We start from the raw sequence: 57671 nt of genomic DNA, 5'->3' as shown, positions 1-57671 counted from the left end.
CCGCCGCGGCATGGGCCGGTCGTTTCGTGGGCAGCCCAGCGCAGGCCCTGGCCGCCGCCAAGGCCAGCATCGACGACGTCTTCGAGACGAGCACCTCCGAGCGGCTGGCCGCCGGGCGGCGCCGTTATCTCGAGGTGTTCACAGCCGCTGGCAGCGCCGATCGGCCGGTGCCCGGACCCCCGCCATGCGGATCTCATCATCACACGACCGCACAGGGCGCCGTAGCGCAACCAGGTCACCCTTCGCACCGGTCATCCGGTGACGATCGTGTGTGCGATTGCTAAACGGTGCTGACGACGTCGGCGCGGTGCCGGGCAGGGCCGGCCGGCCCGACTGACCGGTCTGTGGCCGATGACCGCGGTGAGTCGCCCGCGCTGAGCGCGGTGTGACCCGAGCCCCGCCGGGCGCAAGCGGCGGGTGTGCCGTGCCGTTGCTGGCTTCCCTCCCGGTGGCCGTCCCACCGCCATGGCCCGGCCGATAGGCTGAGCCACCATGACGAGTAGCGATCCGTCGCCCCAGCCGCACGCCACAGCCGAACAAGTGGAGGCTGCCCGGCATGACAGCAAGCTTGCGCAGGTGCTCTACCACGATTGGGAGGCCGAGAACTACGACGAGAAGTGGTCGATCTCCTACGATCAGCGCTGCGTCGAGTATGCACGCGGCCGGTTCGACGCCGTCGTCCCCGACCGCGAAATCCGTAACCTGCCTTATGAAAGGGCGCTTGAAATAGGTTGCGGCACAGGATTTTTCCTGCTCAACTTGATCCAGGCCGGTGTCGCGCGGCGGGGCTCGGTCACTGATCTGTCACCGGGCATGGTCAAAGTTGCCATCCGCAATGGGCAGTCGCTGGGCTTAGACATCGACGGGCGGGTTGCTGACGCCGAAGGCGTCCCCTACCACGACGACACCTTTGACCTGGTGGTCGGGCACGCTGTGTTGCACCACATTCCCGATGTCGAGCTGTCTTTGCGCGAGGCCATCCGGGTGCTGCGGCCCGGTGGCCGGTTCGTGTTCGCCGGTGAGCCGACCACCGTCGGCGACGGCTACGCTCGCGCGTTATCGACGCTGACCTGGCGGATCACCACCAACGTCACCAAGCTGCCCGGTCTGAGCAGTTGGCGGCGTCCGCAAGCCGAACTCGACGAATCCTCACGTGCCGCCGCGCTGGAAGCCCTGGTCGACCTGCACACCTTCACACCGCAGGATCTGGAGCGGATGGCCACCAACGCCGGCGCGGTGGAGGTCGCGACAATCACCGAAGAGTTCACCGCTGCGATGCTGGGCTGGCCGCTGCGCACCGTCGAAGCGGCGGTCCCGCCAGGGCGGCTGGGCTGGGGATGGGCGCGGTTCGCCTTCACCGGCTGGAAGACCCTGAGCTGGATGGACGCCAACGTGTGGCGCCATGTGGTGCCGAAAAGCTGGTTTTATAACGTCGTGCTGACCGGGATCAAGCCGTCCTGACACCCACCCTGGCCTTCACCACAGACGACGTCAGCTACCTCAGGTCCGAGCCGGGTGGGGCAGCCTTACACGTGGTGGCCGGGTTCGCGTTGACGGATGCCACCCGCGTCGCCGACACCGCAGCGATACGAGCACGGTTTGGTGACCGGACGCCTGTGCTGGTGGAGACGACCCTGCTGCGCCGGCGGGCGGCGGCCAAATTGGGCGGCTTGGGGGATGTGTCGAGCTGGCTGTTCACCGGTGAGGCGCTGCAGCAGGCCAGCGCGGCGCCGGTTGCCCTGCACCGGGCGCGGCGGCTGGCCGGTGCCGTGGTGCACGACGCGACCTGCTCTATCGGCACCGAGCTGGCGGCATTGCGGGATTCGGCTGCGCGCGTGGTGGGCAGCGATATCGACCCGGTGCGGCTGGCGATGGCACACCACAATCTTGGCGACACCGTCGATCTGTGCCGCGCGGATGCGCTGCATCCGGTGACCCGCAACACCACCGTTGTCGTCGACCCGGCCCGGCGCCGGTACGGGCGGCGGCGGTTCGCCCCCCGCGACTACCAGCCCGGGCTGGACCAGCTGCTGGAGGTGTACCGTGATCGAGATCTCGTCGTAAAGTGCGCGCCCGGAATCGATTTCGAGATGGTTCGTCGTCTCGGTTTCGACGGGGAGATCGAGGTGACCTCCTACCGCGGCTCAGTCCGCGAGGCGTGCCTGTGGTCGGGGGGATTGGCTGAGCCGGGGGTGCGGCGCCGCGCCAGCATTCTGGACCGCGGCGAACAGATCACCGACGCCGAACCCGATGACTGCCCGGTGCGGCCCGCCGGACGGTGGATCGTCGACCCGGATGGCGCGGTGGTCCGCGCGGGTCTGGTCCGCCACTACGCTGCACGGCACGGGCTGTGGCAGCTCGACCCCGACATCGCCTATCTGTCCGGCGACCGGCTGCCGCCCGACCTACGCGGCTTCGAGGTGCTTGAGCAGCACAGGTTTCAGGAGACCTGGCTTCGTCGGGCGCTGTCCGCTCTCGACTGCGGGTCGCTGGAAATCCTGGTGCGCGGTGTCGAGGTCAATCCCGACGCTCTGCGGTGGCGGCTCCGGTTGCGCGGCAGCCGATCCCTGGCCGCGGTCATCACCCGTCTTGGCTCGGGATCCGCCGGTACCGCGATGGTGTTCGTTTGCCGTCCCTCACGGTAGGACCTGGGTAGGTTGGCTGTTAGTTTCGTGGCATCCGCACGGTTCTGCGCCTGCGAGAACGTGATAAGGACGTGAACATGCGCAATCTGATGACCGCGGCGATACTGGCCGGCGCGGTCGTGGCGGGAGGGCCGGCCGGGTCAGCGCGGGCCGCGCCGTCGGCGTGCGCCAGCTTGGGCGGCACTCTCGGAACCGGCCAGATGTGTCAGGTGCACACGGTGACCCCCAGCTACACCTTGGATATGTCTTTCCCGGTCGACTACCCCGACCAGCAGGCGCTGCTTGACTATCTGACCCAAAACCGCGACGGGTTTATCAATGTCGCGCAGACACCCGGGGCGCGCGAAGTGCCCTACCAGATGGACGTTACCGCCGAGCAGTACCGCTCGGGCCAACCGCCGCACGGAACTCAGAGTGTGGTGCTCAAAGTCTTCGAAGACCTGGGCGGGCCCCGTCCGTCGACTTCGTTCAAGGCATTCAACTACGATCTCGACCCACCGCACCCCGTCACATTCGACACCTTGTTCGCCCCGGGCAGCAAACCACTGGACGCCATTTACCCGGTCGTGCAGCGCGAACTGGGGCGACAGACCGGGCTGGGCGGCGCGATATTGCCCGGTGCCGGCCTGGATCCCTCGCACTACCAGAACTTCGCCATCACCGACGACGACCTGATCTTCTACTTCGCCCCGGGTGAACTTCTGCCGCCGTTTGCCGGCGCCACCCAGGTGCGGGTGCCGCGCAGCGCCATCCCGCCGCTTGCGGTATAGCCGGGATGGGCGTCTACCGCGGCGTGAAACTGTACACCTGACCATCGCTGGTCGCGGTCACCACCCGGCGGTCACGCGCAACCGACACGCCGACCGGATAGCCGGTCGCCTCCGGCAGCGGATAGCTGCGAATAGTGCGGCCAGTGGCCGCATCGAAGATCAGCAACACTAACCCGGCCTGCGGTGTGCCGCTGACCACGGTGTAGCCCACGCCCGGACCGGCCAGGCTCGATGTCGACAGCGGACTCACGTCGTCACGGCGCCAGAGCTGCTCGGCGTGGTCACCGGCGTCCCGGAACGCGACCAGCCGCGTGCCGGGACCGCCGCCCGAAACGACCCGCCCGCCCGGCGCGACGGCGGGCGGTGTCTGCGCCAGAAACCCCAGCGGCACCGACCATTTCGGTTTCCCATCGGCGGCGGCCAGCGCCCACAGCCGGTTGTCGCGGCCGTTGACGTAGACGGTCGAACCATCGGCAGCGAACACCGGGCTGGCCAGCACGCCGGCAGCGACCGCGTCACTGGTCCACTCGCGCGTCAGCAGCGGCGTCTGCCCGGGGTGATACTTCAACCCGACGAGGACCGAAGCCTTGGCGCCGGGTTGCCAGACACTCACCACCAGCATCGCGCTGGCCGGCCCGAACGCGGGAGCGGCGGCGACCGGACAGCCCGGCCGGGCCGGCGCGCAATCGGCCAGGCCACGGGCGGAATCGGTGGGGTCGACACCGTCGACCAGGTCCAGGGCGCTGCCGACCACGGCGCCACGGTGCGCGTCGAAAACGAGCACCTGACCCAGATGGGTCACCACGAGCAGCTGGCCACTATCGAGAATCCTTGGGGTGGTGGGCATCCCGATCACCGGCCGCCGCCATCGTGTCCATTGTGTGGGCGGAAAAGAGATGATCGCCCCGGGCTCACCGACGTAGAGGTTGTCGAACCCGTCGAATAACGGGCCGGCGAAACCGCCGCCCTGCACCAGCCGCACGCACCAGCGCTGGCGGCCGTTGTCGTTGTTCTCCCATTCCATCAGCGAGCACCCGGCAGGTGTCTGCGCATTGAGCGCCATCCAGCCTCGCCCGCTGAGAGCCGGTCCCGCCGCGAGGCTGCCCTTCACCGAGCGGGTCCACTGCAAGGCCAAGCTGGTCGCCCCGGCTGTCGGGGTGTAGCTGCTGTTGGATGCGTCGCCGTATTGCGCCGGCCAGCCCTGCGCGGCCGTCGCCGTGACCCATGAGTCGGTAGTGCCGCACCCGCCGAGGGCGACCACGGCGACGGCCGCTGACGACACCCAGCGCCGCAGCACAGCCCGCGACGGTGCGCACCCGGCACCGGGCTCGTCACCAGACACGACGCCTCGGACACCGAACACCCGCACACGCGGCGGACCACTGCGGGGATGGCGCCAAAACACGGTGCTTTTGCAAACCCTTCCGGAACGCGGGGGAATCAGACGGCCATCGCGTCCAGGTGAGGGTAGCGCGTCCCAAGCGGTGTTCGATCGCCCGGCTCCTCCCCGGGATCCCGTGCATCTCGCATCGACGTCGGGTTACGCTGTCGGGCCATGACCACCATGTGGGGGGCACCGCTCCACCGCCGCTGGCGGGGATCCAAGCTGCGCGACCCCCGGCAGGCCAAGTTCCTGACGCTGGCGTCGTTGAGGTGGGTGCTGACCCACCGCGCCTACACGCCGTGGTACCTGGTGCGGTACTGGCGGCTGCTGAAGTTCAAGCTGGCAAACCCGCACATCATCACCCGCGGGATGGTGTTTCTCGGCAAAGACGTCGAGATTCACTGCACCCCCGAGCTGGCCCAGCTCGAGATCGGCCGCTGGGTGCACATCGGGGACAAGAACACCATCCGCGCCCACGAGGGCTCGCTGCGGTTCGGCGACAAGGTGGTGCTGGGCCGCGACAACGTGATCAACACCTACCTCGACATCGAGATCGGCGACTCGGTGCTGATGGCCGACTGGTGCTACATCTGTGATTTCGACCACCGCATGGACGACGTGACAATGCCGATCAAAGACCAGGGCATCGTCAAAAGCCCGGTGCGGATCGGGCCGGACACCTGGGTCGGGGTGAAGGTGACGGTGCTGCGCGGCACCATCATCGGACGTGGCTGCGTGCTGGGCTCCCACGCCGTCGTCAAGGGCAATATCCCGGATTACTCGATCGCGGTCGGCGCACCGGCCAAAGTGGTCAAAAACCGCCAGCTGGCCTGGGAGACGTCGGCGGCACAACGTGCCGAACTGGCCGCCGCCCTGGCCGACATTGAACGCAAAAAAGCCGCCCGCTGAGCCGGTGCGCGCACGATCGGCTCGGCCGGACCGGATGGGCTGATGGCTGCCCTGTTGTGGTTTCGCCGCGACCTGCGGCTGCGTGATTTGCCGCCCCTGCTGGCGGCGGCTGACGACGGCGACGTGCTGGCCTGTTTCGTGCTCGACCCGCGGCTGGAGGCGTTGCGGGCCCGGCGCCGTCTGCAGTTTCTGTACGACTCGCTACGGCATCTCAGAGACGCGCTGGATGGGCGGCTGCTGGTGACCCGCGGTCTGCCCGAACACCAGATCCCGTTGATCGCCCGGGACATCGATGCGTCGGCGGTGCATGTGTCGGACGATTTCGCGCCGTTCGGGGCGCGCCGGGATACCCGGGTGCGGGCGGCGTTGGGTGAGATCCCGCTGGTGGCGACCGGATCACCGTATTTGGTCTCGCCCGGCCGCGTCACCACAGATGACGGCGCCCCATACCGGGTGTTCACGCCGTTTTTCCGCAAATGGCAAGAGATCGGGTGGCACTCACCGGCACGATCGGGTCCTGATTCGGTTCGGTGGCTCGATCCCGGCTCGGTGGCGGGCACCGCCGTTCAGCGCTGCGACATTCCCGACCCGGGCGTTCGGCTTGACCTGCCGGCAGGGGAGGCCGCGGCTGTGCGCCGATGGGGCGACTTCGTCCGCGACGGACTGCAGCGCTATGCCACAGACCGTGATTACCCCGACCGCAGCGGCACCAGCCGCATGTCGGCGTATCTGAAATTCGGTGCCATCCATCCGCGCACCATGGTGGCCGACCTGGATCTGCGTCATCGCGGCCCCCGAGCATACCTGCGCCAGTTGGCTTTTCGTGACTTCTACGCGGCGGTGCTGCATCATCGCCCGGATAGTGCGTGGGGGAACTGGAACCGGGATTTCGACGCCATCGAAACCGACACCGGCGACGATGCGCAACAATTGTTCGCCGCGTGGAAAGCCGGTGAAACCGGGTTCCCGATCGTCGACGCGGGAATGCGCCAGCTGCGTGCGACCGGGTTCATGCCCAACCGGGTTCGGATGATCACCGCGTCATTCCTGGTCAAGGACTTGCACCTGCCCTGGCAGTGGGGCGCGCAGTGGTTCTTGGAACAATTGGTTGACGGCGATATCGCCAACAATCAACACGGATGGCAGTGGTGCGCGGGCAGCGGCACCGACGCCGCCCCCTATTTCCGGGTGTTCAACCCGACGGTGCAAGGCGAAAAATTCGATCCCACAGGCGATTATGTCCGCCACTGGATTCCCGAACTGGCCAGCGCCGATGACGCTCATCTTCGGAAAGGCCAGCGGCCGCCGACATATCCACCACCGATCGTCGACCACGGACTCGAGCGTGCCGAGGCACTGCGGCGCTATCAGCGCGTCCGGGAAAGCTGAGCTGCGACCGCGTCCTGCGCGCCGGCGGCATCAGACCATGGGTGGCCGTGACCGCGCGCCAGCGACCATTTCATCCCATTAAAGGTTAATGAAGTTAACAAATGCCGTGGTTGGCGGTATGCTCGGAGGTCCGATGAATCCCGACCGGCGCGCCGAGGAGCGTGCGCAACTGGAAGCGCTGATTGCCGCCGACGTGCGTGCTCTGACCGGGGAATCCGATCAGATCGGTCGCCGGTTCGCCGCCATCCACCACGTCAACCCCACCGACTTTCGTGCGCTGCTGCACGTCCTGGTGGCCGAAACCAGCGGGGCCCCGCTGGCGGCGGGGGAACTACGGCAAAAGATGGGCGTATCCGGCGCTGCGATCACCTACCTGGTGGAGCGCATGATCGAGTCCGGTCACCTGCGGCGCGAGTCCGACCCGGCGGATCGCCGCAAGGTCATCCTGCGCTACGCCGATCACGGCCGGCGAGTGGCCGGTGCGTTCTTCGCCCCGCTGGCCGAGCACATGCACACCCAGATGGCTGACCTGCCGGACGCGGACTTGGCCGCGGCGCACCGGGTGCTGACCGCCTTGATCGAGGCCATGCGGCGGTTTCAGAACGAGCTCAAAGCCGGCGAGTCAGGAGCCGCCACCACGGCCGAGGAAACATGAAGTGAAGCACGGCGGACCATTTCGGTGAGTCCCCGGTCACGACCAAACCCCAAACGAAAGGATGGACGTGCGTCTTCGCACTGTGATCGCCACCGCGACGTCAGCGGCTGCCGCTGCGGCGGTGGGCAGCCTCGCGAGTCAACCAGTGATCTCATCGAGTTGGTATGTCCGGCTGCGCAAGCCCGCGTACCAACCGCCACGAATAGTTTTTCCGCTGGTCTGGTCGGCGCTGTATGCCGACATCGCGCTCATCTCGGCCGCGACGATCGACGAACTTCACTACCGGCAGCGCAGCGTCGATTTGCCGTCGTACCGAAGGGCGCTTGCCCTGAACCTGGTGCTCAACGCCGGATGGTCATGGTTTTTCTTCAATCGGCACGCCCTCGGCGCGTCCGCGGCCGCTGCCGCCGCATTGACCGCGAGCAGCGCGGACTTGGCCCGCCGGTCCATCGCGGTGGGTGGGGCGGGCGCGGCGCCGCTGGCCCTCTACCCGATGTGGTGTGCGTTCGCCAGCGTCCTCTCCACCCACATCTGGCTGCTCAACCGCCGTCGCAAGCCACAACGAGGTTGACCGCATGGGGCGCAACAAACCCGCGATCTCTCCGGCGGCGACGGCCTGAAGGCCTCCCGCGACCTCGCCGACGGCCACAATCGGGATGTGGCCATCATCCTGGCATACGGATCCCCGTCAGTGGGGCACGCGTTTCCGATGGGCGCGCTGCTGCGCGAGCTGGCCGGACGTGGTCACCAGGTTCATCTGCGCACCATGGCCGCCGCAGTCGCGGGCATGCGGAACGCCGGGTTTCACACCGAGCCGGTCGATCCCGAAATCGAGGCCATCTCCGGGCAGGATTGGCTGGCGCGCAACGCATTAGGCGTACTGAAAATGTCGATCGACGTGTTATGCCGACGAGCCATGCTGGAAGTCGGCGACCTGAAAGCCGCAATCGACGCGGTACGGCCCGATGTGATCATCGTGGATGCGAACTGTTGGGGTGCGATATCGGTTGCCGATGCCGGTGCTATTCCGTGGCTTGTGTTTTCGCCGTTCACCCCTTATCTGCGTTCTCGCGGCGTGCCGCCGTTCGGCCCGGGTCTGCGGCCACTGCCCGGTGTGCTCGGCGACATCCGCGACGCGTCGATACGACCTTTTGTGACATACCTTTTCGATCGCCGCATGCTGCCGCGTGTCAACGCCATACGCGGACGCTTGGGTGTGCCCCCGGTCAAATCGGTCGACGCGTTCTTCCGCCGGGCGCCGCTGCTGCTGGCGGTCGGGGGCGAACCGTTTGAGTATCCGCACCCGGGATGGGGCGATGCGGTGCATCTCATCGGTGCCTGCGTGTTCGAACCGACGGCGGCGACGCCGCATTGGCTGTCCGCCATCGACCGGCCGATTGTTCTGGTCAGCACCTCCTCCGTCAAACAGGCCGACGCCGTCCTCGGACGGACCGCGCTGGAGGCGCTGGCCGGTGAACCCGTCCATGTCGTGGCGACGTTCCCGGCGGGGGTGCCTTCCGGGCTGCCGCGGCCGGCCAATGCGACCGTGTGCCGGTTTGCTCCGCACAGCGTGGTGCTCGAGCGCGCTGTCTGCGCCATCACCCACGGCGGGATGGGTGCCACGGTCAAAGCACTCGACCGCGGTGTACCCGTGTGCGTCGTACCGTTCGCTCGCGATCAGGCTGAGGTCGCCCGGCGGGTGCAGGTGGCCCGCTGCGGTACTCGGTTGCCGGCGAAGAAGCTCACTGCCGCAAGGTTACTGGCCAAGGTGCGGATGGCGATGATGATGGCCGACGGCGCGCGACGGGTAGCGGCCGGATTCGCCGCGACCGGCGGCGTGGCCCGGGGAGCCGACCTGATCGAGCAACGATTGCTGGGCGCGGCGGCCACGCACGCCGCGCCCTGACCGGAAAGCACTCACAACCGTCTGCTAGCCGCGCTGCCGTGATACACATCGGCGATTGTGCTTGGCTGCCAGCATCACCCAGGACAGTGCCGCGGCGAAAAAGGCAAGCGCCTGTGCTGCCCCGGTGCCGTCAGAGGAGTACAGGACGCCAGCGGCGTAGTGCTCGACGAACCCGCCCTGCGGCAACGGCTTCATCTCCGCTCGAGCACGCGCCCACTGTTCCAGCGCGGTCAGTGGGCACGGCAACTTCCACCCGACCACAGCGGCACCCCACACCACGGCCGGCACGTGGCACAGGATGGTCCGTGGCCACCGTAACGCCAAAAACCCCCCGCTGGGAACGTAAATCAAGTATGCGAAGTGGGCAACGGCCGTGAGCACGACGGCAGCGAAAGACATGTTCTTCGCGACTTTTTGCAGCACCTCGACGCTGGCACCTCCGTGTTGACGGTTCTGGGCGGCGGTGGGGACGCGGTTTACCAACGCCGGCCCGTCTGCTCCGCGCTGCGCAGCTGGTAGCGGCGCTCGGCGTAGGCGAGGTCGTCTCGCCACAACCGGGTGGCCGCGTAACGCATCATCGGTGTGATCAACGCAGCGGCGCGGCGCGCCCGCTGGAATCCGCGCCGCTCTGAGCACGCGATGACAGCTTCGATCACTGCGGTGCGAGGGCGGCCATCGGGACCGACACCGACTGGGGTCGCGTGTGTTTCGACGACGCTGCCAGCTCCCTCACCGTCGACGATGCGCATCACGATGGTGCGGGCTTCCGGGCTGGTGAACTCAGCGGTGACCGGGACCCCCAGACGGCCCATCCGGAAAGTCACCGCCACCAGAAACCGGTCGGCCTGTTCTGTGGGCGTCTCCAGCACCTGAAGTTCGGCAAACGAATACGGGTGAAACCACGCGCCGTGCCAGGGGTCGAGCCGGTTGGCGATGATGTCGCATGGCTGGCAGATACCGACCATGCGCGTGACGGCGTGCAGGTGGGGGCCGCCCGGCCGGCCGGCGATGATCGGTTCGTCTGACGGGGTTTCGCCGCCGGCGTCGTCGAGCCGGACCCATACGAGCACCCCGTCGTCGTGGCTGGGCAACGGCGTCCAGCCCAGGTCGCACTGGTTTCCGTCCAGCATCAACCCGTGCCACCGGCAGATCAGGACGCCTCGGTGCACATCGCCGGTCGCGAGGTCCGCTCCCAGGTGCGGGCAACTGCGCGGACCGACGCATAATCGTTGCTGCCGGTCGCGCCAGGCGACGAGTTCGACGCCGGCGACTCGGGTTCCATAGGGGCGGTCGGCGCGAATGTCGCGGCTCGCGGCGAACACGAACCAGTTGCCGGTGGGTCTTTGCTGGGCTCGGTTCAGCGCGGCATCGATGATGGCCGGCTGCGCGTCGCGATAACTGGGGCAGCGACTTTCCCATGGCTTTGACGAGATAACTTGCAGTGGAAAGTTTTTCGGCCATCGCTGCCGTACGTGATCGCCGATGCTCATCGCCGCCGCCCCCCCGCCCGGGTGGCCAGCGCCCGCAACAGCGCCGACCGGCCCCTGTTGGGGACGGTCTGCAATGGGTGGCCGGCCAGTCCCCACTGCGCGAGCAACCGATTGGCCGCCGACCAGCCGGTGGTGGCGGCGCGTTCCATCAGTGCCACGGGTAAGTCGATGCGGATCCCGTCTCCGGCGAGGACCAGACCAGGTTGGGGAGTGCTAACTGCCGGCCGCAGGGCGTGTGCGCGCGGCTGAAACAACGGGCAGTCGTTTCGATGCAGCACCCGCTGATAAATGACTCGTGCCGTGGCGGTTTCCGGATAGAGCTCGTGCAGCCGCTGTTTCATAACGCTGCACGGGGGCGCCGATTGCGTTGCGTATGCGTGTAATTCGATCACCGAGCCGCGGTGGTGGGCTGCCCACTGGGCGGCTTCGTGTTCGTAGCGTTCGAGCACGCTGATATTGTCGAGCGGCTTATGACCTGCCGTGCCGACAAATGCCGGCCGATCGGCACTAACTGGCCGGTCGAGCCAGAGCCGCTGCACCGTGAACGGCGGCGCGATGCGCAACCGCTCTACGCACTCGCGCCACGGCGGGCTGCCGATCCCCTCGGAAGCCCTCACGATCTGTTGCAGACCGGCCACATCGGTAGCCAGTACCACGGCGTCTGCATCGAGAGGACCATCTGAATCAGTATGCACCCGAAATTTTTTGGGTGAGTCGATATCGACAGATACTACCGTGCAACCGAGCCGAAACCGCACACCGTGGCCGGCCAAATACTCCCGCAACGGATTCCACAGGCTCACATCGAAGTTCGCATTCGGCACGTCGAAGATGAGGCCCTCATCAGAGCCGAGGAAGTAGATGTGAAACATGGCTGCCAGCTCGGCGGCTGACAGCTGTGCGGGATCGGCGAAGAAGCTGCGCGAGAACACCTCGAACGCGAGATGACGCGCTGCGTCGGGAAAGTTGATCTCGGCCAGGAACGCGGCGGCGTCGATGTGATCGAGCCGGTGATAGATCTCAGGCACCGACACCGCGGCCAGCGGTGCGGCAGCCCGCGCGTCGAGGTGCACCAGGTCGCGAAGCCGGAAAGTCGGGCTGCGCAGCGCAAACGCCAGCGCGTTCCACGGCGGCCTGCGGGGCAGGCCCCGGAAACTGTCGCGCCGGCCGGCGGCGTCGACAAGGGGGTAGTCGTCCACCGGCGTCAGCATGGACAGCCGGGGATCGACGCGGCGCAGCAGCGAGCGCAGGTTGTAGTACTGGCGGAAGAACGCGTGAAAGCCGCGATTCATCGCCAGGGCGGCACCGTCGCGGTGTTCGGTCCAGCCGCCGACCCGCCCGCCGAGGTAGTGCTCGCGCTCGACGACCTCGACACCGACCCCGCGTTCGGCCAGCCCCGCCGCAGCGGCCAACCCCGCAATGCCGGCGCCCACGACGACCACGCGCGGACGGGAGGGCAACGCATCGGCGCTGGCCAGCCCGGGTGGTGCGGGCTGGGTGTGGCGGCGGGCGTCGGTCATCGCGGCGCCTCGGCAAGGAAGGTGTGCACCACATGGGCTTCCCAGCCCGGCATGGTGGCGCTTCGCACGTCGACGAACCCGGCGTCGCGCAGCCGGGACCGGAACCGGGCGGCGCCGTCGAACGCCAGCACGCTGCGCCAAAGGTGGCGATACAGCGTGGTGTCGCGGGTGTGCCACCAGCCGGCGGGGATGATGATGCCCCAGCACACCGCGTGCCACACCGCGGTGGCGACGGCCGAATCGCGCACCGAATACTCGTGCACCGCCAGCACACCGCCGGGCCGCAACAGTGCACGGAAGGCGCGCAGTTGGCTGTCGGGATCGGCCAGATTACGCACCAGGTAGGCGGCCAGGATCGCGTCGAATGGGCCGGTGATGCCGTGCTCGGCGAGTTTTTCGACCGGGCTGTGCACGAACCGCACCGACGCCGGCCACGGTTTCGTCCGGGCGGCGTCGAGCATTCCCCGCGAGGCGTCGACCGCGATGATCTCGGCCTCGGGGGCGGCGGTCAGCAGCGCGGCCGTCGACGCGCCGGTGCCGCACCCGGCGTCCAGCAGCCGCAGGCCTCGCCCCCGGCCGGGCAACCGCAGCCGGCGCGCCGTGCGCCGCAGGTTCGGGTGGTATCCGGGGTTGGCGCCGACCAGCCGGTCATAGGCGGCCGCGCCGGCGTCGAACGCGGCCGGCACATCACGGCGCGGCAACCCCCCCTCACCCACGTTCACGCTGGTGTTCCCACATCAGCAGCACCGCGGTGACCAGAGCGAAGCCGAACAGGAAGTCTTCGATCGGGATGTCGAACGCCAACCGCACGCCGCTGGTCTGCCGCTCGGCGTAGATGACGACCGGGGCGCTGCGTTTGGTCAGCCACCCGTCGACCGGGATTTGAAAGCCGAACACGATCAGCATGGACAACCAGTAGGCGGGCCGGCGGAACAGCCCGGTGCGCAGCACCGCGAACTCAAGCATGCAGACGGCCAGCACCGCCAGCACGGCCGGCATGGTGTAGCCGAGGCCGCTCATCGCCGGTTGACCCGGTCCAGGATCGCGCTGACCGCGCTGTAGGTGAGCAGCGCGCACAGCGGGATCACGACGAAAAACAGCATCTCCTCGATCGGCACCCGGAACGGGATGTGCAGGCCGCTGATATAGCCGCGGTTGTAGGTCCACACGTGTGCGGCGATCGCCACCTCGTCCCAGAGTAAAAACACCGCAGCAACGGGTAGCACCGACTTGACCGTGCGCGCCGGCTGTCGGTAGACGCCGGCACCGAACACTTCCAGGGGCGCGGTGACCGCCAGGCAGGCGGCCAGGACGAGCAGGTATTGCCAGCGGTCCATCACGCCGCCCCGCGCTGAGGCCGATCGGAGCCCGGCCGGCGGAGCCGCCACGACTGGATCAGCCCGGTGGCCGCGACCCGCAGCCGCCGCGCGGTGCCGACCGTGGCCCGGCGCCCGAACACCGCGAAATCGCTGTCTTCGATGCAATCGAGGATCTCCGAGTACAAGGTGGCCGCGGTTGCCACGCATGGCCGCGACCGCGGCGCCAGCAACGCGATCCCGCCGATGGCGAACCGGTAGACGTCTCGCGTGATCTCGTGCTGGGCAGCCAGCGCCCGCCGCACCCGGTTGTCGGTGCGCCGGTGCGTATGACACCACATCAGCACGTCACGGTCGACGCCGTAGGCGGCCAGTTCGTCGGCGGGCAGATAGACCCGCTGCCGCATCAGATCTTCATCGACGTCACGCAGAAAATTCGTGAGCTGAAACGCCCGGCCCAGCGCGGCGGCATAGGGGGCGGCTTCATCGGCGGGGCCGACGGTGCCCAGTATCGGCAGCAGCTGGAGGCCAATTGCTTCCGCTGACCCGCGCATGTAGTTATTGAGCGCCGCACGGGTGGGATAGTCGGTCACGGTCAGATCCATCCGCATCGAGGTGAGAAAGTCGGCGAATAGTGTGAGCGCGATGTTGTACCGCTGCGCGGTATGCCGGACCGCGGCCAGGACCGGGTCGTCGCGATAGTCGCCCCCGGCGAAGAACCTCTCGGAGAGGTGGTGCAATCGTTGCGCGCGGGTGGTGGTGTCCAGGTCGGGGTTGAATTCGTCGAGAATGTCGTCCGCGTGGCGGGCGAAACCGTACAGCGCGTGCACCGGCGGGCGTTGATCCGGTGCCAGTAACCGGGTGGCCAGGAAGAATGTGCGGCCGTGCGCGGCGTTGATTTTGCGGCAGCAGCGGTAGGCGTCGCGCAGACGCGGATCATCGATCCCGGCGGCATCGAGTTCGGCACGGATCACGGCACCTGGGCTTTCACGTCGAGGCTCTTCGATGATTACCCGCTGATACGGTCGGCGGCCAGCCGTCCGGAGATCAGCGCGGTGGGCACACCCACGCCCGGTATGGTCGACGCCCCGGCCAGCACCGCGTTGTCGATGCCGCGCACGGTGTTGGCCGGGCGGAACGGGCCGGTCTGGGTGAAGGTGTGAGCCAGCGAAAACGGTGTGCCGGCGAGCATTCCCTGCCGCGCCCAGTCGGCGGGGTGAACGAGGTGCAGCAGCTGCGCGTCGTCGCGTAAGCCGGGCAGCAGCCGGGCTTGCACGGTGTCGAGCAGCGACTCGGCGTAGCCGCCGCCGACGCTCGACCAGTCGATCGTGGTGCCGGACAGGTTCGGTGCCGGTGCCAGCACGTAGAGCAGGTCCCGACCAGCGGGGGCCAGGCCCGGGTCGCTCGCCGTCGGCCGGGTGACGAGCAACGACGGGTCGCGCATGAGCTGCCCCCGGTCAATGATGTCGGTGAAGGTCTGCTGCCAGGCTGCGCCGAAGCAGAGGGTGTGATGCGCGGTCGCCGGGTATATGCTGCGGCAGCCTACGTGCACCACGACCGCGGAGGGGGACGCCCGCAGCGGCCATATGCGGCGGGGTTGTCGACCCAGCAGCCGGTAGGTCTGGGGCAGTTCGGTGGTCAGCACCACCGCGTCGCAGGCGACCCGCTGGGCGTGGTCGGTGTGCACCGCAGTGACGCGGCCGTTGACGATGTCGAGATGGGTGACCGTCGAGCCGTAGTGGAATTGCACCCCGTTGTCGACCGCCGCCGCCGCAAGCGCGTCCGGCAGTGCCCGCATCCCGCCGCGCGGGAAAAACACCCCCGAAATCGTGTCCATATAGGCGATCACCGCGTAGATGGCCAGCGCCCGGTGCGGCGCTACACCGGCGTAGAGCGACTGGAAGGTGAACACCCGCCGCAACCGCGGATCGCTGATATAGCGGCTGACCATGCTGTCCCATCTGCGGAATCCGCCGATGGCGGCGAGCCGGGCCAGCTGGACGTTGAGCAGTGACAGCGGAGAGTCGAAGTTTGCGGCGATGAATCGGTCAAATTCGGTGCGGTACAGCCGAGTCAACCAGTCACGCAGTTGCCGATAGCCCCTCGCTTGCGCGGCACCGGCGAAGTCCTCGATCGCGCTGGCCATTCGCTCCCCATCGCTGTGCACATCAAGCGCACTGCCGTCGGCGAACACGGCGCGGTAGGCCGGATCCACCGGCAGCAGGTCCAGACGACTGGACCTTTCGGCGCCGACGGCGGCGAACACCTCGTCGATCACGTCGGGCATGGTGAGCACCGTCGGGCCGGTGTCGAGCCGATATCCGCCGATATCGACCCGCCCCGCCCGCCCACCGGGCCACGGTTCGCGCTCCACCACCGTGACGGCATGGCCACGCCCGGCCAGATGCAACGCCGCGGACAGACCCGCCAGACCCGCACCGACCACGACCACGTGGTCGCCGCGCCGGCCGACGGTCCGTGTCACCACCGCGCCGGTGGGCTCATGTGGCACATCCCTCGGCTCAGGGTCGCTGACCCCGGAACTGGTTGCGGGCGGTGTGCCCGGCTCACCGCCCGCCCGAGGGACACGTCCGGGCCCCGCCGCGGGACGGGACGGCCGGCACGCGACGTCACGGCCTCCATGCGTCGGCAGCATATCCGCGGCACACCAGTACATTCAAATTCTTAACATTTAATTGGGTGAAGGTCATGCCGCGGCGCGGCCGAGGAGATGACGCAGGGCCGGCTCGAGTTCGGGCCGGCGGAACCGGTGACCGGCGTGTTGGAGCCGGGCAGGGATCACGCGTTGGCTCGCGCACGCGAGTTCGCGGGCGCCCTGTGTGCCGAGCAGCAGCTGCGCCCCCAGCACCGGCACCGGCAACAGCGCTGGCCGGTGCAGGATGTGGGCAAGTGTGCGGGCGTAGTCGCTATTGCGCACCGGAACCGGGCAAACCGCGTTCACCGGCCCGGACAGGGCGGTGTCCCAGAGCCCCCGGTGATAGATGTCGAGCAGGTCGTCGATACCGATCCAAGACAGCCACTGCCGGCCAGTGCCGATCCGCCCGCCGAGTCCGGCGCTGAACAGTGGGCGGAGCAGGCGAAGTGTGCCGCCGCGGGGAGATTGCACAATACCGGTGCGCACCAGCACGACCCGCACACCGGCCTGCGCGGCCAGCGCTGTGGCCTGCTCCCACTCGGCCACCACCCCGGCCAGGAACCCGGCACCCGGATCGCTCTGCTCGGTCAGGACTTCGTCGCCGCGATCGGCGCCGTAGTAGCCGATGGCCGAGGCGGAGATCAGCACACGCGGCCCGTCGGGTATCCGGGCGAGGAGTTCGGCTAACCGGCGCGTCGGGCCGATTCGACTGTCGCGGATAGCGCGTCGATGCGTGTCGGTGAACCGCCCCGCGATCGAGGCGCCCGCCAAGTGGATCACCGCGTCGACGCCGGCCAGTAGGCCCGGATCGGGTTCGTCCGGGTTCCACTGTCGCTCGTTCGCGCCGCCCGCGCTCCTGCGCACCAGCCGCAGCACCCGATGCCCGCCGGTGCTGAGAAAGGCGGTCAACGCCGAGCCGATCAGGCCCGACGACCCGGTGACCGCCACGGTGGACGGCCGCAGCCCGTGGCGCGCCGCCTGCTCGTGTGCTGCCAGATCATCGGCGAGCTGGCGGTGCCGATAGGCGAACATCGCTCGCAACAGCGCCGCGGGTAGCGGGGTTTGCACCCGGTCGATCACCCGGGTGCGCCCTTCGCCGGCTGCTTGGAATTCGTGGGTATGGCGCCATCGCATCACTATCCGCGCCGGCAGCGACGCCGGCCCGGCCGCGCCGACCGTATCGACGAAACGGTGTGGTGGAGGGTAGCCGTCGGCCTGGTGCTGGGCCACCCAGCGAAGCCCGCCGGGCAGCGCAAGCTCGGCTCGTCCATTGCGGAGCGAGGATGCTTCGCTGACCAGCCGTATCGGCTGCCAGGGCGGCGATAGCCGCGCGAACGCGCCCGGGCGGGTGTGCCAGGCGAAGACCGTCTCAGGCGCGGCCTCGATCACGCTGGAATAGAGCAGGCTCATCACCCGACGGTACCGATTCCGCCCGGTGGCTGCTCCTACCGGTCGGGCAGTGCGTGCTCCACGATGGGTAACCGCGGCAATGGTTGGCGTTCGCGGCGTTTGGCGGCGAGGTAGACCTGCGCGGTCTCGTGAGCCACGGTGTGCCAATCAAAGTCGGCGGTGAGCCGTTGCCGGGCGGCTCGGGCGCGGCGCTGGGCGGCGGCGGGATCGTCGAGCACGCTGCAGACGGCCCTGGCCAGCTGTGCCACGTCGCGGGGCGGGCAGGACACCCCGGTCTGTCCGTTGATCACCGCCTCGCCCAGGCCGCCGATATTCGATGTCACCAGCGGAGTACCGGCCGCGGCGGCTTCCAGGGCGGCAAGGCCGAAGGGCTCGTAGTGGCTGGGCAGCACCGCCGCGTCGGCGCGATGGAGCAACGCTAATAGCTCCTCGTGGTCGAGCCGCCCGACGAACCGCGTCGCCTTGAGCACACGGTGTCTGCGGGCTTGCTCGACAAGCCAGCTCTGCTGGGTGCCTTCGCCGGCGATGGTCAGGGTGGTACCGGGATGCGCGCGCCTGATGCGCGGCAGCGCCGCGATAGCGTCGTGAACGCCTTTCTCGTATTCCAGCCGGCCGACATACAGCAGTTCCGGCGGCCCGGTGCGGGGGCGCCGTGGCGCGAACGGCCAACGGGCCGCGTCGATCCCGTTGCGGATTATGGTGATCTCAGCCAGCCCCGGGCCGAACAACTCGGTGATCTCGTCACGCATCGATGCAGAACAGGTGATCAGCGAATCGGATTCGCGGACCAGCCAGGACTCGATGGCGTGCACTTGACGGCTCAGAGCCCCGGAAACCCACCCGGAATGACGGCCGGCTTCGGTCGCGTGAATCGTGGAAACCATTGGCACGTCGTAAAATTCGGCAAGAGCTATGGCCGGGTGGGCCACCAGCCAGTCGTGGGCGTGCACGATGTCGGGACGCCAGCTGCGCCCCGAGCCCGGTGTTTTCAGTGCAAGTCCGGCGCGGATCATGGCGTGGCCCATCGCCAGTGTCCAGGCCATCATGTCGTCGCCGAAGGTGAACTCGTGGGGATCGTGCGCGGCGGCGATCACCCGCACGCCCTCACTGATCTCGTCCGATGAGGGGTGCGTGCTGGGATCGGTGTTTGCCGGACGACGGGACAGCACGACGACGTCATGACCGGCCTCGGCCAGCGCGGTCGACAGGTGATGCACGTGCCGCCCCAGCCCACCGACCACTACCGGTGGGTACTCCCACGACACGATGAGGATCTTCATGCGCGCGGGCACCTCCGGAGTGAGGGTGCGCAGAATGCCGTGTGTGCCGTCGTGTCGGTGGGCAGACACGCACGCTCGCGGAAGAACCGGGTGCTCATCGTGGCAGCCTGCGGGCATCCAGCGCCCCGAACAGCCCGTCGGCCCGGTTCCACCCGTCGGCCAGCCGCTGGGCTGTCTGGCGCCGGCCCGAAGCCAGCGCGTCGGCGATCTCCCGGGTGGCATGCGCATGCAGGTAAGCCCGGTAGCGGGCATAGTCGGCGGCGGAGTCCTTGCTCACCATGAAGGGCCAGTCGCTGGACACTGTCAGCAGGGTCTCCCGCAGAATCTGGTCGGCGATCCGGTCCCGGGGCAGCGGGCCGATCACGGACGCGGTCTGGGTGAGGGCCTTGTCGACAGTGGTCAGCGCGGTGTCGACCACTTCGGCATTGAGCTGCACCAGGTCGGCCACCTTCTCTCCGGTCCAGACGCGCCAGTCTTTGCCCGATCCCCATGAGCTGGCGGGTAATTCGACTGCAGCACCGACATACCCGCCGGCGAGCGCGTCGCTGAGGGTGCCGACCCGCACCCCGGCGGCCGGCAGCGCCCGCAAAACCCGTTGCAGCCACACCGGACCTTCGTACCACCAGTGGCCGAACAACTCGGTGTCGAAGGCGGCGATGACGTGAGCGGGTCGCCCGATGCGCTCAGATTCGGCGCACAGCCGGCTCCGCACCACCTCGACGAAGTCGGCGACGTGCACGTCGACCATCCGGTCGGCGCGCTCGGGGTCGTAGGGGGCCTTGCGGTCCGGCGGAACGGCGCGGCCGGTGACCCGGGCCGGCTTGAGGCCCGTGCGGTGGTCATAGGTGTGAAAGTCGCGGTAGGCGGCGTGTCCCGGATACCCAGATTTCGGGGACCACACCCGGTAGCTGACCTTTAGGTCGCGGCCGAACGCCACCACATTGGTGTCACCGACCGGCCGCCCGAGGGTGGTGTCGCCGTGCAGCGAGGGGCCGTCGACGAGGAAGTGGCTGACACCGGCGCTGGCATAGTCGTGTTCTAAACCCGGAGCGTATGCGCATTCAGGCGCCCAGATCCCCGCCGGCGTGCGGCCCACCCGCAACCAGGTGTCGGCCAGGCCCTCGCGCAGCGCGAACTCGCGCAGCCGCGGCGCCAGCAGCGGCTGAAACGGGTGGGCGAGCGGCCCGCCCAGCAACTCCACGGTGCCTGCATCGATCAGGTCACGCAGCAGCGGGCTGGCCCCGTGCCGCCAGCGGGTGGCGAAGTCGTCGAGCGCCTGATCAGCCTCAGCACATTCACGAATCCCGAACGCCCGCAGAGCTTCCGGTGAACATGCGGTCAGCGGATCCGACTTCACGCCGGCCGGCAGGCTGGCGGCTTCGGCTGCACGTAGCCGCCAGTTGCCCAGCCAGCGGTACATCCCGTCGAGGCAGTAGGGGTCATCAAGCTGGGCGGCGACCACCGGCGTCACGCCGAGCGTCAGCACTCCGGTGCGGCCCTCGTCGGCGAGGCCGAATAACACCCGCAGCAGCGGAAGATAGGCCGCCGACCACGACTGGTAGAGCCATTCTTCGCCGACGGGCCAACGGCCGTGGTGCGCCAGCCACGGCAGATGCGTGTGCAGCACCAGGGTGAACAGGCCCGGCACTTCGTCGCCGCCGGTCACGGGCGCACCGCGATCGCGATCAGGTCGAGGCTGTCATCGATGTGGTGCACGTCGTCTCGGCCAGCCTCGACGATGTCGAAATCGCCGGCGGTGACCGCGGCGACATCGTTCAACAGCGCAGCCGGCCAGGGGGCATCGGCCACAGCCCGCGCGATCTGTGCGTCGATGAGGGAGCCGCCGTGGCGCCGATCCATGTCCCGAAGTCGCGGCCCGTGAAATACGCCGCTGAGCCGGATCGCCGAAAACCCTGCGCCGGCAATCAATTGCCGAAGCTCAGCGGCATCGAGTTCACGGGTGTGAAAAGGGTTGACCGGGGTGTCTCGGCCCGGCGAGAACGTGATCCGGTTCGGGGTGGACACCATCAGCACCCCCGACGGACGCAGCACCCGGGCGCACTCGCGAACAAACCGGGCCTGATCCCACAGGTGCTCAATGACTTGGAAGCTGACCACGGCGTCGACCGAGGCGTCGGCCAGCGGCAGCTCAGCCAGATTTGCCCGCACCACCGCCACCCGCGGATAGCGGGCCCGGACATGGGCCACTGTCGCCGCGTCGTAGTCCAGCCCGATGACACGGCGTGCCACGCCGGCGATCAGATCGGCGCCGTAGCCCTCGCCGCAGCCGGCCTCGAGCACATCGCGACCCGCGCAGTGCGGCACCAGCTGCTGGTAGACCACTTGATGGCGGCGGAACCAGTAATTCTCGACGTCCAGCCCGGGGATGGTGCGCTCGCCCGTCAGCGCCAGCACCGGCTCGGCTGGCGGCCCGGCGGGTCCGGGGTGGAACGTGTCGGGGACGAATGCGTTCATCGCAAGGCAGGCTATCCCGAAGTTGCGGGATCGCGAATGGTTCGCCGGCGACTGGGGGTACCCGACACCTGCCGGCTGCGCATGGGCCGGAGCGTGACAAGGAGCGGGGAATGGAGGGGGAAGGAGGAGGTGGGCGATCGGGCAACGCCGACCCGCTATGGTGTGAAAGCAGACCGCACAAAGTTACCGATCAGTAACATGCGGGTGCGGCCGCGTACACCGTGACCGGTCTGGCAGCTGAGGGTGCCAGACTTCCGTCGAGGAGGACGAACCACACTCATGACGAACATCGTGGTCCTGATCAAACAGGTCCCGGACACCTGGTCGGAGCGCAAGCTCACCGAGGGCGACTGGACGCTGGACCGTGAGGCCGCTGACGCTGTGCTGGACGAGATCAACGAGCGCGCCGTCGAAGAGGCGCTGCAGATCCGGGAGAAAGAGGCTGCTGACGGCATCGAGGGATCGGTGACCGTGCTGACCGCGGGTCCCGAGCGCGCCACCGAGGCGATCCGCAAGGCCCTGTCCATGGGCGCCGACAAGGCCGTCCACCTTAAAGACGACAGGATGCACGGTTCGGATGTCATCCAGACCGCGTGGGCGCTGGCGCGGGCGCTGGGCACTATTGAGGGCACTGAGCTGGTGATCGCCGGTAACGAATCCACCGACGGGGTCGGTGGGGCCGTGCCCGCCATCATCGCCGAGTATCTGGGCCTGCCGCAGCTCACCCATCTGCGCAAACTTTCGGTCGAGGGCGGCAAGGTTATCGGTGAGCGGGAGACCGACGACGGCGTTTTCACGCTGGAGGCCTCGCTGCCCGCTGTGGTGAGCGTGAACGAGAAGATCAACGAACCGCGGTTTCCGTCCTTCAAGGGCATCATGGCCGCCAAGAAGAAAGAGGTCACCACCCTGACCCTGGAGGATATCGGGGTGGAACCCGACGAAGTCGGACTCGCCAACGCTGGTTCGACGGTGCTCTCATCGACACCCAAGCCGCCCAAGACCGCAGGGGAGAAAATCCCCGATGAGGGTGACGGCGGAATCAAGATCGCCGAATACCTGGTTGCGCAGAAGCTGATCTAGCAGAACTATTCCGAGACACGAAGGCAAAAGGCTTACCGATGGCTGAAGTACTGGTGCTCGCTGAGCACGCTGAAGGGGCGCTGAAGAAGGTCACCGCCGAGTTGCTCACCGCCGCCCGCAGGCTGGGCGAGCCGGCCGCTGTCGTGGTCGGGCCCCCGGGAACGGCTGCGCCGTTGATTGAGGGCCTGAAGGCGGCCGGGGCCGAGAAGATCTACATTGCCGAGTCCGAGATCGTCGAGAACTATCTGATCACCCCGGTCGTCGACGTGTTGGCGGCGCTGGCCGAATCGTCTGCCCCCGCGGCCGTACTGCTGGCCGCTACCGCCACCGACAAGGAGATCGCGGGTCGGCTGGCCGCCCGGATCGGGTCGGGGCTGCTGGTTGACGTGGTCGACGTTAAAGAGGACGGCAAAGTGCTGCACTCCATCTTCGGTGGCGCCTACACGGTGGAGGCCCAGGCCAACGGCGATACCCCGGTGATCACCGTGCGGGCCGGGTCCGTCGAGGCACAGCCGGTTGAGGGCAAGGGGGAGCAGGTCACTGTCGAGGTGCCCGCGCCGGCCGAGAACGTCACCAAGATCACCGCGCGCCAGCCGGCGGTCGCCGGGGAGCGGCCAGACCTGACCGAGGCGGCGATCGTGGTGTCCGGTGGCCGCGGTGTGGGTAGTGCGGAGAACTTCCGTGTGGTGGAGGAGCTGGCCGACTCGCTCGGCGCTGCGGTCGGCGCGTCGCGCGCAGCGGTGGACTCCGGCTACTACCCGGGCCAGTTCCAGGTGGGCCAGACCGGTAAGACGGTGTCGCCGCAGCTGTATATCGCGCTCGGGATCTCCGGGGCGATCCAGCACCGGGCGGGCATGCAGACCTCCAAGACGATCGTGGCGGTCAACAAGGACGAGGAGGCGCCGATCTTCGAGATCGCCGATTTCGGTGTGGTCGGCGACCTGTTCAAGGTCGCCCCGCAGCTGACCGAGGCGATCAAGGCGCGCAAGGGCTGAATCCTGCGGGCCGCTCTGCGGCCCGCCCCGCCGCGCGACGTCGGTATCCTGGGCGCGTCATGGTGTACCTGGATCATGCCGCCACCACCCCGATGTATCCCGCCGCCATCGAGGCTATGACGGCTGTGCTCGGCATCGTGGGCAATGCCTCCTCGCTGCACACCGCGGGGCGCGCGGCGCGGCGCCGGCTGGAGGAATCCCGCGAGTTGATCGCCGCCAAGCTCGGTGCCCGCCCGTCCGAGGTGATCTTCACCGCGGGCGGCACGGAAAGCGACAACGTCGCGGTCAAGGGCCTCTACTGGGCGCGGCGTGACGCCTGCCCGCGCCACCGTCGCATCGTCACCAGCGAGGTGGAGCATCACGCTGTGCTGGACTCGGTGAACTGGCTGGTCGAACACGAAGGCGCCGAAGTGAGCTGGCTGCCCACGGGACGTGACGGTTCGGTGTCTGCGGCCGCACTGCGGGAGGTGCTGCAGCGGCACGACGATGTCGCGCTGGTGTCGGTGATGTGGGCCAACAACGAGGTGGGCACTATCATGCCGATCACCGAACTGGCGGCCATCGCTGCTGAATTCGACGTTCCGATGCACAGCGATGCGGTTCAGGCGGTAGGTCAGCTGCCCGTCGATTTTGCTGCCAGCGGGCTGTGCGCGATGAGCGTGGCGGCGCACAAATTCGGCGGCCCGCCCGGCGTCGGCGCGCTGCTGCTCCGCCGAGACGTGGCCTGCGTCCCGCTGTCCCACGGCGGTGGTCAGGAGCGTGACATCCGTTCCGGCACAGCCGATGTCGCAGGTGCGGTCGGAATGGCTGCGGCGACACAGATCGCTGTGGACGAGGTGGAGACGAACGCGGTACGGCTTCGCGGTTTGCGCGACCGGCTTATCGACGGTGTGCTGACCGGGATCCCCGGCGCTCACCTGAACGGGTCGTCGGGCCTGGCGCGGCTACCGGGTAACGCGCATTTCTCCTTCGACGGGTGCGAAGGAGACTCATTGTTGATGTTGTTGGACGCCAACGGAATCGAGTGCTCGACGGGCTCCGCCTGCACCGCCGGGATCGCGCAGCCGTCACACGTGCTGATTGCGATGGGGATGCACCCGGCCAGTGCGCGGGGATCGTTGCGACTTTCGTTGGGGCATACCAGTACCGGCGCTGATGTCGACGCGGTATTGCGGGTCCTGCCCGGTGTGGTGGCGCGCGCTCGGCGCGCTGCTCTGGCCACTGCGGGGGTGCCCGGGTGAGAATTCTCGCCGCGATGAGCGGCGGTGTCGACTCGTCGGTGGCCGCGGCACGCATGGTCGACGCCGGACACGACGTCGTCGGGGTGCACCTCGCGCTGTCGAGCACCCCCGCCACACTGCGCGCCGGTTCGCGAGGCTGCTGCTCGAAGGAAGACGCTGCCGACGCGCGCCGTGTCGCGGATGTGCTTGGAATACCTTTCTACGTCTGGGACTTCGCAGAGAAGTTCACCCAAGACGTGATCGAGGACTTCGTATCGTCATATGCGCGGGGGGAAACCCCGAACCCCTGTGTGCGGTGCAACCAGCGGATCAAGTTCTCGGCGTTGGCGGCGAAAGCTGTTGCGTTGGGCTTCGACGCGGTGGCTACCGGCCACTATGCACGGCTGTGTGGTGGGCGGTTGCGCCGGGCGGTAGACCGCGACAAGGACCAGTCCTACGTGTTGGCTGTGCTGAGCGCAGACCAGTTGCGCCACGCGGCGTTTCCGATCGGTGACACACCCAAGGCGCAGATCCGCGCCGAGGCGGCCGGCCGCGGTCTGGCGGTCGCCGACAAGCCGGACAGCCACGATATCTGTTTCATCCCGTCCGGGAACACCCGCGCCTTTCTGGGTGAGCGCATCGGGGTACGGCGCGGCACGGTAGTCGATGCAACCGGCACGGTGCTGGCCGAGCACGACGGGGTGCACAACTTCACGATCGGCCAGCGCAAGGGACTGGGTATCGGCGGGCCCGGGCCGGACGGTCGCCCACGCTATGTGACGGCCATCGACGCCGACACCGGCACGGTCCGCGTCGGTGATGTGGCTGATCTGGAGGTATGGGGGCTGCGGGGACGCGCGCCGGTCTTCCCCGCGGGAACCGTGCCCGCAGGACCGCTCGAGTGTGTGGTTCAAGTGCGCGCGCACGGCGAAACCGTCGGCGCGGTAGCCGAATTGGTGGGCGGGGAGCTGGTTGTGCGGTTGTGTGCGCCGCTGCGCGGCGTGGCGCGCGGCCAGACACTGGTGCTCTACCGCCCCGATCCCGACGGTGACGAAGTCATCGGCAGCGCCACCATCGCCGCCACCTCCGCCGCGCGCTGACACAGCAGCAGACCTGCCCGCTACCGGGTCCGCACGTTGGCCGCGATGTTTGTCATCACGATGTCGGACACCGATTCTGGAAAGCCGCAGAATGTGACTTCCAACAAGACCGCCGCTTTGACCCGGTAATCGCGGCCACAGCCGCCGGGCCGGATGCGCAGCGACGCGTCATCAGCGCTCCACACACCGACAAATGGCCAGCTGGCCGAACTGCTCGCGCAGTGTTCGACGGCTGCCACCAGTGCGGTGAACGCGCGGCGCGCGGTGCCGGCGTCACGGTAGGCCGCGGCCGCCTCAGAGATCAGAGCGCTATCGGGCGGATCCTGAAACGTGGTCTTGTGGAATTCGGCGATATCGGAGCCGAATGTCAGTGTCTCCGAATAGATGAAACGGCATTGCGGCGGCGCGGTCTGCGCGAGGTCGTCCAGGTCCACCGGGTACTTGCCGTCCATCGAGGGAATGATCGTCAAGTCCTCGCCGGCGCCGGTGATCGCACGCATCCGCGATTGGTCGAGCAGGATCTTGTCGACATCGACCCCGGGCACTGCGCGCGGGGACTCACCGCCGACCGCCGCGAGCGGCGCACCGCCCACTACCCGGACACATGCCGCGACCAGCAAGGCCGCGCAACACAGCCCCAGCGGCCGCACCGCTGCCGCTATCGCCGACATGTCGAACCTTCCGTGGTATCGAGCCTAATCGGGGCACCGGCGCGGCGGGAGCATACCCCGGTAGCCGGCTTGCGGTGCCGGTTCGAATACGTTTGGCCGGTGAGTGTTTTCGCAACGGCCAGCGGTACTGGATCCTGGCCCGGCGACTCCCCGCGCCAGGCTGCCGAGGTCGTTGTCGGTGAGCTGGCCGGCGCCCTTGCCCACATTGTCGAGCTCCCCGCCCGGGGAGTGGGTGCCGACACGATCGGGCGCGCCGGCGCGCTGCTGATCGATGTCGCCATCGACACGGTGCCGCGCGGCTATCGTGTTGTGGCCCGGCCGGGCGCGGTGACCCGCAGGGCGGTCAGCTTTCTCGACCAGGACGTCGACGCCCTGGAGGAGGCGTGGGAGCTGGCGGGCCTGCGGGGCAGCGGGCACACCGTCAAGGTGCAGGCGCCCGGCCCGATCACCCTGGCCGCTGAGCTGGAGCTGGCCAACGGGCACCGGGCGATCACCGATCCGGGCGCCCTACGCGACCTCGCGGCATCGCTGGCCGAAGGGGTGGCCGCCCACCAAGCGGCGGTCTCGCGGCGGCTTGGCACGCCGGTGGTGGTGCAGTTCGACGAATCGTCGCTGGCGGCGGCCGTGGCCGGCCGGCTGACCGGGGTGACCGCCCTGACCCCGGTCGCCCCCCTCGACGAGACATTGGCGGGGTCGCTGCTCGATGCCTGTGTCGCTGCGGCAGGCACCGAGGTGGCGCTGCATGCCGGCACACCCGATCTGCCGTGGAACCTGCTGCAACGCAGCACAATCGGTGCGGTTTCGGTGCCCGCCGCCGGGCTGCGGAGCGCGGATCTGGACGGTATCGCCGAATTTGTGGAGTCCGGGCGCACCGTGGTGCTGGGGGTCGTCCCTGCGACCGCACCGGCGCGGCGCCTGTCGGTAGAAGAGATCGCCGCCGCGGTGGTCGCGGTGATCGACCGGCTGGGTTTCGCCCGCTCAGCGCTGACCGACCGCATCGGCGTCACCCCGGTGTGCGGTCTGGCGAACGCGACGCCGGAGTGGGCGCGCACCGCGATCGGGCTGGCCCGCAAGGCTGCCGAGGCGTTCGCGGCGGACCCCGACGCCATCTGAGACGGGCGGCTGTGGCCGCACAGAAATCACATCAGTTACAGCTACTGCGCCAAAGACGGGGCTGTCGGGATAAGTAGAGGTCAGCCGAGTTTTTGAACTTCAACCACTTGTCGGTGCGTTGTGCGATGCTCTCGTCGATCCCCGAGAACGGAGGGTGACGGTGGGCAGTTCACTAGTCGGTTTAGGTGAAGCAGCCCGGTCGGTGTGGGCGAAGTCGCTGAACAAGGACGGCGCCTGGCTGCCGTTGTGGCGGCATATGGACGACTCGTCGGATATCGCCGGCGGACTGTTCGACAGGTGGCTACCGCGCCCAGTCGTCGACCTGCTGGCAAGCCCATTCGGCGGTGACGTCACTGCAGCGCGCACTGCGGTCACCTTCCTGGCGGGCTTGCACGATCTGGGCAAAGCCACACCGCCGTTTGCTGTGCAGAGTGACCAACTGGCGCAGCGGATGCGGGAGCATGGGCTCTACATGCCGCCGACGAAGGCCGAACTTGTCGACCGGCACAAGGTGCACCATTCCCTAGCTGGACACCATCTGTTGCGTAGATGGTTGGTCGATCGAGGCTGGCCGGAGCGGTCGGTCTCGGCCTGGGCGGTCGTGTTGGGCGGTCACCACGGAGTGCCTCCGGATGGGGTAACACTGACCGAGGCGCTCCCGGACGAATTCCCGAAGCTCTACGGCGAGGGCCGCTGGCGCGACGTCCAGCGTGAACTCGCTGATCGCGTGGCCGCGAGGACCGGTGCGGACCGATATATCAACACATGGCGCGACGTTCATTTGCCGGCCACATTCCAGGTGCTCGCAACGGGGTTGGTGATCCTTTCCGACTGGATCGCTAGCAACGAATCCCTGTTCCCTTACTACAGCGTCGAACTCCCCGAAGTAATCGAGGAGCCCGAACGTGCAGGTCGGGCGTTGGAGCGCCTTGCCTTACCGGCACCGTGGGCGCCTGCGGGTCGAGTCGACAACCTTGAGCGTCTTTTCGCGACCAGGTTCCGCCTGCCTCCGGACGCCAAGCCACGCCCGGTACAGGAGGCGGCGAGCAGAGTCGCCGAGCAGATCCCGAATCCGGGGCTGGTGATCATCGAGGCCCCGATGGGGGAAGGCAAGACCGAAGCCGCGCTCGCCGCCGCGGAAATAATGGCGCGGCGGTGGGGCAGTGGCGGCGTGCATGTCGCACTACCCACACAAGCGACAACCGACGCGATGTTCGGGCGTGTCGTCGAGTGGCTCGACGCACTCGGCGCAAGCAATCAAGCCGTGGGTGCCATCACGCTTAGCCATGGGAAAGCGCGCCTTAACCGGGATTTCCAGGGACTGGTTCAGGGGGGCCGGTCAGTGCAGATCGGATGTGACGAGGGCTGCGATTCAGGTCCGCACATGCCTCGGCACGCGGTGGTGGCCCACTCATGGTTGTCGGGGCGGAAGAAAGCGCAATTAGCCAACTTTGTGGTCGGGACCATCGATCAGGTGCTATTCGCCGGTCTCAAGGCCCGTCACCTGATGCTTCGACACTTGGCTTTGGCCGGCAAGATCGTCGTGCTTGACGAAGTGCACGCCTACGACGTCTTCATGAATTCCTATCTGACCAAGGTCCTTACATGGCTCGGCGCCTACGGTGTCCCAGTCGTCGCATTGTCTGCGACACTGCCGCCTGACCGCCGGCAAAAGCTACTGAATGCCTACCAAACAGGGCAGGCCGTCGACAACGCGACGATGCCAGTCAATCCCGAAGATACCGAAGATGATAGCTATCCCGTCATCTCGTGGAGCGAGGGCATGCGGGTCGTCAGCTGCGCTGTGCCACAGTCCGGTCGGCGAACAACGGTCTCGGTCGAGGCGCTCGGCGGCGGCGCCAACGATGATAGCGATGCCCTCGTCGCACTGCTTAGAGACCTGTTGTGTGACGGTGGCTGCGCGCTTGTCGTGCGCAACACCGTACGCCGTGTCTTGCGCACCGCAACCGCCCTTCAGGCGGAATTTCCGGGGGAGGTGACGGTCGCTCACTCCCGATTCATCGCGGCCGACAGGCTCCGCAAGGACAGGGAGCTGCTCGCGCGATTCGGCCCGCCCGGCGACGGGGTAACCCGTCCTGCCCGGCACATCGTGGTGGCGTCCCAAGTCGCCGAACAGTCACTCGACATCGACTTTGACGTGTTGGTCAGCGACCTCGCACCGATCGATCTGGTATTGCAACGCATGGGGCGTCTGCACCGCCACAACCGCGGCGCCGATCAGTGCGATCGACCCGCGAAACTGCGCTCGGCACGCGCTTATATCGCCGGTGTGGATTTCAGCCAAGCTCCTCCTGAGCTAGAGACAGCGGCGGCGCAACATATCTACGGCATTTATCCGCTGCTGCGGTCAGCAGCGGTGCTGCTACCCAAGCTGGGCCGAACCATCGAGCTACCCGACGACATCGCGTCACTGGTTCGTGCCGCATACGGGCGAGAAACCGTCGAGCCGGCATCGTGGCAGCACGCGATCGAGGATGCGCGCGAGAAATGGCTGCAACAGGTGGATCGGCGCACCGCGAAGGCGAGGGACTTTCAGATCGCCGCGCCGCCGCGGGCAGGCAGAGCCATCCTCGGCTGGGTGTCCGGCAGCGTCGGTGAAGCCGACGAGGATGCGCAAGGCCAGGGTCAGGTCCGTGACGGTGCCCCGACTCTTGAGGCGATTCTCGTGGAGGAAAACCATTCTGGCGAATGGGCTACCCCCACTTGGCTTTCTGCTGAGCAGGCCGCCTTGCCGGTGCCTCGCGACCACACTCCGCCTGATGATTTGGCCTTGGTCCTGGCGTCCTGCTCGATCCGGCTGCCATTGGAATTCAGCAACGCCGATGCCGAAGAGGAGCTATGGGCAGGTACACCGGAAACCTGGGAGCAATCCCAGTTCATCTACCGACTTCCGGTTGTTGTCGTCGATCGCAACGGCAACGGAGTGATTAATCGACGAGGCATTCGCTACACGCCTGACCTTGGCCTGGAGGTGCTCGAGTCATGAACGACCACAACGGTTTTAATCTGCTTGATGAGCCGTGGATCGTCGTGTTGGACAACAACGGCCGCGAACAGGAAGTGTCCATCCTCGGACTGTTAGACAATGCGCGCCGCTTTATCACGATCGGCGGCGAAGTGCCCACGCAAGCTTTTGCCATCTTCCGGATGGTGTTGGCATTTTTGCACCGTGCGCTAGACGGCCCAGCCGACCAGGACGGATGGCTTGAACTGTGGAGCGCCGATCAATTGCCGATGGGACGGATTCGAGCCTACGCGGGTCGGTTTCATCACCGGTTTGAGCTCTTCGACCCGGTTGCACCATTTTTCCAGGTCGCCGGGCTGCATACAGCAAACAACGAAGTATCAAGCCTGGAGAAAATCGTCAGCGATGTGCCTAACGGAGCACCGTTTTTCACTACTAGGTCCGCCGCCAGCCTAGAGAGGATCAGCGCTGCTGAGGCCGCGCGTTGGCTGGTGCACGCCCATGCATTCGACCCGTCGGGAATCAAATCGGGCGCCGTGGGCGATCCCCGGGTTAAGGGCGGCAAGGGCTATCCGATCGGGACAGGGTGGTCCGGACAGATCGGCGGAATCCTGGCCCAGGGTCGTGACCTTCGCGAAACTCTGGTGCTGAATCTGATCGGCCGCGATGTCGAATCCTATGTCCGTATTGGCGCTCCTGACGATGTACCCCCGTGGGAACGTGATCCTGACGGGCCGTCGTCACACGAGCGACCGCCTCGCGGGGCGATCGATCTTTATACGTGGCAGACCCGACGTGTTCGGCTTGTCGGAAGTCGCGAGGGCGTTGTCGGCGTAGTCTTGGCCAACGGTGACAAGATCCAGCCCCAAAATCTGCACGGCCTGGAGCCGCACAGCGCGTGGCGGTACAGCGAACCGCAGACAAAAAAGTACAAGACGACCGTTTACATGCCGCTAGCGCATGACCCGAACCGCTCGGTGTGGCGTGGCCTGGAAGCGCTGCTTCCGTCGGTATCAGGACGCCGGGGCGGTTCGGGTTCTGAGCCACAGCCATTCTTGGCGCCGGGCGTTTTGCAGTGGATCAGCGACCTCGTGGCGCACGACCTGCTGCCGGAGACCTATAAACCCGGAATCTGGGCATGCGGAGCCGACTACGCCGAACAAAACGCGACCATTGGAGACATCGTCGCCGACACGCTGCCGCTGTCGATCCTTATTCTGCGTGCGGACCACCCGGCGGCAGGACGCGCAGCGGTGGAGGCGGTGAACGATGCGGACCAAGCCGCAGCGGAGACACGGAAGTTGGCCGAGAACATAGCCCAAGCGGCGGGGGCCGAACCGAAATCAGGGGCCGGTGATTGGGCGCGCGAACTTTTGTATGCGCAGCTTGACGAGCCGTATCGGCGCTGGGTAGCGACGTTGGTGCCTGGTGTCGACATCGATGCCAGACGTAGCCGCTGGCGGCAGGTCGTCAGCGAGTCAGCCCGTCGAATCGCGGCTGAGGTGATTTCTGCTGCGCCGCCTTCAGCCTGGCTGGGGCGGGAGGTACGCGGTCGCCTCATCAATGTCTCGATTGCCGAAGCATGGTTCAACGCCGCAATTCGCCGTCTGTTGCCACCGGCGGGGGCAAACACCACGACATTGGAGGTAGCCACACGATGACCACATCCACAACCGATTCACCGTTGCAGCCAGCGCAGTCGAGAATCTTAGGTCGGCTTGGACGGGCACTCGACTGGAGAGTCGACCATCTGCAATCGGAGTACCTCGCAGGCTCGCCCAGCGCCCGAGCAGAGCTAGCGAAGCTACGCCGCGCCCTCGGCAAGACAGCCGGAAGCGTTCCTGAAGTCTGGGAATACACGTTCGCGGCGGTCCCCGAGGCGTTGCAGTGGGATCGCGACGAACCGAGCTATGCCGAGCAAGCCGCCCACGCGGCACTGACGCTTTTCGCCTTGCATCTCCAGTCCATGTCAGGGCCAGCGCATTTGCACGGCGTGTCCTTCGGCAGTGCAGTGGGCCACCTTGCCCGCATGGAAGGGCGAAGCGCGGACGCTGTCAGGAGGAGGTTCATGGCGGTCGCAACCGCGTCATCGATTGATGAGATCCTGGTCCATGTTCGAGGTCTGGTCACCCAGTTGCGCTCCGTCGGCCAAGGATTCGACTACGCCCGATTTGCCGACGACGTCTTGCGGCTGCTGAATCCACAACGTTCAAAGAACGTTCGACTTGCCTGGGGTCGCGACTTCTACCGTAGCGACTCCCACGTCAACGCGTCAGCTACCGAACCCGAAACCCCTGAACAAAAGGAATGAAACACTATGAACCGCACTATTGTTGACATTCACATCCTGCAGACCGTCCCGCCGAGTAACCTGAACAGAGATGACACCGGCAGCCCCAAGACGGCGATCTATGGTGGGGTCCGGCGCGCGCGGGTTTCTAGTCAGTCCTGGAAACGCGCGACGCGAACCGATTTCGAAGCGATGCTGGACCGTACCGATCTAGGCGTCCGAACCAGGAAAGTCATCGAGTTGCTTGCAGCCGAGATCTCCTCGCTGGCGCCTGCATTAAGAGATCGCGCCGACGAACTGGCCGTGGCGGTGTTCAAGGAAATCGGCATCGTCACCAAAGCACCGCGGAAGGAAGCACCTGGCGAGGCCGGCTATCTCGTCTTCCTCAGCAGACGTCAAATCGACAGTCTAGCCCGGGTCGCGGTGGCTGCGGCGGATGCAGAGGACGTGTCAAAGGCGCTCAAGGATGCGAACGTTAAGGCTCTGGTGGACCGTGATCATTCGGTTGACATCGCGTTGTTCGGCCGAATGGTGGCCGACCAGGCTGACATGAACGTGGACGCCGCTGTCCAGGTCGCCCACGCGATCAGCGTCCATCCTGTTGAGACTGAGTTCGACTACTTCACCGCGGTGGACGACTACGTCGAGGAAAAAGGTGAAGACACCGGAGCTGGCATGATCGGAACCGTCGAGTTCAACTCGTCGACCCTCTACCGGTATGCAGCCGTCGACGTGAATCGACTACTCGACAACCTCGGCGACACAGTGGCTACCCAGCGCGCGGTCGAAGCCTTCGTGCAGTCGTTTGTGCGGTCGATGCCGACCGGAAAGCAGAACACATTCGCCAATCGCACCCTGCCCGAGGCCGTTGTCGTTCTGGTCCGAGACAGTCAGCCGATAAATCTGGTCGGCGCGTTCGAAAATCCTGTTCGCGAGTCGGAACGCAGTGGGCGTGTCAAGCGGGCATGCGAGGCATTGCGGGATGAGGCTGTCGAGGTTGAGCGCGCCTACGGCGAGACACCGATTGGCAGTTGGGTGACCCGCGTCGGTGACGACACCACTAGTCTCGATGACCTGGGTTCCAACGTACCGTTCACTGAACTTGTCTCCGCGGTCGGCGAAATCGTGCACGCCAGGCTTGAGGAACGCCCATGAGCGTGGTCGCGCTGAGGCTCGCCGGCCCACTCCAATCTTGGGGCTCAAGCAGCCGTTTCGTTCGCCGGGCCACCGATACCGCCCCCACGAAGAGCGGAGTGCTGGGCCTGGTCGCGGCCGCGATAGGCTTCCGCCGCTCCGACCCGCTGGAAGCGCTGTTGGGCCTTCGGTTCGGTGTCCGGATCGACCAACCAGGTCAGCTCGTCCGAGATTTCCAGACGGCGAGGCAGCCCACGAAGGAGCGTGACGGCAGCATCCGGTGGAAACCCCTACCGCTCTCCCAGCGCTACTACATGTCGGATGCTGTCTATCTCGTCGTACTAGAAGGGGAGCACGAACTTGTCGCCGGTATCGACGACGCTGTTCGAAGTCCGTACTTCCCGCTCTACTTGGGTCGCCGCTCGTGCCCACCATCGTGGCCGATCGCGTTGGGAGTCTTCGACGATGATGTGGAAGGTGCATTAGCTACACAACGCTGGTTGGCGTATCCGCACCACCAAAAGCGGCAGCGAGCAACGGTTGTTCGGCTGGCCACCGTCTATGATGCCTCGGAAACATCCCAAAGCTCAGAGCTGATTCGCGATGTGCCGCTGAGCTTCGACCCTAACCGTCGACAATATACCTGGAGAAGGGTCGTGCGCGGCCTGGTGGAAATCGCCAACCCACTCGGGACCCATCCACCAAGCCCGGATCACGATCCGATGTCTGCGTTGGAGGGCTGAGAAATGTACCTGACCAAGATGGTGATCAATGCCCGTCGACGTGGCGCCCGGTTACTGATGGCGTCACCGCAAGCTCTCCACGCCGCGGTGATGGCGGGGTTCGCTGATGGTCGTCCTACCGGCGATGGGCGGGTGTTATGGCGCCTGGATGTCCGCCATCCTCATCGAGTTGTGCTCTATACGGTCAGCCCGGACAAACCGGACTTCACCCACATCATCGAGCAGGCGGGCTGGCCGACCACCGAAACGTGGGAAACACGTTGCTATGACCCGCTACTAGAATCGCTGCGCAGTGGCCAACAGTGGCAGTTCCGACTCACCGCCAACCCTGTGCACTCCGGCCTTCGCGCAGGGTGGTCAGACACCAAGCCCCTGGGACATGTCACCGTAAAGCAGCAAGAACACTGGCTCATCCAGCGCTCGCGGAATGCCGGCTTCCGGCTGCTCCCGTGCACCCATGCCGGCAGCGGGGACTTCGATATTGCGGTCGTGGACCGGTCAATTCGCCGCTTCCATCGAAAAGGCGGACAGGTGACGATCGCAACGGCCACTTTCGAGGGTCATCTCGAGGTCACCGATCCGGAGGCTCTGCGCCGGGCGTTAACCCACGGAATCGGGCGGGCCAAGTCCTACGGATGTGGGCTGCTGACCCTGGCTCGCCCGCTCCACGGTCGGCTATGAACTCCATCGGATATCGGCCAACCGAGTCCAAAGAGCTTGTCCGGGCATCGGACCGGATCTCGTTCCTGTATTTGGAGCGGTGTGTCGTGAATAGAGATAGCAACGCAATTACCGCCACCGATGAGCGGGGGACCGTCCACGTGCCGGCGGCGTCGGTGGGGGTGCTGCTGCTGGGACCTGGTACGACGATCACCCACCAAGCCATCGTGCTTGTGTCGGATAGCGGGTCGACGGTGGTATGGACCGGGGAGCGCGGCGTGCGTTACTACGCCCATGGTCAATCGCTCGCGCGATCATCGCGATTGTTGGAAGCGCAGGCCGCGGCAGTGTCGAACACGCGCTCCCGTCTGCAGGTTGCGCGATCGATGTACCAGATGCGTTTTCCGGACGAAGACGTTTCCCACCTCACCATGCAGCAACTCCGCGGCCGTGAGGGCGCGCGCATCCGCCGCGTGTACCGGGAACATTCGCGACGGACCGGCGTGAAGTGGGCGCGTCGGACATACGACGTCGAAGACTGGGAAGGTGGTGACGCCATCAATCAAGCGCTCTCTGCCGCCAACGCCGCACTCTATGGGATTGTTCACTCGGTCATTGTTGCGCTCGGCTGTTCGCCAGCGCTCGGATTTATCCATACCGGCCATCACCGCTCGTTCGTCTATGACATCGCCGATTTATACAAGGCTGAGCTCAGTATTCCTGTGGCGTTCGATGTCGCTGCTGAAGTCGACGTCGACATCGGAGCAGAGACCCGTCGTCGAATGCGAGACCGGCTGTACGACCTCAAACTCCTCGCGCGGTGCGCCACGGACGTTCAAGCACTGCTAATGGGCGATACGGATTCCGACCCGGAGGATTACCTGGAATTTGACGTTCTTTCACTGTGGGATGAGCACGAAACCGTTCCTGCAGGTACGTCCTACGGATACGGAGCTGACTTCTGACCGTCGTTATTCTCACTGCGGTGCCACCGGGCTTGCGCGGCCACCTAACTCGTTGGCTCCTGGAGATCAGCCCGGGTGTTTTCATTGGTCATATTTCCGCGCGGGTGAGAGAGCTGATGTGGCAACGCGTGATCGAGTACCTCTGCGACGGCCGCGCGTTGATGGTGTATACGGCGCGTAACGAACAGCGACTCGTGTTCGAGGTGCATGGCCATGATTGGGAACCCATTGACCACGACGGTGTCTGCTTGATGCGGCGGCGGACCATGCCGGACTACGTTCTAAGTCACCGGTCTAGGCGCGACGTTGCTAATCGACCGGTGGATCCCGCAATGCAAGCGTCTGGTTTCGATTCTGAGAGGGTCTGGAAGCGCCGGCAGGCTAGGAGGAAGTTCAAACCAAAGCGATAAGGTGTAGCAATCGTCGGATTTAACCAAACCGATGTAGATACTGGTGTAATGTGCGCAATAAGCCTGGTCAGATAGCGTGTTCCCCGCGAATGCGGGGGTGATCCTGGTAGCACACAAGCTCGCGAAACTGGTCGAGCGTGTTCCCCGCGAATGCGGGGGTGATCCAGGGATTCGGCTGCATGATGGGTAGTATTCGTGCGTGTTCCCCGCGAATGCGGGGGTGATCCGAACCGTACCGCGGCCGGTACCTCGCGGAGGTGGTGTTCCCCGCGAATGCGGGGGTGATCCCGGTGTCGCGGCGTCTGTGTGGAGACGTTGAGTGTGTTCCCCGCGAATGCGGGGGTGATCCGAAGCCAGCACGGCCAGGCGCGGTGAAGATGGAGTGTTCCCCGCGAATGCGGGGGTGATCCCTCGATCGCGAAATCCGCGTAGTACTCCCGGTGGTGTTCCCCGCGAATGCGGGGGTGATCCGGCAAAACCACCCCCCCCCCCTCGTGTTCCCCGCGAATGCGGGGGTGATCCTCATCGGCCGCCGCGTCGACTCTCACAAGAGGCGTGTTCCCCGCGAATGCGGGGGTGATCCCAACCCGACAGCGCTGTTGAGCGCCGCGAGCCAGTGTTCCCCGCGAATGCGGGGGTGATCCCGTCACAACGTCGGAGTTCAAATGCAGCAATGGGTGTTCCCCGCGAATGCGGGGGTGATCCTAGATACGTATCACCGCGGGCTGCGGCTCGGATGTGTTCCCCGCGAATGCGGGGGTGATCCTCACGGAGAACTCCCCCGGGAAGTCCCCGTCGTGTGTTCCCCGCGAATGCGGGGGTGATCCTCCCCCACGCGACACGTAAACACAACCCCACGCGTGTTCCCCGCGAATGCGGGGGTGATCCCTCAGCAATGAGCCGCCCGATCTACAGCACATGGTGTTCCCCGCGAATGCGGGGGTGATCCCCAAAGATACCGGCTCGTCTGGGGGTGCGTCGCGTGTTCCCCGCGAATGCGGGGGTGATCCTATGCCGGAAGCTTGCCTCCCGTTCCCCTTACCGTGTTCCCCGCGAATGCGGGGGTGATCCTCGTTGTGAGGTGGAAGCGCGCTGGAGATTGTGGTGTTCCCCGCGAATGCGGGGGTGATCCCGTTGTAGGTTGCGTCGTGGACGATCCCAACAGGTGTTCCCCGCGAATGCGGGGGTGATCCTGAGCTGGCTGTCGGCGTACCCTGGGGTTTTAAGTGTTCCCCGCGAATGCGGGGGTGATCCCAGACTGCAGTGGCGCTGTGTCAGCTCAGCTTTGTGTTCCCCGCGAATGCGGGGGTGATCCGCCGCGGCCGCGCACCTCGTGGAGGAGTGGCCAGTGTTCCCCGCGAATGCGGGGGTGATCCGATCAACCGCAGCAGCGTCACCTGACGCGGGAAGTGTTCCCCGCGAATGCGGGGGTGATCCGATCAACCGCAGCAGCGTCACCTGACGCGGGAAGTGTTCCCCGCGAATGCGGGGGTGATCCCGGCCTCGCCGTGTTTCTGCCAGGGCGATAGCCGTGTTCCCCGCGAATGCGGGGGTGATCCTACCGCTAACGTGTCTTCCGCGTCCCCATACACGTGTTCCCCGCGAATGCGGGGGTGATCCCCACTTCTTCGAGCCGACTGCGATCGTGATGAAGTGTTCCCCGCGAATGCGGGGGTGATCCCCCACCTGAGGGGATCGCCGCCGCCGTGTCCTGGGTGTTCCCCGCGAATGCGGGGGTGATCCCGATCCTCGGAGGCCACATGGATGAGCACGGGTGTGTTCCCCGCGAATGCGGGGGTGATCCCACTACTGTGGCAAAAGACCCTTAGCGGTTGCGGTGTTCCCCGCGAATGCGGGGGTGATCCCGACTGGTTGGGTATCCTGTTTTTCGCGGCTTTGTGTTCCCCGCGAATGCGGGGGTGATCCCGGGCTGAACCCCGTGAGGCTGGTAGCCGCGTAGTGTTCCCCGCGAATGCGGGGGTGATCCCTCGTACCCCCAGTCTTTCTCACCTGTGGGGACGTGTTCCCCGCGAATGCGGGGGTGATCCGGTGCTTGAGGGGCCGGTGACGCCGAGGTTGTCGTGTTCCCCGCGAATGCGGGGGTGATCCCGCCGGTGACACGCTGGCACCTGGCTATTACGCGTGTTCCCCGCGAATGCGGGGGTGATCCCGGGTCGGCGATATCGGCCGCCACCGACAGCCCGTGTTCCCCGCGAATGCGGGGGTGATCCCAGCTGGGCGATGATCACAGGGTAGGAACCCCCGTGTTCCCCGCGAATGCGGGGGTGATCCCGAAAGCGGGATTTTATCAACTCCTCCCCAGACGTGTTCCCCGCGAATGCGGGGGTGATCCCGCCGGATTGTGTTGCGGCTCACCGAGCTTGGTGTGTTCCCCGCGAATGCGGGGGTGATCCCCGATGAGGAGATGAGGAAAGGGGACAGAGGGTGTGTTCCCCGCGAATGCGGGGGTGATCCCGCGATCGACGCCGCGGCATGGCAATACGGGGTGTGTTCCCCGCGAATGCGGGGGTGATCCTCCGGTCTGGCCCGTAGCCGCACACCCGTCACCGTGTTCCCCGCGAATGCGGGGGTGATCCGCCGACGGGCAGGAGGAGTCGCATGATCGTTGAGTGTTCCCCGCGAATGCGGGGGTGATCCGCCCACTACATGGAGATGTGGGCCCAAAACATGGTGTTCCCCGCGAATGCGGGGGTGATCCCGCGCCAGCTCCAGCACCGAGCCGGAAATAGTCGTGTTCCCCGCGAATGCGGGGGTGATCCCGCCGTGAACAGGGGTGCGTCCCACGCCGTGAGGTGTTCCCCGCGAATGCGGGGGTGATCCCCCCTCCCCATAGCCGAGGGGTGCCTGCTTGCTGTGTTCCCCGCGAATGCGGGGGTGATCCTACGGGGTCCCCCCCCACGTCTACGCCACCCTGGTGTTCCCCGCGAATGCGGGGGTGATCCCACGGCCACGACAGCCACAGTGTGGCTCACGGGTGTGTTCCCCGCGAATGCGGGGGTGATCCGTCACCCTCGAGGTCGCTGAGCAGACTTTGAATGTGTTCCCCGCGAATGCGGGGGTGATCCCCTGGTGTCGGTCACAACCACCTCCACTGGGGGGTGTTCCCCGCGAATGCGGGGGTGATCCCATCAGCCAGGAGGTGCTGGCGTCGCACCTCGGGGTGTTCCCCGCGAATGCGGGGGTGATCCTGAGTGGATGATCGCTCACATGATGGCGGTCGCGTGTTCCCCGCGAATGCGGGGGTGATCCGCGTGTGGCGTTGATGGCGAGGGTGGATTCTGCGTGTTCCCCGCGAATGCGGGGGTGATCCCCGCATCACCTGGTTTCCAGGGAACTCGCGGGCGTGTTCCCCGCGAATGCGGGGGTGATCCCAGCACCGGAACCTGCAACCCACGTGCTCCGATGTGTTCCCCGCGAATGCGGGGGTGATCCGGACATGCTCATGACTCCGATCGTGGTGGTCCCGTGTTCCCCGCGAATGCGGGGGTGATCCTAGTCTGAGCTGCCGCCTTGTTCGGCTGGGATGGTGTTCCCCGCGAATGCGGGGGTGATCCGAAGTGTGAGCCTCCCTCAGCTGCTGACACGTCGTGTTCCCCGCGAATGCGGGGGTGATCCCCCAATGGTGTCGGCTGGGTTGGGGTCGCCAGTGTGTTCCCCGCGAATGCGGGGGTGATCCCACGGTGATCGTGTTGACGTTGGGGGGTTCCAGTGTTCCCCGCGAATGCGGGGGTGATCCCGACTCCTGGGCCCCCAGCCAGATACGCCACTGGTGTTCCCCGCGAATGCGGGGGTGATCCCGGACTCGACTTCGCCGCCCAGGGAACAAACGCGTGTTCCCCGCGAATGCGGGGGTGATCCCCGCACCGGGGCGCGGCCACTGGCACAGTCTCCGTGTTCCCCGCGAATGCGGGGGTGATCCGCTTCGCTCACAGTACGCCTCGGCTGCCCTGGCGTGTTCCCCGCGAATGCGGGGGTGATCCCGCCAGCTGATGGGCGCCGTCGACAAAACAACCGTGTTCCCCGCGAATGCGGGGGTGATCCCCATGATCCCCCCCCCCAGGCGTTGACCATTCACGTGTTCCCCGCGAATGCGGGGTGATCCTCCAGCTCAACCCGGCGCCCAGTCCAGCTGCGCGTGTTCCCCGCGAATGCGGGGGTGATCCGCGACACGATCGGCGTAGGTGGGGCCAGGAACGGTGTTCCCCGCGAATGCGGGGGTGATCCTCGTCGACGACCTGCTGACCACCTACCCCGACCGTGTTCCCCGCGAATGCGGGGGTGATCCCACCGAAAAAGCCATCCAGGCTGTTGACCGGCGCTCAAGATGAGGATGATGGCGGCGTTGACGGTGAGGATGTGTGGGCGTGAAATGACCCCGCCGGTTGGTGTCCGGCGGGGTCGGTGCTGTTCGGGGTGTCGGGGTGGTGTTCAGTCTGCCGTGACTTCGGCGATGGCCGCGCGGGTGGAGGATTCGTCGACGATGGCTTTGTTGGTGCCAAACGCGGCGACGAGAGCTTGCAGGGCGAGGTTGTTGACGGCGCGGGGGTAACCGCGGCTGGTCTGATGGATTAGGGCGACTGCGTCGTCGGAGAACAGGGTGTCGTCGCGTCCGGCCAGCGCCAGGTGGTGGCGCAGGTAGCTGGCGGTCTCCTTGTCGGTCATGGGTGGCATCGCGTAACGCAGCCCGATGCGCTGGTCGAGCGCGGCCAGCACGCCGAGTTTCATCCGCCGCCGCAGGGTGGGCTGGCCGACGAGCAGACAGGCAAACGGGCTCGACGAGTCGAGATCATGGTTGGTGAGCAGGCGGATGGCCTCCAATTCGTCGTGGCCCAACAGGTGGGCCTCCTCGACTACGACGGTGGCTGTACGGCCGCGCTCGGCGTGTTCGGCGGCCAGCGCGTCGGCGGCCTGGGGAGCCAGGGTGGCGTGATGGGTCAGGGGCTGGCCACCGAGGGAGGCGACGATGCGGTGGTGGATGCCGCGTACCCCGACGGTGGGGTCGGGCAGGTAGATGATGCTGTGGCGGCTGCGGTCCAAGCCGGCCAGCGCGGCACGCACGGCCACGGTCTTGCCAGCACCAACTCCTCCGGTGATCACGCCGATACGGCGTTCGGCGATGCACCAGCCGATGCGGGCGACCGCTTCGTTGTGGGCGGCATGGCGGTGCAGCATGGCGGGGGCCAGGTCGCGGCCGAAGGGCATCCGGGAAAAACCGAAGTAGGAGATCAGTTCCATCATCGGGTTTGCGCCTCCTTGCCGGTAAGCAGGTCAAGCTGGCCGGGGATCTGTCCGGTAGCGGTGGTAAGCGCGGCATAGTTGACGCCGCGGGCCAGTTCGGCGGCATGGGCGGTCTCGATCAACTGTGCGTAGTCGATGCCGCTGGGTTTGGGTGGTGCGGTGGGAGTTTCGGGTTTGGCCTTGGGGTGCGAATGGCGCCCGATGTGGTGCGGGATCGCCAGCCCCATCGGCACGCCGGTCAGGCGGACCTCGATGCGGGTCAAGTCGAACGGGTCGAACACCAGCTCCACTTTGCGTCCCACCAGGGAGGCGTCGACCTCGTAGCTGTTGCCGTGCAGAGAAACGGTTGCGGTCTTGGTCACGCGACGGTGTTCCTCCCACAAAAACGCCTCGGCGAGCGTCTCGGGTGCGGGCAGCGCGACCGGGTCGCCGGCGCACCAGCGGTCCAACGGGGTCTGCCCGGTTTCGGAATGGACCTGCCTGTGGTAGACGGTTTCGACCCAGGCTGCGAAGTGCCGATTCAGCTCGGCCAGGTCAGTCACGTAGTGGCGGCCGACGACGTCGGGTTCGCCGGTGATTTCGACGAGGAACTGATCGCGCACGGTCCTAAACAGGCGCTCGATTTTTCCCCGTCCTTCGGGTCGATATGGTGCGGAATGAACGAGGCGAACACCGAGTTTCGCGCAGGCCCGCAACAACCATGCATCGACGAAGGCCGAGCCCCGATCCACATAGATCGCCTTGGGGACACCACGAGAAGACAGTGCCGGTCGCAGCGCGGCGGCCAACCGCACCGTGTCCTCGGCGTGACCCCACCGATAGCCGGGCAGCAGTCGGGAATGATCATCTAAAAACGCAAACAAATAGGTCTTGCGGGTTTGAATGCGTATGCCGTGCAATGCATCCCCGGTCCACAAGTCGTTGGGATGCTCGGCCTCGAAGCGGCCGAACACCGGTGCCGACCCCCCGGCCGCCGCGCTGATGAGGCCGAGCCGGTGGAAGTTGCGTTGCAGGGTGCGCTCGTCGGGCGCCCAGCCCAGCTGGGTCCGCAGGATCCGTTGGATCGCCGCGGCGGTGCGATCCGGATTTTCCCGCCACAGCGCCACCGCCAACTCAAGCACTTCGGCCGGGGTACGCGGGGTGCATTGACGCGGGTTGGGCACCAATGCGTCGAACCCGCCGCCACGCCAGGCCCGTATCCAGCGGTCGATGCTTTGGCGGCTGATGCGCACCCGCCGCCCGAAGGGATCGGTGTGCTCGCGCGAAGCCAACTCACGCACCATCTTTCCGCGCTCCTTGGCCGAATGCGCCGCATCGGCGGCCTCCCGGATCAACTGGTATCGAAACAATCCGATCGCTCGGGCTCTCTCGGCCCGCACCTTCGCCTCGTCGTCGCCGACCATCGGTCCGCCTCCTTTGCTGTCTTTGTGAAAACACGACAGCGCAAAGGATCACCGGCGCACCTACCCTGGCGTCAGGGTCGACTCGTGTTGCACCCGCCGGTCGGGCCCGCCCGGCGACAACAACCGGCCACCCGACACCGCGACCGCCGTCTCGGCTAACGACACCTTGGGCAGCTCAAACCGGCACCCGATAGCAACTGCGAGGGCGCCGATCGCCCTCACCGCGTCGGCGAACCCACCACCGGCGGGGCCCGGCATCACCGGATCGGCATCCACCGCACGCAGCCACACCGTAAACACCGACCGCACCGCCTCGGCCCGCTCGGCGAAACGGCGCAGCCAGCCGCGCACCGTCTTGGCCGGACGGGCCAGCTTGGCCGCGATCCGGCGAAACCCCACCCCACGCGTAGCCTTCTCCACCAACGCCAACACGACCACCGCCGCCGCGTCGGCGCGCCGCAGCAGCGCGGTCACCGGCAACAAGACGTGCGTCACCCCACAACTGGTGCACCGTGACCGACGTGGACACAGCTGCAGCGACCCGTCTGGGCCGCGTAGCTGTCGTGGCCTGGCCCACCCCCAACCCCTCAGCACGCCGCTGCACGCCGGGCACCTCAGCTCGCCCGCCGCCAGCCTGCGCTCGACTTCATCGGCATCCGCCTCTACCGTGACCACTGCGCCTCCAAGCGCGCAGACGGCCCTCCCGCAGACTCTTGCCGAAGACATCCGGGAGGGCCGTCGCCTACAACGACGTAATCACCGTGCCGCCCCGGCGCCGCGAACACCAAACCCCGACATGACCAGCCAACAACTGCTCACGGTCAGTGCCGGATATCTACCCTCTGGTGCTCAACCTGAGTGCCTCCCAACATCCAGGCTCTGACTCTCAAGTGTTCCCCGCGAATGCGGGGGTGATCCCGGGGTGGTGCCCCAGCAGGCCGCAGCCGCTATGTGTTCCCCGCGAATGCGGGGGTGATCCACCGAGGAGCCCCATGATCATGATGGTTTGGTTGTGTTCCCCGCGAATGCGGGGGTGATCCCCGTTCAGGTCGAACCCAGAGAGAGACGACGTGGTGTTCCCCGCGAATGCGGGGGTGATCCCGCGGCTGGGGTGACGATCCAGCTCGGCTACTAGTGTTCCCCGCGACTGCGGGGGTGATCCATCCTTTCTCTCTCTGTAAAATCGCAGGTCATGGTGTTCCCCGCGAATGCGGGGGTGATCCTGTCGTTGTTGCCATATTCTTTTCCTTTCTTTCGTGTTCCCCGCGACTGCGGGGGTGATCCTCCACCGATCGCCGCGCACACAAGCCCGTCGCTGTGTTCCCCGCGAATGCGGGGGTGATCCTGCGGGCACTCCTATGCCAGTCATGCCGACAGGGTGTTCCCCGCGAATGCGGGGGTGATCCGTGTTTGTCGGCGTCTATCAGCACCCCGGAGAAGTGTTCCCCGCGAATGCGGGGGTGATCCGAACCCCATGACACCGCTGCAGTGGGGATGGCGGTGCGCCTAGTTGCGTCCAGGGAAGTGGTGTACGAGCCGGTGAGGTCGGCGGGCGTGTCGTAGCCCGGTAGAGGGCGGTCATCGCGTGATTCTTCGAACGACGACCAAGTCAATCGAAGGAGACCAGCGCGATGACCGCATCCCAGCCTATCGACGTCGAGAAGCTGTTGGCCGATCAACTCGCCGCGGCGAGCCCTGATTTGCTGCGTGCGCTGCTATCGACATTTATTGCCGCCTTGATGAGTGCTGAAGCTGACGCGCTGTGCGGGGCCGGGTATGGGGAGCGCAGCCAGGAGCGCTCCAACCGCCGCAACGGCTATCGGCACCGCGATTTCGACACCCGCGCCGGCACGATCGACGTGGCGATCCCCAAGCTGCGGGCCGGCAGCTATTTCCCGGACTGGCTGTTGGCCCGCCGCAAGCGCGCCGAGCGGGCGCTGACCTCGGTGGTGGCCACCTGCTACCTCCTCGGGGTGTCGACCCGGCGCATGGAACGCCTCGTGGCATCCCTGGGTGTGACAAGCCTTTCCAAATCGCAGGTCTCGCAGATGGCCAAAGAGCTCGACGAGGCGGTGGAGGCGTTTCGCACCCGCCCGCTGGATGCCGGGCCGTACCCGTTTGTGGCCGCCGACGCGCTGGTACTCAAGGTCCGCGAGAACGGGCGCGTGGTCGGGGTGCACACGCTGATCGCCACCGGCGTCAACGCCGAGGGCTACCGCGAGATCCTCGGGGTGGCCGTCACCTCGGCCGAGGATGGCGCCGGCTGGCTGGCGTTTTTCCGCGACCTGGTCGCCCGCGGCCTATCCGGGGTCAAGCTGGTCACCAGCGACGCCCATCCCGGCCTGGTGGCCGCCATCGGGGCCACCTTGCCCGGGGCGGCCTGGCAGCGCTGCCGCACCCACTACGCGGCCAATCTCATGGCGGTCACGCCCAAGGCCTCCTGGCCGTGGGTGCGCACGCTGCTGCACTCTGTCTTTGACCAGCCCGACGCTGAATCCGTTGTCGCCCAATACGATCGGGTACTCGACGCGCTAGCCGACAAACTGCCCAAAGTCGCCGAACACCTCGACGCTGCCCGCGCTGAGCTGCTGGCCTTCACCGCCTTCCCCAAACAGATCTGGCGCCAAATATGGTCCAACAACCCCCAAGAACGGCTCAACAAGGAAATACGGCGGCGCACCGACGTCGTCGGCATCTTCCCCGACCGCACCGCCATCATCCGCCTCGTCGGTGCGGTCTTAGCTGAACAGCACGACGAATGGATTAAAGGCCGCCGCTACCTCGGCCTAGATGTTCTCACCCGCGCACGCGCCATACCCACCAGCACCGACGAACCCGTCGACGACCAGCCAGCCACCACACCGGCCCTCACCGCCTAAACTGCACCCCGAAGGGTCACGCGATCGAGCGAACTCATACACCACGCCTCCGGGCTTGGCCTGCAGCGGTGGTGTCGGGACAAGGTGCCTGCCCATGTCCGTGACGAGGTCCGTGTCGAAGTCGACGTTTCTGACCGTCATCTGACGATCGTGGAGTGCCGCGCACCGTGGCGGGCGGATGCCGGTGCGGAGTGGACCCGGTTCCGGATCGCACGGCTGCGCTACATGAAGGGCACCGGCATGTGGTCGTTGTATTGGCGCGACCGCAACCTGCGTTTCCATGGCTACGATCTGTTGCCGCCCACGGACGGTGTCGAGGAACTGCTTGCCGAACTTGATCGCGATCCCACCGCGATCTTTTGGGGCTGACCAGCCGCCGCCGCTTATGCGGTCTTGGCGGCGGAATCGGTGACCAGCTCGGCTGGTCGGGCCCAGCCGAGCTTTTTGCGGGGCCGGTCGTTGATTTCGTCGGCGACCCGCTGCAGTTCCTCGGGCGAGATGTGTTCCAGATCGGTGCCTTTGGGAAAGTAGTCACGCAGCAGGCCGTTCATGTTTTCGTTGGAGCCTCGTTGCCACGGCGAGTGAGCGTCGCAGAAGTACACCTGTGTTCCGGTCCGGGCGGTGATCTCCTGGTGCAGCGCAAGTTCTTTGCCCTGATCCCACGTCAGTGTCCGTCGAAGATGGGCAGGAAGTGCGCCCAGCGCGTCAACAACACCATCGCGCAGCGCCTCGGCGTTCGGTCGCCTTGTGGGAATGTGGACCAGAATCAAAAACCGGGTGACGCGTTCGACGAGAGTCCCTATGGCCGAACGATTTCCAGCACCCATGATACAGTCGCCCTCCCAGTGCCCAACCTGAACCCGATCGGCAACCTCGGTGGGACGATCGGCGATCATCGTCATAGCGGTGAGCCGGCCACGGCGTTCCAGCCCCTGGACGCGGCGTCGGCGCCGCCGGCGTCTTCGTTTGGCTGGACGGGTCAAATCGGTTCGGGGATCATAGATCGCCTGGTAGATCGACTCGGTACAAAGATGACGCTCGGGCTGATCAGGGAACCGCACCGGCAATTCATGAGCAACCTGTTCGGGACTCCACCGCTTGCCCAACAGCTCGGTGACGACAGCACATAGCTGCTCGTCGCGTGCTACGCGGCGCGTCCGCGGCCGGGATTGCCGCTCGACCGTCAGTCGCTCCGCCGTGGCGGGTAAGTAGCGGCCCTGATCGGCGTTACGGCGCAGTTCCCGCGAGACCGTCGACGCCGCCCTGCCCAACTCCTCAGCGATCGCGCATACACCGACACCCGCCCGGTGCAAATCCGCGATCATCGTCCTCTCGGCCAGTGACAGATACCGAGGATGCCGCTGCTTGGGTTGTGCAAGGCTCACCGGTGGATAGTGCACCGGCTCGCCGGCCTTATTGTGGATTGTGCGCCCAAGCCGCCAGCGTGTCCCCGTCCTACGATTGATTCCCACGATCCGACACGCCCGACGGTTGCTGACCCCTTGAGCAATCAGCCGAACGAACCACTGCTGCTTCTCCACGGCCATCTTGCCGTGTCGAGTCTTCCGCGCCGCTCCCACCACAACCTCCGAATCGCCTCGGTGTTGCGACGTTCGCTGGAATCCGCCCATGCCGTCGACAACTTGCTGTGACGCGCGGGTGAAGCCCGGCCCGAGCCATACCGCCGGGGTGGCGCGCAGCTCGGCCGGGGTACCTGGGCGGTCACCGCGCACGCCGGCGCCGGGCGGTTTCGATAACCTGCGGGAGTGGGCTCAGCACAAGCTGATCAAGTCGATGCCGAGGTGCGGCGGCAGTGGCGGGAACTGGCTGATGAGGTGCGCGAGCACCAGTTCCGCTACTACGTGCGCGACGCGCCGATCATCTCCGACGCCGAATTCGACGAGCTGTTGCGACGGCTGGAAGCCCTCGAAAAGCAGTACCCGGAGCTGCGCACGCCCGATTCACCGACCCAGCTGGTCGGCGGCGCCGGCTTCGCCACCGATTTCCTGCCGGTCGAACATCTCGAGCGGATGCTGTCCCTGGACAATGCGTTCACCGCAGACGAACTCGCCGCGTGGGCGGCCCGCGTCCGCGCCGAGATTGGCGACGCCGCCCACTACCTGTGTGAACTCAAGATCGACGGTGTGGCGCTGGCCCTGGTGTATCGGGACGGACGACTGACCCGGGCCGCCACCCGGGGGGATGGCCGCACCGGCGAGGACGTCACCCTCAACGCCCGCACCATTGACGACATCCCCGAACGGCTCACACCCAGCGCGGACTATCCGGTGCCTGCTGTGCTCGAAGTCCGCGGCGAGGTGTTCTTCCGCATTTCTGACTTCGAGGCTCTCAATGCCGCCTTGGTCGCCGAGGGCAAGTCCCCATTCGCCAACCCGCGCAACAGCGCCGCGGGCTCGCTGCGGCAGAAGGATCCCGCGGTGACCGCCCGGCGCAAACTGCGGATGATCTGTCACGGAGTGGGATATACGGAGGGGTTTCGCCCCGACACGCTGCATGAGGCCTACCTGGCGCTGAAGGCTTGGGGGCTGCCGGTTTCCGAGCACACCGCCCTGGTCGGAGATATGGCCGGTGTGCAGGAGCGTATCGACTACTGGGGTGAGCACCGCCACGACCTGGACCACGAAATCGACGGTGTCGTCGTCAAAATCGACGAACTCGCGTTGCAGCGCCGGCTTGGGTCCACCTCGCGGGCTCCGCGGTGGGCGATCGCCTACAAGTACCCGCCCCAGGAGGCGCAGACCAAACTGCTCGACATCCGGGTTAACGTGGGCCGCACCGGACGGGTGACACCGTTTGCGTTCATGACACCGGTGAAAGTCGCCGGGTCGACGGTGGGGTTGGCGACTTTGCACAACGCCGCTGAGGTCAAGCGCAAAGGAGTGCTGATCGGCGACACCGTGGTGATCCGCAAAGCCGGGGACGTGATTCCCGAGGTGCTCGGCCCCGTCGCAGACCTGCGTGACGGGTCAGAACGCGAATTCGTCATGCCCACAACGTGTCCGGAGTGCGGCAGCCCCCTGGCGCCGGAAAAGGAGGGCGACGCCGACATCCGCTGCCCCAACGCGCGGTCATGCCCGGCGCAGCTGCGGGAGCGGTTGTTCTACGCCGCGGGTCGCGGCGCTTTCGATATCGAAGTGCTGGGCTACGAGGCAGCCACCGCGTTGCTGCACGCGGGCGTGCTCACCGACGAGGGCGATCTGTTCAACCTCACCGAGGACGACCTGCTGCGCACCGAGCTGTTCCGCACCAAGGCCGGCACACTGTCGGCCAACGGCAGGCGGCTGCTGGAAAACCTGGAGAAGGCCAAGACACAGCCGCTGTGGCGGGTGCTGGTCGCCCTGTCGATCCGGCATGTGGGACCCACCGCCGCCCGGGCGCTGGCGAGCGAGTTCGGCAGCATCGACGCGATCATGTCCGCGACCACCGAGCAGTTGGCCGCGGTGGAAGGGGTGGGGCCGACCATCGCCGAAGCCGTCAAAGAGTGGTTCAGCGTCGATTGGCACCGCGCCATCATCGAGAAGTGGCGCGCGGCCGGGGTGCGGATGGCCGACGAGCGCGACACCAGCGTGCCGCGCACGCTCGAGGGGCTTTCGATCGTGGTCACCGGCTCGCTGAGCGGCTTCTCCCGCGACGAAGCCAAGGAGGCCATCGTGGCGCGCGGCGGCAGGGCCGCCGGCTCGGTGTCGAAAAAGACCGCTTACGTCGTGGTCGGCGATGCGCCCGGATCGAAATATGACAAGGCCGTCGAACTGGGCGTGCCCATCCTCGACGAGGATGGGTTTCGGCGGCTGCTACAGGAGGGCCCACCGGCTGATTCGGGCCCGCAATAACCCAGCTACCGCTCGCGACAACTGCGCCCGGCCGCCCTCCCGGCGTCGGGCGGTTGCTCATCGCGTGGGCGTCGCGAATTCCGCACCCCCGACGGCGACCGAACCGACAGCGGCGGCGACGCCCCGGCGCAGGTCAGTTCGGCAGATGTCGCAACGGGCCCGACGAACCTCGCCTCCAGTATTGCTGGAGATCAAAGTTCGGTGACCCTAAGTGATGAATTTGTTGTTTCTGATCAGCTACTTCAGCTCAGTCTAGCCTAGTTTTCGATAGCTCAACTACGTTGCTGTGGGGATGTCGGCCGGTTTATGCTGCCTGCTGGCCGCTCTCGCCCGTGCATTCCCGGGCGACCCGTCAACCGAAGGACGTGTGCATGCCGACCAACTCCGGCGCCCGGGTCCCGGCATCGACCCGTGTCCTGGCCGGGCCGGCAACCGGGGCGTTGATGCGCTGCGTGGTGCTCAGCGCCGCGTTCATTGTTCCCGCCGTCGCAGTGCGTTTGACCGGGCTTCAGCCCGCACCTGTTGCGGCACTGCTGATTTACGGCGCTGCGGTGGTCTCAGCCAGCTTCCTGTTGGCCTGGGCTGCCGAGGCGGCGCAGGTTGACGTGTCTGGAGGTCTGGCGATCGCGGTATTAGCCGTAATCGCGGTGCTGCCGGAATATTTCGTCGACCTGTATTACGCCTTCGCCGCCGGCCACACGCCTGACTACACGCAGTACGCGTCGGCGAACATGACCGGCTCCAACCGGCTGCTGATGGGTTTGGGCTGGCCCGTCGTGGTGCTGATCGCCGCGATGGTGAGCCGCACCAGCTCCGGCCCCCGGGTGGCGGCGCTGCCGTTGACCCCGGGCAACCGCGTGCAGCTGGGCTTTTTGTCGATAGCGGGGATCGCCGCGTTCACCATCCCCGCCACCGGCGAGATTCATCTCGCATTCGGTGTCGGGTTGCTCGGCTGGTTCGGTTTTTACCTCTACACCATGAGCCGCGGGGACGTCGACGAGCCTGAGCTGATCGGTGTCGCCGCAGCGGTTGCGACGCTGCCTGGCCGGGCCCGCCGTGCCACGGTCGCCGCGTTGTTCGCCACGGCCGGTGCGGTGATCCTGCTGTGTGCCGCACCCTTCGCCAACAGCCTGATCGGCGCAGGTGCGCAGTTCGGCGTCGACCGCTTCCTGTTGGTGCAATGGCTGGCGCCGCTGGCCTCGGAGGCGCCCGAGTTCATCGTGGCGGCTTTGTTCGCGGCCCGCGGCAAGGGCGCCGCCGCTATTGCGATGCTGATCTCAGCGAAGGTGAGCCAGTGGACCTTGTTGGTCGGGTCGCTGCCGGTCTCATACCTGATCGGCGGCGGCGGGCCGGCGTTGCAGCTGGACGCCCGCCAGATCGACGAAATGCTGTTGACCGCGGCTCAGACCCTGATGGGCGTGGCGCTGATCTTGGGGTTGCGGTTCTACCGGTCTGTCGCGTGGGCCCTGCTGGGACTGTTCGTCACCCAGTTCGTTTTCAGCTCGACAGCGGAGAGGCTGGCGCTGTGCGGCGTGTACCTGGCGCTGGCCGTCGCCGGGTGCGTGGTCAACCGTGGCTCACTGTGGGCCACCCTGACCGCCCCGTTTGGTGCTCGCACCCCGCGCCATGACCACCGCCATGACGCGTTGCCGGTGCTTGTGACGTAGTCAGGATCATCGGGCCGGGGACTGATCGCCGGGCAGCACGTGGGCGGCACCACCGCCGGCCGGTGCTCACTGCAGCATCGACGCGACGATGCCGGCCAGATAGCCCAGCCGTGCCACCTCCGAGGGGCGAAACGCCGGGCCGCCCGGCCGGCCCAGCACCACAGCGGTATACCGGTCACCCAGCGGTGCCGCGGCCAGGGCGGTGTCCATTTCGCGCCACACCGGCGGCACCCAATCGTCGCTGCCGTCGAGTATCACGGCATGGTCGATCGGCAGCCACGGCGCTGTGTCGACCGGCGTTTCCGGGGCACCCGGGCTGCCCTCGATCAGCTGAAGTCGCCCGTGGGAACTGCGCATCACCGTGCACCAGCCCACCCGCAGCACCCGCGGTGCGTCGTGGACGAGCGCCTTCAGCTTGGACGTGTTATCGGCCGCCGCGGCGATATGATCGATCAGCTCCAGCTCGCGGTGGGCTTCCAGCAGCCCGGTGTGCGGACGCAGGCTGTCGACCCGCACCCCGTTGAGCGCTTCGGCGGCGCTGATCAGTGTGTCCGGCATCGCGCCCGCCGGCAGGTCGACCACGAGGTCATCGATCGCGTAACCGGAGCCGCGCTCTACCACATCGAGCGACAAGATGTCGGCGCCCACCCTGCCCAGCGCCACGGCCAGGGAGCCCAGGCTGCCCGGACGGTCGGCCAGCTGGATACGCAGCAGATATGAAGCCACGCGCAACACTGTGACATAGGACGGTCGGTGCGGCACGGTGGTGCCCGCAACTCGGGGCCGGTCTGCACGCTCGGAGTCACCCGCCGGCGACGCGGCGCGCACCGGTATCGCAGCCGGGTTAGGCTTGTCGGTCGTGTCGAAGATCTCCCGCGACGAGGTAGCTCACCTGGCCAAACTGGCCCGGCTGGCGTTGACCGACGCCGAACTCGACAGTTTCGCCGGACAGCTCGACGCCATCCTCAGCCACGTCAGCCAGATCCAGACCGTCGACGTCAGCGGTGTCACACCCACCGGCAGTCCGCTCAAAGACGTCAACGTCACCCGCCCGGACACCGTCAGGCCGTCGCTGACGCAGCAGGAGGCGTTGGCCCAGGCCCCGGAAGCCGTCGACGGCCGTTTCGCCGTGCCCCGAATCCTGGGGGAGCCCGCGTGACGGACATCATCCGGCTGGACGCGGCAACGTTAGCCGCCAAGATCGCCGCTGGGGAGCTGTCCTCCACCGAGATCACCCGCGCCTGCCTGGACCGGATTGCCGACACCGACCGCCGCTATGGCGCGTTTGTGCATGTCGCCGCCGATGAGGCGCTCGCGGCGGCAGCCGCGGTCGATGCCGCGCTGGCCGCCGGTGAGCGGCCGCCGTCACCGCTGGCCGGGGTGCCGGTGGCGCTCAAGGACGTGTTCACCACCGTCGACATGCCGACCACCTGCGGATCCAAGATTCTGCAGGGTTGGCGATCGCCCTACGACGCCACCGTCACTCAACGGTTGCGCGCGGCCGGCCTTCCGATCCTGGGCAAGACCAATATGGACGAGTTCGCGATGGGCTCGTCCACGGAGAACTCGGCCTACGGTCCCACCCGCAATCCCTGGGATGTCGAGCGGGTGCCCGGTGGATCCGGTGGCGGCAGCGCCGCAGCACTCGCGGCCTTCCAGGCGCCGCTGGCCATTGGATCAGATACCGGCGGCTCCATCCGTCAGCCTGCCGCGCTGACCGCGACCGTCGGGGTCAAACCGACGTATGGCACGGTGTCGCGCTACGGCCTGGTGGCCTGCGCGTCGTCGCTGGATCAGGGCGGGCCCTGCGCGCGCACTGTTTTGGACACCGCCCTGCTGCATACGGTGATCGCCGGGCACGACGCTCGCGACTCCACCTCGGTGGACGTCGACGTGCCCGATGTGGTGGGCGCGGCGCGGGCCGGCGCGGGGGGCGACCTGCGCGGCGTGCGGGTCGGGGTGGTCCGCCAGTTACGCGGTGAGGGCTACCAGCCCGGTGTGCTGGCGTCATTTGAGGCCGCGGTGACCCAGTTGACCGCGCTGGGCGCCGAGGTGAGCGAAGTCGACTGTCCGCACTTCGATTACGCGCTGGCAGCCTACTACCTGATCTTGCCGTCGGAGGTCTCGAGTAACTTGGCCCGCTTCGACGCGATGCGCTACGGGCTGCGCGTCGGTGACGACGGCACGCGCAGCGCCGAGGAAGTGATGGCGCTGAGCCGAGCCGCCGGATTCGGACCAGAAGTCAAGCGGCGCATCATGATCGGCACCTACGCATTGTCAGCGGGTTACTACGACGCCTACTACAACCACGCGCAGAAGGTGCGCACCTTGATCGCCCGCGACCTCGACGAGGCGTACCGGCGGGTTGATGTGCTGGTGTCGCCCGCCACCCCGACCACGGCGTTCCGGATCGGCGAGAAAGTAGACGACCCGCTGGCGATGTACCTGTTCGACCTGTGCACACTGCCGCTGAACCTGGCCGGTCACTGCGGCATGTCGGTGCCCTGCGGGTTATCGCCGGACGACAACCTGCCGGTCGGCTTGCAGATCATGGCCCCGGCCCTGGCTGATGACCGGCTCTATCGGGTGGGGGCCGCCTATGAGGCGGCGCGCGGGCCACTGCCGCCGGCGCCCACCGTGTAGCCGTCCCGTCCGGCCGCGAGCTGCCAAAGCGCCCCGACGCGGTGTGTTGTGGGTGATACTGCGCGCGGTTGCGCCCATGAGCGGCGGCGCGAGGGCAAGATGAACGGCATGCGGATCGGAATTCTCACCGGCGGTGGCGACTGCCCCGGACTGAACGCGGTGATCCGGGCGGTGGTGCGGACCTGCGACGCCCGATACGGCTCTTCGGTGGTCGGGTTTCAAAACGGATTCCGCGGGTTGCTGGAAAACCGGCGCATCCAGCTGTACAACGACGAACGCAATGACCGGCTGCTGGCCAAGGGGGGAACCATGCTGGGTACCGCGCGGGTGCATCCGGACAAACTGCGGGCCGGGCTGCCGCAGATCATGGAAACACTCGACGACAACGGCATCGATGTCCTCATCCCGATCGGCGGTGAAGGTACCCTGACCGCGGCGCACTGGCTCTCCGAAAAGAACGTGCCGGTGGTCGGGGTCCCGAAGACGATTGACAACGACATCGATTGCACCGACGTGACTTTCGGCCACGACACCGCGTTGACGGTGGCCACTGAGGCCATCGATCGGCTGCACAGCACCGCCGAATCACACCAGCGGGTGATGCTGGTCGAGGTGATGGGCCGGCACGCCGGCTGGATCGCGCTGAATGCCGGGCTGGCCTCGGGTGCCCATATGACACTGATCCCGGAGCAGCCCTTCGACGTCGAAGAGGTGTGCCGCCTGGTCAAGCGCCGCTTCCAGCGCGGTGAGTCCCACTTCATCGCCGTGGTCGCCGAGGGGGCCAAACCGATCCCGGGTTCGATGGAGCTGCGAGAGGGCGGAATCGACGAGTACGGGCATGAGCGGTTCACCGGGGTGGCTTCGCAGCTCGCCCTTGAAGTCGAGAAGCGCATCAATAAAGAAGTCCGGGTGACCGTGCTGGGTCACGTTCAGCGGGGCGGCACGCCGACCGCTTTCGACCGGGTGCTGGCCACCCGCTTCGGGGTGAACGCCGCTGACGCCGCGCACGCGGGCGAATACGGCATGATGGTGTCCCTACAGGGTCAAAATATCGGCCGGGTGCCGCTGGCCGATGCGGTACGCCAGCTCAAGCTGGTTCCGCAGAGCCGCTACGACGACGCCGCCGCGTTTTTCGGCTGATCTCAGCCCGGGTGAATGGCGTCTGTCGTGGCCGTGGCCCGGCATCCGACCCGGTGGCGGCTGCGGTAAAAGGCGCGACCACCCTCAGCACAATCAGCCGGATACGGTGTCACACAACGAAATCAGGGGCATAAGTCATCCGACGGGGCCGGGCCGAACGGACAGCCGGGGAACAGACGATATGCCGCGATATGCCGCGCTCCGTTCCGGGAGCGAGGCTGATCAGCCCGACCGGTCCGCACCCGCGCAGTGCACGAGCGTGGCCGCCGGAGCCGTAAAATCGGCGGCATGACCGTTGCGCCCCCTGCCGAGCTGCTCGATTACGACGAGGTAATTGCCCGCTACGAGCCGGTGCTCGGGCTTGAGGTGCATGTCGAACTGTCCACCGCGACCAAGATGTTCTGCGGCTGTGCCACCGTATTCGGCGCCGAACCCAATACTCAGGTGTGCCCGGTGTGTCTGGGTCTCCCCGGTGCGCTGCCGGTGCTCAACGAGGCCGCTGTGGAATCGGCGATCCGCATCGGACTGGCGCTGAACTGTGAGATCGTACCGTGGTGCCGGTTCGCCCGGAAGAACTACTTCTATCCGGATATGCCGAAGAACTACCAGATTTCCCAATACGACGAGCCGATCGCCGTCAACGGCTACCTCGACGTGCCCCTCGAGGACGGCGGCACGTTTCGGGTCGGGATCGAACGTGCGCACATGGAGGAGGACACCGGCAAACTGACCCACCTGGGCAGTGAAACCGGTCGCATCCACGGCGCGACGACGTCATTGCTGGATTACAACCGCGCCGGTGTGCCGCTGATCGAAATCGTCACCAAACCCATCGAGGGAGCCGGTGCGCAGGCGCCGCAAATAGCGCGGGCATATGTGACGGCGTTGCGCGATTTGCTGCGTGCGATGGATGTTTCCGATGTCCGGATGGAGCAAGGCTCACTGCGCTGCGACGCCAATGTGTCACTGAAACCGTTGGGCGCCAAAGAGTTCGGTATCCGTACCGAGACGAAGAACGTCAACTCGCTCAAAAGTGTCGAAGTCGCAATCCGCTACGAGATGCAACGCCAGGGCGCTGTTCTGGCCTCCGGTGGCCGGGTCGTTCAGGAGACCCGGCATTTCCACGAGGCCGGGTACACCAGTCCGGGGCGCACCAAAGAGACCGCGGAGGATTACCGTTACTTCCCCGAACCGGACCTGGAGCCGGTCGCGCCCGGTGCCGAACTTGTCGAGCGACTGCGGCAGACCATACCTGAGCTTCCCTGGGTGCGCCGCAAGCGAATTCAGCGCGAGTGGGGCGTCTCCGACGAGGTGATGCGCGATCTGGTCAACGCTGGTGCCGTCGACCTGGTGGCGGCGACCATCGAGCAGGGTGCTTCCAGTGAGGCAGCACGGGCCTGGTGGGGCAATTTTCTCGTCCAGAAGGCCAACGAGGCTGGTGTGGAACTTGATCAGCTGCCCATCACCCCGGCTCAAGTCGCCGCGGTCATTGCCCTGGTCGACGAGGGCAAGTTATCGGTGAAGCTGGCCCGCCAAGTGGTCGAAGGGGTGCTGGCCGGGGAGGGTGAGCCCGAGGAGGTGATGGCCGCGCGAGGGCTGGCGCTGGTCCGCGACGACGCGCTGATGCAAGCGGCAGTCGACGACGCCCTGGCCGCCA

At 66.6% G+C, this 57671-nt stretch carries 49 protein-coding genes, 1 pseudogene and 2 CRISPR repeat arrays (2 of these 52 running past the window's edge); of the genes and pseudogenes, 31 read left to right on the top strand and 19 right to left on the bottom strand.

The window, feature by feature from the left end; all coding sequences use genetic code 11:
- The 4 genes and pseudogenes from G6N08_RS19765 to G6N08_RS19750 all read left to right on the top strand — a co-directional run.
- Positions 1-146 (top strand): annotated as a pseudogene (locus G6N08_RS19765) (enoyl-CoA hydratase) (its annotated part extends 571 nt beyond the left edge of the window); the annotation flags it as partial.
- A gap of 346 nt (positions 147-492) precedes the next feature.
- The gene (locus tag G6N08_RS19760) at positions 493-1461 is read left to right on the top strand and encodes a class I SAM-dependent methyltransferase (protein WP_163760366.1); all 969 of its coding nucleotides are present in this window, start codon (positions 493-495) and stop codon (positions 1459-1461) included.
- A gap of 8 nt (positions 1462-1469) precedes the next feature.
- Positions 1470-2645 carry a THUMP-like domain-containing protein gene (locus G6N08_RS19755; protein WP_218033416.1) on the top strand — a complete coding sequence of 392 codons (1176 nt, stop codon included), beginning with the start codon at positions 1470-1472 and terminating at the stop codon, positions 2643-2645.
- Between the two features lie 77 nt (positions 2646-2722).
- Complete coding sequence (locus G6N08_RS19750; RefSeq protein ID WP_163760363.1) at positions 2723-3415, top strand: esterase; 693 nt, start codon at positions 2723-2725, stop codon at positions 3413-3415.
- Positions 3416-3428: 13 nt separating this feature from the next.
- Here the strand turns inward: G6N08_RS19750 and G6N08_RS19745 are convergent, their stop codons facing one another.
- Complete coding sequence (locus tag G6N08_RS19745; RefSeq protein ID WP_371869071.1) at positions 3429-4697, bottom strand: outer membrane protein assembly factor BamB family protein; 1269 nt, start codon at positions 4695-4697, stop codon at positions 3429-3431.
- Positions 4698-4970: 273 nt separating this feature from the next.
- Between G6N08_RS19745 and G6N08_RS19740 the strand changes: the two genes are divergently transcribed.
- From G6N08_RS19740 to G6N08_RS19720, 5 genes are all read left to right on the top strand, one after another.
- Positions 4971-5708, top strand: a complete 738-nt coding sequence (locus tag G6N08_RS19740; protein WP_163760361.1) for an acyltransferase — start codon at positions 4971-4973, stop codon at positions 5706-5708.
- Between the two features lie 42 nt (positions 5709-5750).
- Positions 5751-7097: a cryptochrome/photolyase family protein gene (locus G6N08_RS19735; protein ID WP_163760357.1), complete on the top strand. Its 1347-nt coding sequence runs from the start codon at positions 5751-5753 to the stop codon at positions 7095-7097.
- Positions 7098-7230: 133 nt separating this feature from the next.
- Positions 7231-7752 carry a MarR family winged helix-turn-helix transcriptional regulator gene (locus G6N08_RS19730; protein ID WP_163760936.1) on the top strand — a complete coding sequence of 174 codons (522 nt, stop codon included), beginning with the start codon at positions 7231-7233 and terminating at the stop codon, positions 7750-7752.
- 67 nt (positions 7753-7819) lie between these two features.
- Entirely contained in the window at positions 7820-8323 is a 504-nt protein-coding gene (locus tag G6N08_RS19725; RefSeq protein ID WP_163760355.1) for a TspO/MBR family protein, read from the top strand.
- An 87-nt stretch (positions 8324-8410) separates the two neighbouring features.
- On the top strand, positions 8411-9658 hold the full coding sequence (locus tag G6N08_RS19720) for a glycosyltransferase (RefSeq protein ID WP_163760352.1): 1248 nt from the start codon (positions 8411-8413) through the stop codon (positions 9656-9658).
- A gap of 24 nt (positions 9659-9682) precedes the next feature.
- Here G6N08_RS19720 and G6N08_RS19715 read toward each other — a convergent pair whose 3' ends face one another.
- The 12 genes from G6N08_RS19715 to G6N08_RS19660 all read right to left on the bottom strand — a co-directional run bounded on the left by G6N08_RS19715 (position 9683) and on the right by G6N08_RS19660 (position 21805).
- A complete protein-coding gene (locus G6N08_RS19715; RefSeq protein ID WP_246216819.1) occupies positions 9683-10081 on the bottom strand; it encodes a DUF2784 domain-containing protein in 399 nt (132 codons plus the stop codon).
- A gap of 53 nt (positions 10082-10134) precedes the next feature.
- Positions 10135-11148 (bottom strand): DUF5914 domain-containing protein, encoded by a 1014-nt coding sequence (locus tag G6N08_RS19710; protein WP_163760349.1) that lies wholly within the window; start codon positions 11146-11148, stop codon positions 10135-10137.
- Positions 11145-12668, bottom strand: coding sequence for an FAD-dependent oxidoreductase (locus G6N08_RS19705; protein WP_163760346.1), 1524 nt, complete (start codon positions 12666-12668; stop codon positions 11145-11147). The genes G6N08_RS19710 and G6N08_RS19705 overlap by 4 nt, the downstream gene beginning before the upstream one ends.
- Complete coding sequence (locus tag G6N08_RS19700; protein ID WP_163760343.1) at positions 12665-13390, bottom strand: class I SAM-dependent methyltransferase; 726 nt, start codon at positions 13388-13390, stop codon at positions 12665-12667. The genes G6N08_RS19705 and G6N08_RS19700 overlap by 4 nt, the downstream gene beginning before the upstream one ends.
- Complete coding sequence (locus G6N08_RS19695; protein WP_163760341.1) at positions 13377-13688, bottom strand: lycopene cyclase domain-containing protein; 312 nt, start codon at positions 13686-13688, stop codon at positions 13377-13379. Before G6N08_RS19695 ends, G6N08_RS19700 begins: the two co-directional genes overlap by 14 nt.
- On the bottom strand, positions 13685-14008 hold the full coding sequence (locus tag G6N08_RS19690; RefSeq protein ID WP_163760339.1) for a lycopene cyclase domain-containing protein: 324 nt from the start codon (positions 14006-14008) through the stop codon (positions 13685-13687). The genes G6N08_RS19695 and G6N08_RS19690 overlap by 4 nt, the downstream gene beginning before the upstream one ends.
- Positions 14005-14958 (bottom strand): phytoene/squalene synthase family protein, encoded by a 954-nt coding sequence (locus tag G6N08_RS19685; RefSeq protein WP_163760335.1) that lies wholly within the window; start codon positions 14956-14958, stop codon positions 14005-14007. Before G6N08_RS19685 ends, G6N08_RS19690 begins: the two co-directional genes overlap by 4 nt.
- A 35-nt stretch (positions 14959-14993) precedes the next feature.
- Positions 14994-16472, bottom strand: coding sequence for a phytoene desaturase family protein (crtI, locus tag G6N08_RS19680; RefSeq protein ID WP_246216879.1), 1479 nt, complete (start codon positions 16470-16472; stop codon positions 14994-14996).
- Positions 16473-16691: 219 nt separating this feature from the next.
- On the bottom strand, positions 16692-18050 hold the full coding sequence (locus G6N08_RS19675; protein WP_163760331.1) for a TIGR01777 family oxidoreductase: 1359 nt from the start codon (positions 18048-18050) through the stop codon (positions 16692-16694).
- A 35-nt stretch (positions 18051-18085) separates the two neighbouring features.
- Positions 18086-19330, bottom strand: coding sequence for a glycosyltransferase family 4 protein (locus G6N08_RS19670; RefSeq protein WP_163760932.1), 1245 nt, complete (start codon positions 19328-19330; stop codon positions 18086-18088).
- Positions 19331-19424: 94 nt separating this feature from the next.
- A complete protein-coding gene (locus G6N08_RS19665; protein ID WP_246216818.1) occupies positions 19425-20996 on the bottom strand; it encodes a 1,4-alpha-glucan branching protein domain-containing protein in 1572 nt (523 codons plus the stop codon).
- Complete coding sequence (locus G6N08_RS19660; protein ID WP_163760328.1) at positions 20993-21805, bottom strand: class I SAM-dependent methyltransferase; 813 nt, start codon at positions 21803-21805, stop codon at positions 20993-20995. Before G6N08_RS19660 ends, G6N08_RS19665 begins: the two co-directional genes overlap by 4 nt.
- Before the next feature lie 279 nt (positions 21806-22084).
- Here G6N08_RS19660 and G6N08_RS19655 point away from each other — a divergent pair, with 279 nt between their 5' ends.
- The 4 genes from G6N08_RS19655 to mnmA are packed head-to-tail and all read left to right on the top strand — an operon-like array spanning position 22085 to position 26200.
- A complete protein-coding gene (locus G6N08_RS19655) occupies positions 22085-22885 on the top strand; it encodes an electron transfer flavoprotein subunit beta/FixA family protein (protein WP_163760323.1) in 801 nt (266 codons plus the stop codon).
- Between the two features lie 38 nt (positions 22886-22923).
- Complete coding sequence (locus G6N08_RS19650) at positions 22924-23880, top strand: electron transfer flavoprotein subunit alpha/FixB family protein (protein WP_163760320.1); 957 nt, start codon at positions 22924-22926, stop codon at positions 23878-23880.
- 59 nt (positions 23881-23939) lie between these two features.
- Positions 23940-25121: a cysteine desulfurase family protein gene (locus G6N08_RS19645; RefSeq protein ID WP_163760318.1), complete on the top strand. Its 1182-nt coding sequence runs from the start codon at positions 23940-23942 to the stop codon at positions 25119-25121.
- The gene (gene mnmA, locus G6N08_RS19640) at positions 25118-26200 is read left to right on the top strand and encodes a tRNA 2-thiouridine(34) synthase MnmA (RefSeq protein WP_163760315.1); all 1083 of its coding nucleotides are present in this window, start codon (positions 25118-25120) and stop codon (positions 26198-26200) included. The genes G6N08_RS19645 and mnmA overlap by 4 nt, the downstream gene beginning before the upstream one ends.
- A gap of 20 nt (positions 26201-26220) precedes the next feature.
- Here the strand turns inward: mnmA and G6N08_RS19635 are convergent, their stop codons facing one another.
- Complete coding sequence (locus G6N08_RS19635) at positions 26221-26871, bottom strand: sensor domain-containing protein (RefSeq protein WP_163760310.1); 651 nt, start codon at positions 26869-26871, stop codon at positions 26221-26223.
- Positions 26872-26970: 99 nt separating this feature from the next.
- Here G6N08_RS19635 and G6N08_RS19630 point away from each other — a divergent pair, with 99 nt between their 5' ends.
- The 10 genes from G6N08_RS19630 to G6N08_RS21480 all read left to right on the top strand — a co-directional run bounded on the left by G6N08_RS19630 (position 26971) and on the right by G6N08_RS21480 (position 41521).
- Positions 26971-27984, top strand: a complete 1014-nt coding sequence (locus G6N08_RS19630; protein ID WP_163760307.1) for a uroporphyrinogen decarboxylase/cobalamine-independent methonine synthase family protein — start codon at positions 26971-26973, stop codon at positions 27982-27984.
- Between the two features lie 160 nt (positions 27985-28144).
- Positions 28145-30991 carry a CRISPR-associated helicase Cas3' gene (gene cas3 / locus G6N08_RS19625; RefSeq protein WP_246216817.1) on the top strand — a complete coding sequence of 949 codons (2847 nt, stop codon included), beginning with the start codon at positions 28145-28147 and terminating at the stop codon, positions 30989-30991.
- The gene (gene casA, locus G6N08_RS19620; protein ID WP_163760304.1) at positions 30988-32631 is read left to right on the top strand and encodes a type I-E CRISPR-associated protein Cse1/CasA; all 1644 of its coding nucleotides are present in this window, start codon (positions 30988-30990) and stop codon (positions 32629-32631) included. Before cas3 ends, casA begins: the two co-directional genes overlap by 4 nt.
- Positions 32628-33281: a type I-E CRISPR-associated protein Cse2/CasB gene (gene casB / locus G6N08_RS19615; protein WP_163760301.1), complete on the top strand. Its 654-nt coding sequence runs from the start codon at positions 32628-32630 to the stop codon at positions 33279-33281. Before casA ends, casB begins: the two co-directional genes overlap by 4 nt.
- Positions 33282-33287: 6 nt before the next feature.
- On the top strand, positions 33288-34415 hold the full coding sequence (gene cas7e, locus G6N08_RS19610; protein ID WP_163760296.1) for a type I-E CRISPR-associated protein Cas7/Cse4/CasC: 1128 nt from the start codon (positions 33288-33290) through the stop codon (positions 34413-34415).
- A complete protein-coding gene (gene cas5e, locus G6N08_RS19605) occupies positions 34412-35137 on the top strand; it encodes a type I-E CRISPR-associated protein Cas5/CasD (protein ID WP_163760294.1) in 726 nt (241 codons plus the stop codon). Before cas7e ends, cas5e begins: the two co-directional genes overlap by 4 nt.
- Positions 35138-35140: 3 nt before the next feature.
- Positions 35141-35818, top strand: a complete 678-nt coding sequence (gene cas6e, locus G6N08_RS19600) for a type I-E CRISPR-associated protein Cas6/Cse3/CasE (RefSeq protein WP_163760291.1) — start codon at positions 35141-35143, stop codon at positions 35816-35818.
- The gene (gene cas1e / locus G6N08_RS19595; RefSeq protein ID WP_163760288.1) at positions 35815-36762 is read left to right on the top strand and encodes a type I-E CRISPR-associated endonuclease Cas1e; all 948 of its coding nucleotides are present in this window, start codon (positions 35815-35817) and stop codon (positions 36760-36762) included. Before cas6e ends, cas1e begins: the two co-directional genes overlap by 4 nt.
- Positions 36759-37172, top strand: a complete 414-nt coding sequence (gene cas2e, locus G6N08_RS19590; protein WP_163760924.1) for a type I-E CRISPR-associated endoribonuclease Cas2e — start codon at positions 36759-36761, stop codon at positions 37170-37172. Before cas1e ends, cas2e begins: the two co-directional genes overlap by 4 nt.
- A gap of 76 nt (positions 37173-37248) precedes the next feature.
- Positions 37249-41234: direct repeats of the CRISPR family, unit length 28 nt; unit sequence GTGTTCCCCGCGAATGCGGGGGTGATCC.
- A 140-nt stretch (positions 41235-41374) separates the two neighbouring features.
- Positions 41375-41521 (top strand): hypothetical protein, encoded by a 147-nt coding sequence (locus G6N08_RS21480; RefSeq protein WP_443093847.1) that lies wholly within the window; start codon positions 41375-41377, stop codon positions 41519-41521.
- 100 nt (positions 41522-41621) lie between these two features.
- Here G6N08_RS21480 and G6N08_RS19585 read toward each other — a convergent pair whose 3' ends face one another.
- From G6N08_RS19585 to G6N08_RS19575, 3 genes are read right to left on the bottom strand one after another with little or no spacing between them, the layout of a single operon-like run.
- Positions 41622-42431, bottom strand: a complete 810-nt coding sequence (locus tag G6N08_RS19585; RefSeq protein ID WP_163760285.1) for an ExeA family protein — start codon at positions 42429-42431, stop codon at positions 41622-41624.
- Entirely contained in the window at positions 42428-43834 is a 1407-nt protein-coding gene (locus G6N08_RS19580) for a DDE-type integrase/transposase/recombinase (protein ID WP_163760282.1), read from the bottom strand. The genes G6N08_RS19585 and G6N08_RS19580 overlap by 4 nt, the downstream gene beginning before the upstream one ends.
- A gap of 60 nt (positions 43835-43894) precedes the next feature.
- Positions 43895-44509, bottom strand: coding sequence for a hypothetical protein (locus tag G6N08_RS19575; protein ID WP_163760280.1), 615 nt, complete (start codon positions 44507-44509; stop codon positions 43895-43897).
- 215 nt (positions 44510-44724) lie between these two features.
- Positions 44725-45301: direct repeats of the CRISPR family, unit length 28 nt; unit sequence GTGTTCCCCGCGAATGCGGGGGTGATCC.
- Between the two features lie 164 nt (positions 45302-45465).
- Here G6N08_RS19575 and G6N08_RS19570 point away from each other — a divergent pair.
- A complete protein-coding gene (locus G6N08_RS19570; RefSeq protein ID WP_163760277.1) occupies positions 45466-46713 on the top strand; it encodes an IS256 family transposase in 1248 nt (415 codons plus the stop codon).
- A 36-nt stretch (positions 46714-46749) separates the two neighbouring features.
- Entirely contained in the window at positions 46750-47082 is a 333-nt protein-coding gene (locus tag G6N08_RS19565; protein WP_218033413.1) for a DUF3024 domain-containing protein, read from the top strand.
- Between the two features lie 14 nt (positions 47083-47096).
- On the opposite strand, the gene G6N08_RS19560 is transcribed toward G6N08_RS19565, so the two are convergent.
- Positions 47097-48293, bottom strand: a complete 1197-nt coding sequence (locus G6N08_RS19560; protein ID WP_443093849.1) for an IS30 family transposase — start codon at positions 48291-48293, stop codon at positions 47097-47099.
- A 186-nt stretch (positions 48294-48479) separates the two neighbouring features.
- On the opposite strand from G6N08_RS19560, the gene ligA reads away from it, so the two are divergent.
- Both ligA and G6N08_RS19550 read left to right on the top strand, forming a co-directional pair.
- Positions 48480-50564 carry an NAD-dependent DNA ligase LigA gene (gene ligA / locus G6N08_RS19555; RefSeq protein WP_163760269.1) on the top strand — a complete coding sequence of 695 codons (2085 nt, stop codon included), beginning with the start codon at positions 48480-48482 and terminating at the stop codon, positions 50562-50564.
- A gap of 371 nt (positions 50565-50935) precedes the next feature.
- A complete protein-coding gene (locus G6N08_RS19550; protein WP_371869050.1) occupies positions 50936-52231 on the top strand; it encodes a calcium:cation antiporter family protein in 1296 nt (431 codons plus the stop codon).
- A 66-nt stretch (positions 52232-52297) separates the two neighbouring features.
- Here G6N08_RS19550 and G6N08_RS19545 read toward each other — a convergent pair whose 3' ends face one another.
- Positions 52298-52957, bottom strand: a complete 660-nt coding sequence (locus tag G6N08_RS19545) for an ACT domain-containing protein (RefSeq protein ID WP_163760265.1) — start codon at positions 52955-52957, stop codon at positions 52298-52300.
- Between the two features lie 133 nt (positions 52958-53090).
- Here G6N08_RS19545 and gatC point away from each other — a divergent pair, with 133 nt between their 5' ends.
- The 4 genes from gatC to gatB form a co-directional block, all read left to right on the top strand.
- Positions 53091-53390 (top strand): Asp-tRNA(Asn)/Glu-tRNA(Gln) amidotransferase subunit GatC, encoded by a 300-nt coding sequence (gene gatC, locus G6N08_RS19540; RefSeq protein WP_163760263.1) that lies wholly within the window; start codon positions 53091-53093, stop codon positions 53388-53390.
- Positions 53387-54874 carry an Asp-tRNA(Asn)/Glu-tRNA(Gln) amidotransferase subunit GatA gene (gene gatA / locus G6N08_RS19535; protein WP_163760260.1) on the top strand — a complete coding sequence of 496 codons (1488 nt, stop codon included), beginning with the start codon at positions 53387-53389 and terminating at the stop codon, positions 54872-54874. The genes gatC and gatA overlap by 4 nt, the downstream gene beginning before the upstream one ends.
- 108 nt (positions 54875-54982) lie before the next feature.
- Positions 54983-56014: an ATP-dependent 6-phosphofructokinase gene (locus G6N08_RS19530; RefSeq protein ID WP_163760257.1), complete on the top strand. Its 1032-nt coding sequence runs from the start codon at positions 54983-54985 to the stop codon at positions 56012-56014.
- Positions 56015-56302: 288 nt separating this feature from the next.
- Positions 56303-57671: the 5' portion of an Asp-tRNA(Asn)/Glu-tRNA(Gln) amidotransferase subunit GatB gene (gene gatB / locus G6N08_RS19525; RefSeq protein ID WP_163760254.1), read on the top strand. Its footprint extends 143 nt past the window's final position; the window shows 1369 of its 1512 coding nt (coding positions 1-1369); its start codon is at positions 56303-56305; its stop codon lies beyond the right edge, outside the window.

The organism is Mycobacterium botniense (assembly GCF_010723305.1).
GTDB classification, from domain to species: Bacteria; Actinomycetota; Actinomycetes; order Mycobacteriales; family Mycobacteriaceae; genus Mycobacterium; species Mycobacterium botniense.
Note: the sequence above shows the minus strand (reverse complement) of the source record. Positions and strands in the feature narration are given on the sequence as shown.

Bases quoted from the DNA above. Each gene is read 5' to 3' on its own strand.
- cas6e (WP_163760291.1), top strand. From the start codon at position 35,141: ATGTACCTGACCAAGATGGTGATCAATGCCCGTCGACGTGGCGCCCGG.
- G6N08_RS19585 (WP_163760285.1), bottom strand. From the start codon at position 42,431: ATGATGGAACTGATCTCCTACTTCGGTTTTTCCCGGATGCCCTTCGGC.
- cas1e (WP_163760288.1), top strand. From the start codon at position 35,815: ATGAACTCCATCGGATATCGGCCAACCGAGTCCAAAGAGCTTGTCCGG.
- G6N08_RS19750 (WP_163760363.1), top strand. From the start codon at position 2,723: ATGCGCAATCTGATGACCGCGGCGATACTGGCCGGCGCGGTCGTGGCG.
- G6N08_RS19695 (WP_163760341.1), bottom strand. From the start codon at position 13,688: ATGAGCGGCCTCGGCTACACCATGCCGGCCGTGCTGGCGGTGCTGGCC.
- G6N08_RS19710 (WP_163760349.1), bottom strand. From the start codon at position 11,148: ATGAGCATCGGCGATCACGTACGGCAGCGATGGCCGAAAAACTTTCCA.
- G6N08_RS19740 (WP_163760361.1), top strand. From the start codon at position 4,971: ATGACCACCATGTGGGGGGCACCGCTCCACCGCCGCTGGCGGGGATCC.
- G6N08_RS19655 (WP_163760323.1), top strand. From the start codon at position 22,085: ATGACGAACATCGTGGTCCTGATCAAACAGGTCCCGGACACCTGGTCG.
- G6N08_RS19760 (WP_163760366.1), top strand. From the start codon at position 493: ATGACGAGTAGCGATCCGTCGCCCCAGCCGCACGCCACAGCCGAACAA.
- G6N08_RS19650 (WP_163760320.1), top strand. From the start codon at position 22,924: ATGGCTGAAGTACTGGTGCTCGCTGAGCACGCTGAAGGGGCGCTGAAG.
- G6N08_RS19660 (WP_163760328.1), bottom strand. From the start codon at position 21,805: ATGAACGCATTCGTCCCCGACACGTTCCACCCCGGACCCGCCGGGCCG.
- cas5e (WP_163760294.1), top strand. From the start codon at position 34,412: ATGAGCGTGGTCGCGCTGAGGCTCGCCGGCCCACTCCAATCTTGGGGC.
- G6N08_RS19645 (WP_163760318.1), top strand. From the start codon at position 23,940: ATGGTGTACCTGGATCATGCCGCCACCACCCCGATGTATCCCGCCGCC.
- cas7e (WP_163760296.1), top strand. From the start codon at position 33,288: ATGAACCGCACTATTGTTGACATTCACATCCTGCAGACCGTCCCGCCG.
- G6N08_RS19635 (WP_163760310.1), bottom strand. From the start codon at position 26,871: ATGTCGGCGATAGCGGCAGCGGTGCGGCCGCTGGGGCTGTGTTGCGCG.
- G6N08_RS19730 (WP_163760936.1), top strand. From the start codon at position 7,231: ATGAATCCCGACCGGCGCGCCGAGGAGCGTGCGCAACTGGAAGCGCTG.
- G6N08_RS19530 (WP_163760257.1), top strand. From the start codon at position 54,983: ATGCGGATCGGAATTCTCACCGGCGGTGGCGACTGCCCCGGACTGAAC.
- G6N08_RS19570 (WP_163760277.1), top strand. From the start codon at position 45,466: ATGACCGCATCCCAGCCTATCGACGTCGAGAAGCTGTTGGCCGATCAA.
- G6N08_RS19580 (WP_163760282.1), bottom strand. From the start codon at position 43,834: ATGGTCGGCGACGACGAGGCGAAGGTGCGGGCCGAGAGAGCCCGAGCG.
- G6N08_RS19705 (WP_163760346.1), bottom strand. From the start codon at position 12,668: ATGACCGACGCCCGCCGCCACACCCAGCCCGCACCACCCGGGCTGGCC.
- casA (WP_163760304.1), top strand. From the start codon at position 30,988: ATGAACGACCACAACGGTTTTAATCTGCTTGATGAGCCGTGGATCGTC.
- casB (WP_163760301.1), top strand. From the start codon at position 32,628: ATGACCACATCCACAACCGATTCACCGTTGCAGCCAGCGCAGTCGAGA.
- G6N08_RS19675 (WP_163760331.1), bottom strand. From the start codon at position 18,050: ATGAGCCTGCTCTATTCCAGCGTGATCGAGGCCGCGCCTGAGACGGTC.
- G6N08_RS19550 (WP_371869050.1), top strand. From the start codon at position 50,936: ATGCCGACCAACTCCGGCGCCCGGGTCCCGGCATCGACCCGTGTCCTG.
- G6N08_RS19735 (WP_163760357.1), top strand. From the start codon at position 5,751: ATGGCTGCCCTGTTGTGGTTTCGCCGCGACCTGCGGCTGCGTGATTTG.
- G6N08_RS19670 (WP_163760932.1), bottom strand. From the start codon at position 19,330: ATGAAGATCCTCATCGTGTCGTGGGAGTACCCACCGGTAGTGGTCGGT.